We start from the raw sequence: 57,671 nt of genomic DNA, 5'->3' as shown, positions 1-57,671 counted from the left end.
CGGGCAACACCCGATTCGCTGTCTTCGTCGTAACCTTCGGGAGTCATTTTGTAAACAGCCGTACCGTTAGCTTCGGCATATACAGCGATGTAGGCTGCTTCGAGACCGTTACCGTCGGTTACTTTGGCGATACGAGGCAGGGCGGTACGAACGGCGTTCGAGTTGGCACCGATACCGTCGGCAGGAATCGTCCAGTAATAGGTTGCACCGGCAAACGTAGGACCTTCGCCCATTTCGATAATCTTCCAGGCTTGAGCCGGAGTTACTACGTTGTTCGAGATAACGTATGCACAGAAGGGTTTGTTGTTGAGAGTAAACTCGGCAACACCGTTGTTACCTACGTTTACGAGGGCACATTCCTCGGGAGCGTCATATACGCTTTCGATGAGCGAACCGCTCATGTCGTAGAGCGAAGCACCGCTGTTGAAACCGTCGAGGTAGAAGTAGTCGTTGTCAACGATAGCGATACGGGGACCTGTTCCGTTGTCGGCAGCCGATTCGGGAGCATATTTCTGGATTTCGATAACTTTGAAGGTGCAGCCGGCATAATCGCCCGTTTGCTCAATCAGTTGGCCGTCCTTGATGTCGCAACGGATAGCTACACTACCACTGCTGACGGGGAACATGACGATAGCGTCTTTCGTTACATCACCTTTTACAGCGAAGTAGTCAACGCGATAGCCATCGAGCAGACCTTGAGCGTTTTTGAGCTCCATTACCTTGGTGGGTTCGCCCGTTGCCATATCGATGGACCACAAGCCGATAGCCTCGCCACTCAGCGAAGTCGACATGTTGAACACGATTACGTGGCCGGCATCGTCAACCTGGATATCGTTGCACAGGAAGCCAGGCACTTTTTGCTCTTCCATGGGCGTCTTGTTGAACGTCGTGTCACCCGGAGCGTTGACAACCGTATCGACTTTGGTGTAAGCATAGCTTACTTTGAATTTTTCGGTATCGAACTTAACGTCTTTCTTGAAGTTACCCGTTTTCAGGTCATACACTTTGATGCCGGTGAAATCGCTTCTGTACGAATAGAGCACTTCGCCATTTCTTACCGTCATACCACGAGAGCGGTTACCACCTACCAATTCGTCCATGTTGTTGTTGGTAGCTACCGATTTCATCCACAGGTTCTCGATAGAATACCCATTCACCGGTTGATAAGTTGCAGGGTCTTGAGCAACCATCGGTGTTGCCATACATGCGGCAACGATCCCAAGTAATAATTTTTTCATGATAGATAAATTTAAATGAATAAATAATTTAAAAACTATATTGCATGAATCAATATATTTCAGTTGGTTATCGTATTAGTTTCAAAATCTCACGTTGCCCGTCGATGGTGACGATGAGGGCATATACCCCGCGGGGCAACAGGTCGAGTGCGATACGGTCGCCCTCGGCCACATTCTCCCGTTCGAATTGGGCGACAATCTGGCCCGACAGGTTGGCCACGTCGATAGCGATGCGTTGTGCCTGACGGCCCACAACGAGCGCCGCGCCGTTGCCCGAGATAACCTGGCATTTGCCTTCGCGCCGGGTGAGGTCAATGCCCGATGTGTTCTTATAGGTGAACGAGATGGTGTTGCAATATTCGGTTTCGCCGCCGGCATACTCCGAGCGAGCCCGCAGGTACCACACGCCGTCGGCCAGTCCTTCAAATTCGGTTTCGTAGACGAAGGCATCGACCGTCTGGCGCTTCACGTTGCGTACGGGCGAGAAGGTGTCGTCGGTATGCAGCTCGATGCGGAAGGTCTTGGCTGCCGGCTCTTCGGCCCAGCGCACTTGCAGGGTGGGCCCTTCGACCGTAGCTCCCTGGGTGGGGAAGAGGATGACGGGTACATCGGGTATTGCCTCTTCGGTAGTGAAGTAGGTCACGGGGCTGGTGTATTCGATGTCGCCGGCATAGGCCGTTACCCGGGCGTAGTATTTGGTGTTGCCTACCAATACTCCCTCGTTCAGCGTGGTGCTGTTGCTGCTGCTGCTGTACCGTTGGTCGAGCGTTACACCCATGGAGCGGAAGTCGTCGTAGGTGTTGATTTCGAGGCGGTATTCGGCAGCACCGGGATAGACGGTCCAGCTGATGGTGGGGGTTGTCGATACACTGGTGCTACCGCTCACGGGCGATTCGATTTCGAACGGTCCGCCGTTGAAGCTGTAGGTGGCCGACGTGGCGTCGGTGCAGTTGGCCTGACGGGTGCGAACTCGCCAGTAGTAGGTACCTTTCTCGAGGTCGGGGAGGTAGCTCGATGCAAACGAGTTGGTGGTTACCTCGCGCGAGAGGATAAGGTCGGCGAAGGCGTTGTCGCGGGCCACGTCGATGTAGTACGTGGCGTCGGCTACGCTGCTCCAGGTAAAGTCGAATGTGCCGATGGCCGACGCTCCGTCAGCCGGGCTGGTGAGCGATACGGCAGTGGCGTTGCCCACCGAGGCTCCCAGGAAGAGGGGGGCATATTCGTTGCCATAGCGGTCGACGATGGCCACGGCGTAGGTGTAGCCGGTGCGGCAGTCGGCAGGTATGGTGTAGCTGGTCTCGTAGGAGAGGCCCAGCAGGTAGCGGGCTTCGCGGCAGGCGGTAGCCTGGGAGGTACCTTCGGGCACGGCATAGATGGCGTAGCGCATGCCATTGACTCCGGTCCACGAGAGGGTGCCGTTGTTGTAGGCCATGTTGGAGACGAGACCGGGATTGGTCGTGGCCTTCCAACTGATGGCGGGCACGAGGGCGGGGTATTTGTAGACGTCGGAGCGCAAGAGCTCGAGCATGCCCGAGGTGTGGGTCACCTTGCGCATGTTGTAGAAGACGCTACCCGGGGCGCCGGTTTCGTCGAAGGTGCGGTTTACCTTGATTTGGTTCACCAGCTCCGAGCCTTTGAAAGCGGCGGTAGCCCCGTCGATGATATAGTTGTTCGCCCGGTTTTCTTGAGCGATAGTGCGTTCGATAGAGGAGAGCGATTGGGCAGGAACCCGTTCGCCGTTGAGCAGGAGTTGCCCGGCTTGAGCCGCGGTGCTGCGGTTGAGCGAAGGCATCTTGGCCGAGCTGAGGCTCGAGGCCGAATGGCTCGAATAGAAGTGGAGGCCGAACATGCGTACGATTTCGCTCCACCAGGCGGCAATCGTCGTGTAGTCGCTACTCGACCCGATGGTCCAGTAGATTTGCGGCGATATGTAGTCGATGGTACCTTCCTGAATCCAGGCCATGGGATCGCAGAAGATGTCGTTGTAGGCCCAGCCCGAACCGGCCGGGGTGGGGGTTACGCCGTATTTCTCGGCGATGGAGGCATCGGTGCACCACACGCCGGCGGGCGAGATGCCGAACCGCACGTAGGGTTTGGTCGATTGAATCATTTGGTATACCTGAGCAATGAGCTTGTTGACGTTTTGCCGACGCCAGTCGCCGCGCGAGAGGTTGTCGGGGTTCTGGGTCTGGTAGAGCTCGTTGTCCATGGCATCGGTCGTGCCCGACATGTAGAAGTAGTCGTCGAATACGACGCCGTCGATGTCGTAGTTTTCTACCACCTCCTCGATGATGGCGGTAATGTGGTCACGAACCTCTTGCATGGCGGGGTTGAGGATGGAGCCGCTACCCGAGTAGTCGAGCAGCCAGTCGGGGTGAGATTCGCGATAGTTGAGGGGAGTGCCGTCCCATTGGTTGAGCACGCTTTCGTAGCGGTAGGGGTTGAACCAGGCGTGAACCTCGATGCCGCGCTTGTGGCCTTCCTCGACGACAAACTCGAGAGGGTCGTATCCCGGGTCCATACCGCGGGTGGCCACCAGGTCGCTCGACCAGGGTTCGTAGGACGAACGATACATCGCGTCGCAACGGCCGCGCACCTGGAAGTAGACGGTGTTGCAGTTGGCCGCCTTCACCGAGTCGAGCAGCATGGTGAGCTCGTCTTTCTGCTTTTGTATCTGCTGGGTGTTACCGGTCTCGGTTATCAGGGTCGTTTGGGGCCAGGTGAGGCGCCATACGGTCGACAGCCAGAATGCACGCACCTCTTTCTTGGGCGCTTGTGCAAAAGTCGGGATAGCCATCCACAGGGCGAGGAGCACGATTGATATTTTGGCGATGTATTTCATTTAGCTATTGTTTTTTTATTGAATCCCGCCGGCCGGTGACGACCGGCGGGATGGGATTGTAGTCTATGTTTTCAGAACAGGTTCGACAGGTTGTCGTTCAGGGCAATGCCGTAGGGGCTTACACCCGATACGATGGTTTCGAGCTTTTTCGTGGCGGGGTTCCAGCGTTTGATACCCGAAGGCTCGGCGCTACCCTCGTCGGCACGCAGACCGAAGTAAACCGATCCGTCGCTGCTGTCGAGAACCATCTGGCATACGTCGACAAACTCGCCGGTGCTACCGTCGCTATCGGACTTGAAGCTGGCCACGAGGTATTTGTTGTCGGCTTTGGTGTTGGTCTTGGAGGCGTCGTTGGCGCTGATGTCGGCCATGGGCACGGCAAAGAGACCTTTGTCACGAATGATGGCGTAGAGTATCTGGTTGTTGGTGTCGATGACAAACGACTTCACGAACTCGTCGGGGAAGATGACGGCATAGGGAGGATTGCTGCCGCGGCTGATGTCGACGGTGCTGATGTCGCTGTCGGCAAAGCGGTAGATACCGCCACCGCCGTAGGTCTTGCCCCAGTACCAGAGGCCGTCGACCTTGGCGAAGCAGGCGTTCATGGCGCCATATTGCCAGGGGTTGCCGTAGTATTCGAGGCGGTTGTTCATCACGAAGTAATCGAACTTGGCGTCGCTGGTGTTGAGGGCGAGGTTGCGCTCGTTGACACCGATGCGGCGGATACCCGTGTTACGGTCGGCAAAGTAGAGCATCTCGCTGTCAATCCATCCGTAGAAGGGGTCGTTGAAAGCGGTGTTTCCTACGTTGGAGAGCACGGTTTCCATGCTGCTGCCATCCTTGGCTACGGCGGTGATTTTGCCGTCGCCGCGGTTATTCTCGGTATCGTTGATGTAGGTAAACTGAGTACCGCAGTCGAGTACGTAGAGAATGTCGTTGTGGAAGAGCAGGTTGAGGGGGTGAGCTCCCGATTTCACGCCCAGATCGAAAGGCGAGTTGCTGCTGCCCTCGGGCACGTTGTAGTCGAGCTTGTAGGCCATGATGTTACCGCTCTTGACGGCATAGTAGAGGGTCTTCGAAGCGTTGGGAGTACCCACCTGTACGTTGGCTTTCACGTCTTGCAGGGCGCGGCCGCCGAGCGTCGTCTTCAGGGTGATGGTTTGCGAACCGATGTTCTTGAAGGTGAGTCGGCCCGGATTTTCACCTACATACGTGTTGTCGGTGATTTCGGGGTGGTCGACCAGTGTAGTTCCTTCGGGCAGAATCCAGGTATATTCGGGTTGAGCCGAAGCAGCGGGGTTGCGCAGGGTTACCTCGAGGGTTACCTCTACATCGTTGATCACGCACACCGCGTCGTTCTCGGTCTTGGCGACGATGGTGGGTTTAATATCGTTGATGAGCAACGGGCGTGTGGTGAATTCTCCGCCCACGGTAAGTTTTACTTCATACTGTCCCGGCAGGTTGTAGGTGTGCGTGGGGTTGGGTTCGGTCGAGGTTTCGCCATCGCCGAACTCCCAAGTGCAGGCACCCGAGAGAGCCGAGGTATTGGTAAACTGTATCGTGGACCCTACCAGGTAGTCGAGTTCGTATCCTTCGTTGGTGACGCAGTAGGTAAAGGCTACATCGTCACTGGGATAAACATTGTAGGTGGGATCGTTTTCTACGCAGGCAGACAACGAGGCCAGCAAGACTACCGTCAAACCTATGTTTCTTAATGCTTTCATTGTTCTTTGCGTTTCTATTAGTTGACAGTAATGTTTTTAATATCGGTATTGCTCTTCACCCCTTTCGAGTCGGTCACTTGGAACCGGGCGGTGAGGGTGTAGGCACAGTTGTAGTTTACGCCATACTCCTTACCGTCGAAGAGCAGTTCGGGAGTGGTGAGACCGGCAACGATACCGTCGAGCGTAGCTTTGTTTTCGTCGGTGATGTTGTAGACGGTTTTACCTTCGGCATCGACCGATGTGGTGAAGAGAGCTTCATACTCCTCTTCGGTCATGCGCATGAACCCGTCGACCACAATCTTTTTCATGTTGCCATGATAGTCGGTGGCTATTTGCGTGGTGAGCGCGGCGCGGAAGTTGGTTTCGTACTCGCCGGGGAAGTAGGTCTGGAACAGGGTTTCGGTGAAATCGGTTCCGCCCACGTTGGCCCAGGTTACGCTGGCCCACGATGCCGATACGGGGAAGGTCGAGTCGAGTATGTAAGACGATTTGGCATCGTCCCACGATACGGTAGACGGGTCGAACTCCTTGACCAGGTGCGAGGCGACTACCTCGCTGCTCTCGGTCTCGGTGTAGGTGTAACTGATGTAGGGACAGGTAACGGCACGGGTGATGGTGCTGTTGACGCCATACCATACTTGGGCGCTCTCGACGGTGCTGCCGTCGGTGTAGTAATAGACTCTGAAGTCGAGTTCGCTACCGGCGTTGACGGCATCTTTCAGCTCCCAGTAGACATATGCGGTTTGTTGTCCCAGGTCTGCCCAATCGTTGATGGGGTCGTTGACTTCACACCCCGACAGTCCCACGATTGCCAGCAGCAGAGATGCTATTTTTACTTTATTTTTCATATCGAATGTCGTTATTTATGGAATACCTCAATTCTTTCTGTTTCTCTCTTGTTTATTGCCAAATCATGGGTTTGCGCAACCACTGGTAGTTCTTGTAGGCTCCCAGTCTTTCGAGTTCGGCCTTGTTGTATTTCTCCTCGGTCTCGGGGTCGTAGTTGATGCGGTTGATCCAGGCTTTGGGATCGTCGCCCCAGTGGGCCTCGTAGATGTTGTTGGGCCGTTTCAGTCCGGGATATACGTATACGTTGTCGTATTGGCGACCGTTCTCTTCGCAACTGTAGTTGTAGCGGCGCATGTCGGTCCACTGCTCGGGTTGCAGATAGAGGCATACGTACTTCTGGCGCATGATGTGGCCGATGTTGAACCCGTCGGCGGGGAAGTAGGTAGTGATGTATTTACCCGATCCGCTCTCGTTGCCCAGGTAGTTGTTGCGGTAGCGCGAGTAGCTGCTGCCATAAATCGACTCGAGGTTGAAGCGCTCGAAGTTGACCTCGGCGGCCTGCATGGTGAGGGTGCGGGCAGTGGGTTTGTCGCCGGCCCAGTAGGTAGCCTCGGCTTTGATGAGAAGCAACTCTTCTTCGAGGAAGAGGGGTACGTAGCCGGTGTTCTGGGTGTAGACCGAAACCTTCTTGCCATCGACTTCGGGGAAGAGATTGGGGTAGTTCTCTACCTTATACGAAACGTCCATACCGATGTTGGTGTCGAGGTAACGCATCTTGGTTCCTGTATCGGAGCTTTGAGCCGGGCCTTGGCGGGCGCTCATGAAGGCGAGGATACGGGGGTCTTCGGCCCAACCGTTCAGGTTGCTGTGCGAGTCGAATACACCCAGGATGTTCTCCATGAAGTAGGTGGTGGGGATAGCCGAGCCCAGCATGTTGCCACGGCCTTCCCAGCCGAGACCGCCTTGTTCGGCTTGGCTGAATGCCTCGCCCCAGGGGCTGTTCTGGGCACCGTTGCCACCGTCGAAGTGGTAGAGCACGTCTTCCCAGCCTTCGAGGGCCTTGTCTACGGTGGTGATAATCTCCTGGCAGGTAGCAGCGTTGTTGCTCCAGTTGGGCAGTTTGCGCAGCAGCAGGCGGGCCTTGAGGGCATATGCGTAGTGTTTCCACTTGTTCAGGTCACCGGCAAATACGCGGTCGATCGACGGGTCGATGGGGATGTTGGTGGCCGCTTCGGTATAAGCGGGGTTTTCGTACATGGCGATGAGATTGTCGATCTCCTGATACATCCAGTCGTAGATACTCTCTTGAGTATCGTATTTGGGGCTGTTCGACTCGTAGGCTTCGCTGCGGGGCATGTCGCCGAAGAGGTCGGTAGTCATCTGGGTAGACATGAGGCGCAGGGTGCGGGCCATCATTTCGAGGTTCCAGGCTTGCTCTGCGTGAGCACCGTCGATAATCTCTTTTGCATTGGCACCGATGTCGTAGAAGTGACGACGCCATTGCGGGTGGCGGTTCATGGTCAGGAAGTCGCCCCAGCCGGCTTTGTAGGCAAAGCTCGAGGTCTGGCTACGGCCGCCGGTCGTGAGGGTTTGTGAGAGGTAGGTGCCGTACTCGGCATGGTCGAATTGCAACTGAGCCGAGTAGAACAGGACGATGGGGAATACCTGTTCGGGCAACACTTCGTGAGCGGCGTCCTCGTTGATGTTTTCATACAGCCAGTCTTCGCAACTGGTTGTACCCATCAGGCCGATTAACAATGATAATATGATATATTTATATTTATTCATGGCTCCTTATGTGTTAGAATGTTGCGTTGATAGTGAAGTTGAAACTGCGCGTGGCCGGGATGGACATGTTGTCGATACCCATCGTACCGGTACCATAGGCTGCCGAAGTCGAGATTTGCGGATCGGAGCCCGAGTAGCGGGTCAACAGGAAGAGGTTGCGGCCGGTAATCGAGGCTCTGAGCCCCTTGATGTAGGGGTTGCCTTTCTTGAGGAACCGGGAGAAGTCGTATCCTACGGTTACGTAGCTCAGACGCAGGTAAGAACCATCTTCGATGAAGTTGGAGCTTACGCCGTAGAAGTAGGTGTTCAGGTTGGTCTGGTTCAGTACGATAGGCGTGGTGTTGGGTACGTAGGTGCCGTCGGGTTGAGCGACAACGCCTTTGACTACTACCTCGCGGTTACGATAGTTCTCGAGCGACTTGTGCATGCCGTTGGTGAAGAGCGAACGGGCCGTGCCGTTGTACACGTCGCCACCTACGCGGCCGTCGAGCAGGAACGATACGGTGAGGTCTTTCCAGCGGAAGGTACTGCTCAGACCGAGCAGGAAGTCGGGTTCACGGTTACCGATGTATACGCTCTTGGCCGGGTCGATGATGGGGTAGCCATCTTCGTCGACAAGCACCTGACCGTCGGGCGAACGCATGTAGTCCTTACCCGAAATACCGGTAGTAGAGCCGTGCAGGTAGGCGGTGGTGTATATATCGCTGAACTGGGTTCCTTGAATTTCGCTCACATCCTCGGGCAACGATTTTACGACACCGCGGTTCAAACCGAAGTTGAGGTTGGCGGTCCAGTCGAAGTCGCGGCTGCGCAAGATGTCCTGGCTCAACGTGGCTTCGATACCGTGGTTCTCGATACTACCTTCGTTGCGTACTTGCAGGATGGTACCCGATGCCGGCGACACGCGCACGGTAACAATCTGGTTGTCGACCATCGTCGAGTAGTAGGCTACGTCGAGTCGGGTGCGGCTGTCGAAGAATCGCAGGTCGGCACCGATTTCCCACGACTTGGTCATCTCGGGTTCGAGCGTGATGGCGTAGGACGAGGTGGGGTCGATACTGTAACCGCCGTCGGGGAAGGTAGAACCTTCGCGATAGGCTTTGGTAAACTTGTTGGGGGTAGCATCCTTACCTACTTGTGCCCAGTTACCGCGAATCTTACCGTAGCTGAACCAGTCGTTGCTCAGGTGGAAGAGTTCGCTGAAGATTAAACCGGCCGTAACCGAGGGGTAGAAGTAAGAGGATTTCTCGGCTTGCTTGAGGGTCGAGGATCCGTCGTAACGGGCTGTTCCGCTCAATTGGGCGATGCCTTTGTAGTCGAAGCGCAGTTCGCCGAAGTATCCGTATTTGTTTTTCTTCGAACGGAAGTAGTTGATGGGGTAGTCGCCCGTCTTCATCCAGTTCTCGGTGTTGGTGTTGTTGAAACTGTAATAGTCGCCTTCGAGTACAAACTCTTGACCCGAGAGGGTGGCTTCGTAGCTGTTGTTGACCATGATTTCGGCACCGGCCAGGATGCTCATGTTGAGGTCTTTGAAGAGGTCTACGTTGTAGGTAGCCAAACCTTGTACGGTGAGCAGTTCGCCACGGCTGGGCTCAAATCGGTAATAGCCGTATTTGTAGAGGTATTTCGAGATTACGTTCTCGTCGAGCTCGTCTTTGTCGAAACGGGGTTTTCCGTAGGAGTCGGAGGTGGTGTAGCCCTTGTCGTAGGCAATCTTACCGGTGAAGGTAAGGTCTTTGATGGGAGTCCATTCGATCGACCCGTTCAGAATCATACGCGACGATTGTGATTCGCCCCAGTCTTCGTAGCGGCCCCAGTAGGGACTCACGCCGGCGGTAATCTTGTCGGCATCGGTCAGGGCGTCCCAGTTGTCGTAGCGACCGCCGTCGGCCGTGCTGTAAATCGGTTTGCCCAGCGGGGTCTTGTAGTTGCGCATGTCGTTGTTGATAGGCCAGGTATATACGCTGCTCATGTTGTTACCAAAGGAGCGCGACTTGGTGTCGATGTAGTTCAACGAAGCGTTTATCTTGACCCACTTGGTGGGGGTGAAGGTGGCTTTGATCAAGGCACCCATGCGGTCGCGGTAGTCTTCGGGAGCCACACCGTCGGTCGAGGTGTAGTTGAACGAGGCGTAGGCCGTGAACTTGTCGGTACCGCCCGATGCGTTTACGTCGTATTTCTGGTAGAGGCCCGTGCCCAGGAAGTTGCCTACGTTGTCGTAGGTGCGTTCGCCGGGTTTCAGCATGGGACCCCAGCCACCGCTTACGCTGTTTTCCTTATAGAAACCGAGCGAGCCGGGTACATATTTCTGTTGGATTTTGGGTATCCGTACACTGTTGTCTATCTGTACGCTGGCGCTACCGTTTACGACAATTTGTCCGCTTTTACCGCTCTTGGTCGTAATCAGAATTACACCGTTGGCGGCCTCCGAACCGTAGAGGGCCGATGCGGCGGCACCCTTCAGCACGGTCATGTTTTCAATATCGTTGGGGTTGATGTCGCCGGCCGAGGTACCTCCACCACGCATGGGCATACCGTCGATGACGAACAGCGGCTCGTTGTTCTGCCCCGAGTTGATAGAGGAGATGGCACGAATGATAATCTGAGAGCTGGCGTTGGGCGAACCACCGCTGCCCGATACCGATACACCGGCAATCTTTCCTTGCAAGGAGTTGACGAAGTTGGCCGACTGTCCGGCGGTTACTTCATCGGCGTTCAGGCTTTGGACGGCGAAGTTCAACTTCTTTTTCTCTTCGCGGATACCCATGGCTGTTACCACTACCTCGTCCAGACGTTGGGAGGAGGAGCCTTGCAGCGTTACATTGATAACCGATTTTCCGTTGACTTGAACCGTTTGAGCCTGCATGCCCACATAGCTGACCGTGAGGCTTGCATTGTCGTTGACTTTAATAGAAAATTTCCCGTCTAAGTCGGTTGTCGTTCCTTGCGATGTGCCTTTGACATGGACCGATGCCCCGATGATGGGCAGCCCGTCTTCGGCCGACACAACGGTACCCGTTACGGTGCGTTGCTGAGCGAAACCTACCAGAGCAAATAGGGAAAATAACAGAAGTAGCACCTGTCTTCTCATAATACTGCTTGTTTGTTAATAATCAAGGTTAATAATACTCTCTTTATGTTGTAAAATTCATGGCCCGATCTTATATCCGCTTCGATTTAAATCAACATTTAAAACAATGGTAAAAGATTCGTTTCTTAAATTTTATTATTTTAAGGGTTTGTGTTTTATTTTTCGTGTTTTACTTGTACAAATATAGCGTTCTATTTTGAAATCGAAAACTAAAATTCTTACTTTTTTTCGGCTTCTGCGCATTTTTAAGTATTAGAGTCATATTTTCACAAATATAAACATTAGTGAAAATTTGGGCTCTTCTCTCAGGTATTTTTCTAAAAATATATTCTTAATATATAACGCATTGGGCTCCTGTTTAAGAGGTTGCTCGTGTCGATGGGCAATTTGACCCTCTTTACATGGGGTGTCGGGGGTGGGCGATAGTGAGGCTGGAAGAGGGGCGACTGCCGTACTTGGGGCACAAGAGGGGCAGGCAGAGTGGTATCGAATCGAAAGAGTGGTGTGAGCAGGGCGCCAGGCTCTTTTAAAATGTTCGTTTATAGCTTAATCCCTCTTTGGGTATTGTAGCGGACGAGCCTGTAAGGTGCCTGGAAATAGCAAGGGCTGCGCCGAAACGAAAGTTCCCGGACACAGCCCCTGACCTTGTGGTTATGGTTTTCTCGTGTTTTGCTTTAGAACTTGAGGGTGATGTCGACGCCGAAGGTGATGGGCCGTCCGCTCTGTACGAAGCTGTTGGGCGAAGCCAGGTTCTCGGCATTCATTGTTTCGAAATAGAAGGCCTGGTAGTGGCGGTTCAGCAGGTTGCGGCCCCAGAGTTTCAGGTCGGCATATTTACCCGAGAGTAGAATCGAGGCGTTTACCAGCCCGTAGAAGTTTTGGGCGGCATCGTTGGCCTCGGTCCAGTAGATTTTGCCCTGGCCCAGGTATTGCAGCTCGAAGGTGACGTCGGTCTCGCGGTCGATGGGCAGCGAGTAGGCTCCCGAGAGGGCGAGGGTATGGGCCGGAGCAAAGGGCACGAAGTTGCCCTTGTAGTCGTTCTCGCCGTCGTTGTAGTCGCGGAAGGTGGCGTGGGTATAGCCATAGCTGGCCGAGAGCAGCAGGTGATTGGTGGGGGTGGCGCGCAGGGCGGCCTCGAGTCCGTAGCTGGCGGTGCGGCCCGAGTTCTTGGTCACGCGGCCGTATCCGCTCACGGCGGCAATCTGCTGGTCGCGGCAGTCGATGTAGAAGAGCGAGAGGTCGGCAAAGAGGTAGTGGTCGATGAGTTGCGAGCGTCCGCCTATCTCGTAGTTCCAGCTATGCTCGGGCTTGTAGGCGATGGCACTGTTCACGTCGGTCGAGCTCTCGAGCGAGGGCATGCCTGCCGGGGCGCTGCGGCTCACGATGGGGCGCGAGCCGGTATTGCCGCCCCCCGTTCCGCCGCCGGGGTTGCCGCCGCCCATGCTCTTCATCAGCTCGCTCATCATGCGGGTGCGTATCTGCGACTGGATGAGGTTGGAGAACATCTGGAAATTGTAGCCTCCCGAGCGGTATCCCCGGGTGGCCGAGGCGTAGACGAAGCTCTTGTTGTCGATGTTGTATTTCAATTCGAATTTAGGCGAGAGTTCGAGGGTCTCCATCGACTCGCGTCCGTCGATGCCCAGCGGCAGAGAGAAGGGTTGGTTGATGACCATGGGCCGTCCGCCGGCATTGATCGAGACCTGTGCATTGCCCGAGAGGGGCGATGTGGCGTGGGTGTGGTGGTAGATGCGGGCCCGCTCGTAGTCGAGGCGCAACCCCACGGTGGCCGAGAGGCCGTCGACGAATATGCGGTTGAGCGTAGCCTGCCCGAATGCCGCCGCGCCGTAGGTGGGGGTCTTGTAGATACCGTCGATGTAGAGGTTGGGGTTGTCGATGGCTACGGTGATGTCGGGCATGCCGGCCAGGGCGGGTTTCTGCTTGAGGGCCGCCAGCTGGTTGTTGGTCTGTTGGGTGATGAGCAGGTCGATGCCGTCTTGCTTGAAGTCGACGGGTCCCTGCGTGTGGATGTCCTGATAGAAGCCGAATAGGCCGCCTACCCACTCCCACCGTTTACCCTGGTGCGACTTGATGGCAAACTCCTGCGAGACGGCGTGCATCTGCTGTTTCTGTTGCAGGGTGAAAATCGAGAGGGGGGTAAAGTCCTGGTCGAGGTGCATGTCGTCGTCGAGGTACTGGTAGCCGGTGGTCGAGGTGAAGATGAACCGGTCGTGGATGTATTGTGCCGATAACCCCGAGGTGAGGAGATCGCGGCGGTACGAGGCCTCGTCGTTGTAGGCGATGTCGCCGGTCTTGTGCTGAGCCTTGTCGTAGTAGGCGTAGGGGTATCCCTGCTGGTCGCTGCTCTCGTAGTCGCCGGTGAGGCTCAGTTTCCACCGTTGGCTGGCCCGCCAGTCGATCTGGATGCGGGCACCGCCTGACCGGGTGCTGCCGCTGTTGCGGTGGGTATACTGGTTTTTGAAGTAACCTTCGTCGCTGCGGTAACGGGCGTTGAGGGCCACGGCCAGATTGTCGGTAATCTTTTGGCTGGTCGAGGCGTTCACTCCCCACAAGTTGTAGTTGCCGAAGCTCAGCTTCACCTTGGAGTCCTGCTTCTCGAGGGGCGAGAGGGTTTTGATGGCGACGAGCCCCGCCATGGTATTGCGGCCGTAGAGGGTGCCTTGCGGCCCCTTCAGTACCTCGATGTGGGCGATGTCGGCAAAGTCGAAGTCGAAAGCGCTCTTGTCGAGGTAGGGTATGTTGTTGACGTAGAGCCCCACGGCCGGCGAGTTGATGCGCGAGCCGATGCCCCGGATGTAGGCCGACGAGATGAGTTTCGATCCGTAGTCGGGGATGAAGAGGTTGGGCACGAGGGTCGAGATGTCTTTGACCGAGTGGATGTTCATGCGGTCTATCTGCTCGGTATCGAGGTACGAGATGGAGCCGGGAAACTCAAACAGGTTCGATTCCCACTTGGGGTTACTGATGATGGTGACGGCATTCAGGTTGTAGAGGCGGTTCCCCAGCGAGTCGGTGGTGACGGGAGCGGGATCGGCCGTAGCCGCGAACGTGGAAAGGAGCCCTAAGGCCGGGAGCAAAAATCTTTTCATAAATCTTGTTTACCTTGCCGGGAGGCACAGCGGTGGAACCTCCCCGTGAATTAACGGTGGCAAAGTAACATCGGAAAAGTGGTTGTCGCAATCCTCACTAATAGTGATTTTTTGGGAGAGTCGACCCTACAAAAAGAGCAGCAGGCTGAAGGCCATGACCGCCATGCCGGTGATGACGCCGCCTATGCCGTAGTGGTGATGGCCGTATTTCTCGGCGCCGGGCAGCAATTCGTCGAACGAGATGAAGACCATGATACCCGAGACGAAGGCCAGCAGCAGGGCGTGGATGAGGGGGGTCCAGAAGGGGAGCAGGAAGAGGAAGCCGATGAGGGCCCCTACCGGCTCGGCCAGACCCGAGGAGAGCGAGTACCAGAAGGCTTTCTTGCGGCTGCCCGTGGCCTGGTAGATGGGTACCGACACGGCTATGCCTTCGGGTATGTTGTGTATGGCGATGGCCACGACTATGGGGATGGCGATGTCGAGGTTGCCCAGTGCCGAGGCGAAGGTAGCAAGCCCCTCGGGGAAGTTGTGGATACCGATGGCCAGCGCCATGAGCACTCCGGTGCGTTGCAACCGGCGGGTGTCGGAGAGCTCCTCGACACGGTGTATCTCGTGCGGGTTCTCGTCTTCGGGGATGAGGAAGTCGATGAGGGCGATAAACGAGGTGCCGGCAAAGAAGGCGGCCAGCATGCAGATGTGGGCCATGCGCGGGCTCATCTGCTGGCCCAGCATGCCCAGTGCCTCGGGCATCAGCTCCATGAACGAGATGTAGACCATGACTCCGGCCGAGAATCCGAGGGCGGCCGAGAGAAACTTGGTGTTGGTGCGCTTGGCAAAAAAGGCGATGAGGCTCCCCACGCCGGTCGATAGCCCGGCGATCATCGTCAGCACGAAGGCCAGGAGGATCGAACTTGTTTCCATAATCTTCAATATAAAAAGGTGTGGGGGGAGCGGTGCCGGCGCCGGGAGTCCGGGCAGGGGGCATCCCCTCGTGTCGAGGCGACAAATGTAATGTATTAAATGGCTTTACGGTCGAAATCGAATAATAAAAATAACAAAAAAGAGCAAGATATGTTAGGAACAAACCGCACGCTCTGTGTATCTTTATCGCCGCAAAGTAGAGATTATGCAAGAGTATAACGAAGATATTGTCATCGAGCAACTACAAAATCCGGCTACCGTGCGTCAGGCTTTTGCCCGGGTGGTAGAGCGGTACAGCCAGCCGCTCTACTGGCAGATACGGAAGATGGTGCTTTCGCACGACGACGCCAACGATTTGTTGCAGAATACCTTTTTGAAGGCTTGGGGCTGCATCGAATACTTCAGAGGCGACGCCAAGCTCTCGACCTGGCTCTACCGCATAGCCGTGAACGAGACCCTCACCTTTCTGGCCAAGGAGCGCGAGCTGCGCAACCTCAAGGCCGACGATGCCGACGACTTCCTGCTGCTCAATATCGAGAGCGACGAATACTTCGACGGCGACCGGGCCCAGCGGCTGTTGCAGGAGGCCATCGTGCGGCTGCCCGAGAAGCAGCGGCTGGTCTTCAACATGCGCTATTTCGACGAGATGAAATACGAGGAGATGTCCGAAATCATGGGCACCTCGGTGGGTGCGCTCAAGGCCTCGTATCACCATGCCGCCAAAAAAATAGAAGAATATCTGCATGAACATATTTAAACCTTTTCACTCATTTCCCGTCTAACAAACAAAAGGTGTAGCTATGGAAAAGAAGAGTCCCATATTAGATGAAATCGGCCGGAAACACGGTATGAAGGTTCCGGAAAACTATTTTGCCGATTTCACCGAGAAGATGGTCGAGAGTCTGCCCGAGCGGGAGTTCCCGATGCCCGAGCAACCTACGCTGTGGCTGCGGGTAAGGCCGTGGGTCTATATGGCCGCCATGTTTGCGGGCGTGTGGCTCATGCTCAAGATGTTTACCGGTATCTTCTCGGTAGAGAGAGGCGAGACCCCTCAGGTAGAGATGACCGCCTCGGCACCCGAAGAGGGTACCGTCGAGGAGGAGTGGTTTGCCCACTACGTCGACGATTACACGGCGTATGAGATGCTGTATACCGAGGGCGATTATTAACAAGAATGGAACGAACATTGGTTATGAAGAAAGTAGTTTTGATAATGTGGGTAATCCTCGCCTGCGGATTGCCCTTGTCGCTGGCGGCTCAGAACAAGGCCGGCAAATCGAATGAACAACGCAAGGCCCAGTATGAGCAGTTCTGCCAGTTCCGTCGCGATTACATGACGAAGCAAATCGGGCTCACCGAGCAGGAGGCCCAGCAGTTCTTTACCCTCTATGAAGAGCTGGAGTCGAAGAAGTGGAAAATCGACAAGGAGGCTCGCGACTTTGCCCGCAAGGTAGCTCATGCGAAGGGTACCGTATCGGATACCGAGTATGAAAAAGCCGCCCAGGCTCTGCTCGAGAAAGACGAGAAGATGGCGCAGCTCGACCGCGAGTATTACGACAAGTTCAAGAGCTTCCTCTCGAGCGAGCAGCTCTTCAAGTTCAAGAATGCCCAGATGAAGTTCCCGCGTGCCATGATGAAGTGGCATGGCGGAAAGAACGGCCAGCACAAGGGGCGGGGCAAATAACCCGCAGCATCCGGCCCGGGCGCGGGCGGGGCGCATGACAAGATAACGAAAGAGGGATTTCTACCGGTGTGGTGGAAATCCCTCTTTTGTTGTTTGCGGGTCAGAGGCTGCACGGTCAGCGCACGAGCACCTTCTCGCCGTGGCTGCCGATGCGTACGATATAGAGCCCGGCAGGAACGCCCGTCGCCTGCCACTCGATGCGAGAGCCCGGGGTGGCCTCGATGGTAGCGTCGTAGCGTACGATGCCGTCGGGGCTGGTCAGTACGATGCGGGTACGGCCGGCCTGTTCAGTAAAGAGAATGCCGTCGCGATAGAGACGGTAGGGTTTACCGGCAGAGGTCGGACGGTCTATGCCGCTGGGCGACAACACCTCGCCGATACCGGCCAGGGCGTCAATCTTGCCATAGCCGTAGACCGGGTTGGGGCAGGTGCCCGTGTAGCTGTCGGAGCGGGCGGTCTTTTTCAGAATCAGTTGAATATCCTCGGGCGATAGCTCGGGGTTGGCCTCGAGCCAGGTGGCTATGACTCCGGCCACGAAAGGCGAGGCCTGCGAGGTCCCTGTCATCTGCCCCCAGAAGTAGCTCTTCCCGTCGAGGGTAGCCGAGGCTACGGTGTTGGCGCTGCTCTCCTTGTAGTAGTCGGAGTAGGACGACACGGCACTGAATATCATGCCGCCCGGGGCCGTCACGTCGGGTTTTACCCGTCCGTCGGCGCTGGGGCCGCAGCTCGAGGTGTAGTTAATCTTGTTCAGCGGGTAGTCGATGAGCATCGATTGCTTGTTGCCCGAGTAGTTGGTCCAGACGTTGCGGGTGGTGTAGTTGCCCACCGAGATGGTGCGTCGGCCGGTACCACCCAGTTCGCCCAGCGTGTATTCGGTGTCGTAGCTCACGTGCGAACTCTTGCCGTTGTCGGTGAACTGTCCGCTGTTCTTGTCGGTCCACAGGTCGATGTGCTGGGGTTGGCCCTCGACGCTTACCTCGATATTATATCCTTTCAGGTTCAGGTTGTTGAGGGCAATCCGATACATGCGTCGCGAGCCGTTCCACAACTCGGTGTAGCAGGCAATCTCGCCCCCTTCGGAGTAGTTGTAGTCGTCGGGTACGGCAAAGCTCTGGTCGGCACCGTCGGCCGTACAGCTCCATACCGCGGCCCCTTGCGAGTCGGTGAGCGAGAGGGTCACGGCAAAGCCGTCGGTCTGCCCCCAGACCTCGAAGGTATTCGATTCGTAGCCCGTAGGTTTGAAGTAGGTACGCACCGGGGTAGAACCGTCGGTCAGCGTCATCGAAGCGTGAGCCTTGTTTTTGGCATCGTTGCCGATCGAGCCTACCAGAATGTGCCCCTTGTCCACCAGTGCGTCGATGGCCTGGTCGAAGAGCGAGGTTCCGTCGTGCGGCCCGTACGAGGTATTCAGGCTGATGTTGACTACCGCCGGGCAGCCGATGGAGTCGGCATAGCTGAAGATGTACTGGATGCCGTTGAGGATGTCGGTATCTTCGAGCGTCGAGCCCACCATCACCAGGCGGGCATCGTAGGCCACGCCGTAGTAGGGGTTGCGGTCGAGCGACGTGGTGGCCGAGGTCTGTACGGGGCCGAAGTATCCGCCGCCCGCGATACCGGCCACGTGGGTGCCGTGGGTCTGCTCGGTGTTGTCGGTACCCTCGGCGAGGATACTCTCGCGGGTGGTCAAGAGCCGGTCGTTCATCTGGTTCCAGAATCGCACGATACGCAAGGTATCGCCTTCGGCCGAGCGGAAGGCCGGGTGGGCCACATCGAAGCCCGAGTCGACGAATCCCAACACGACACCTCTCCCCGTGAAGGGCGAGACAAGTGATTCGCCGCTCTGTACTTGGTTGACGAAGGTCTCGCTACGGGCCTGGTCGAGCGACGGGGTGGCCTGGCGCGAGAGTTCGGCCCGCAGGACAAACGGCTGTTGCAGCAATCGGTCGAGCTGGGCGCGGTCGGTCTGCACGGTGTAGAAGCCATGGCCCAGCGATACGCACGAGCGGGCTCCGGCCGCAAGCAGGTCGGCCTCGGTAGCCGAGGCATCGCACTGGAGCAGGAGCCGCAAGGGAACCTCCCGGGTTGTCGATTTCAGACGGGTATCGGTGTGTCGGGTCTGGTCGAGCATTTGACGCGACGAGGCCGACAACTTGGAGTCGTCGGCCCGGCAAGCCAGGCCGTTGAGCAGGAGAGCTCCTGCCAGCAGCATGGCGCAGCAATGAATTTTGTTCATGGGTTAGGCTTTAGAGGGCGCACACCTTGCAGGTGTTGTTCCCTATTTTTACAAGATAGATTTGACCCGGAGCGAAGGGGAAGGCATACAGCCCGTTGTTGGTCTGTCCCAGGCTGACCAGTCGGCCGTCGGTGGTGTAGATGGCAACCGGCAGCGATTCGTTCTGGTTGACCGAGAAGCCTTCGCGGGTAACCGTCAGTTCGAATTGAGCCGACGTAGCCTCGTCGATGCCCGAACCGTATCCCACGGCCACATCGTCGATGTAGAGGTAGTTGCCCTCGGCTACTTCGAGCGGTTGGTCGGGTTGTTTGCTCAGGTAGTTCGAGGCGCAGAAGACGATGTTCATCTTCTCGGGCGTTTCGTCCGAGAGGTAGTCGATGGTTACCTCTTGCGTTTCGAAGGCGTCGATGTCGTTGTCGATGGTGAGCGAACCCGACCCGATGAGGGTGGCTCCGGCATTACCGGCCAGTACGGCGCTCATCTCGTCGGTGTGCGAGGCACCGCTGATGTCGGTCGACGAGGCGCTGCCTTTCCACAGATATACGGCGATGTGGGCGGCATCGTCGATGTCGCTGGTGGGGGCGTTGTAGTATTGGGCCTTGAAGGTAATCTTCTGGGGACGGGCCGTGAACTCCACGCCGCCGTCAACGCCCAGGTCGCCGGTAGCTGCCGTGCAGTAGGTGGTGTTTACATAGAGCCAGGGGGTGCCCAGCGACAGGATGCCGGGAATCACATAGCCGTACTTTGTGCCGAATACGATGGACCCGGCAAAGGTGTTTTCGATGATGGGGTAGGCATCGGTAGTGTCGCCACCCTTGGAGACTGTGCCGGCTTTCATGCTGATAAGGCCGCTTACGTTGGAGTAGAGTGAATGCCAGCCTGTGGGTTGTTCCTTTTGGCTGCCTCCGTCGCTCTCCCAGGTGCCGTTGAAGTTATCGCCCGAGAACTCTTGAGCTTGAACTGTGAATAAAGATGCAATGCAGCAACTTAAAATAAGATAAAAATTCTTCATAATCCTATCCTCCTAAATAAAATTGTAATAATAGTCCTATTTTTGCGCCGGCAAAGTAAAGAATAAAAGTTGTTATTTTGGAAAGAGGAAAAGGAAAATAGTAGTAATATTTAATAATTAAGGTTTATGAGAAAGAAATTTGCTTCGTATTTCTGCATATTTATGTCACTTTTTGTTTTTGCGGCATGCAGCGAAGATTCACAAAAAAGCGAAGAACCCACGGTAACCCCTCCGGGCGGTGACGATACGACCGTTTATTGGGAGACAACCTATGCCGACCTCTCGGCCCTGGTGAACCAAGGTATCGACCAGGTGTGGAGTGCGGCCGCCGGTGCTACGGTAGACCAGGAGAACCGCACCCTCTATGTGCAGGACCAGAAGGGCAACCGGTATAAAGCCACGGTTGCGGTCGACGGTACTACCGTGACCTCGATCGTGATGGAGCTTGCCGGACAGTCGGCCGGACAGGATGCTGCCGTTTGGGAGAGTCTGGTCACTTCGTTCCGCGACCTGAAACTGGGTACGTTCCTGGGAACGAAATTCAAGGATTACACGACCGGCGAAGGGGGTGTGAAGCAGACGACCGAGGAGACTCTGCCGCTGTTGACCTCCGAGGCCAATATGCTTATCTTCCCCATTTTCGGCATTCAAAAGACGGTTTACTGCTGCCCCGTGATGGACAAGGATAAATTCAGGATTGAGCTCTGCCGCAACTATCTGGCCCTCGATTTCAGTACGCTGGGCCGCTACGTGGGCGGTAACATCGACGAGGTGCTGCAAGAGTATTACGCCATCGGCAACAAGGTTCTCTTCGGTACCGCCATGTCGTATATCTATTTCGACAGCGCTATCGATGCCAAGGGCAACAGCTACACGGCCTACTTCGACTCGGACAAGACTCTGGAGACGATTCTCGAAATCTCGGTCTATGTACCCGAGAACGACCAGACCATCACCCGGTGGAAAGATATGCTCGAGAATTATGCCGACTACAATCTGGGTACCCTCACCTCGATTTATGTGACCGATGCCTTCGGCGACAAGGTGCAAGACCTGGCCGATGCTCAGGCTGCCTTTGACCTCTATGAGACCAACGGTCGTGCCAACGGTATCATTGCCACCTTCACGACGGCTTACGGCTCCAACTCGTTGATTCTGAATAAAGACTATTGCTACGTGATTTTGCGCAAGTAAAACGCTTGAAACATAGATTTTGTATGAAACGTCGCAACGCTCGGGGGTATCCCTCCGGGCGTTGTGTTTTTTTGCCGGCTGGGGCCGCCGAAAGAAAAACCGGCGCGATGACGAACAAAACGGGTAGAGGCTTGTTTTAGAGATACAGGCACCGCTCTTGTGTGCCGGTCGGGACACTGTGGTTTTCGCTCTCCCGTGAACCGTTCCGCACCGTGAGGTGTTTTCTATATATACTGTGTTATGTGTGTGACAGCGGAGGAACCGCAACTCTCGTGAGCTGCGATTCCCCCGCTCTGTGTAAATTGTTCCGATGTGAGTATTGGGCGAGCCGGGAACTTTTGTACCTTTGTGGTGAAACATAATTCGAATAACTTGTGTCGCTATTAGCACTTTTTGTTTTGGCGGTGGGGCTGTGTATGGACAGCTTTGCCGTATCGCTGACTTCGGGCGTGCTGCTGAAGCCCTTCAAATGGTCGCGGGTCTTGAAGATAGCCGCCTTTATGGCTCTGTTTCAGGGGGGCATGCCGCTCATCGGCTGGGCTCTGGGCATCGGTTTCAAAAGCTATATCGAGGCGTATGACCATTGGGTGGCCTTCGGGGTGTTGCTCTTCCTGGGAGCGAAGATGATTTGGGAGGGCTGGCCTCGCAAAAACGAGGAGGAGCCCTGCTGCATGGACCCTTCGGATACGCGTACGCTCGTGGGGCTTTCGCTGGCTACGAGCATCGATGCGCTGGCGGTGGGCATCTCGTTTGCCTTCCTCAACATGTCGATGCTGCTCCCTACGATTGTCATTGCCGGTGTCACCTTTGTATTCTCGATTGCCGGGCTGTGGGTGGGCCGCCAGTTTGGCCGCCACATACATAACTATGCCGAGGTGCTGGGTGGGGTGATTCTCATCGGCCTGGGGATAAAAATTCTGTTGGAACATATCTATTTTTAAGAGTCGGTTATGGATAGACGATATGCACGTTCGTGGGTAGCGGTGGTCCTGTTTCTGGTGGTCTTTCTGGTGGCCAGCACGATGCGCCGTTGCGAAAAGAATACCTACCAGTATGACGAGGGGCTCATCTTCGGTACCTTCTACCACATCACCTATCGGTCGGACGAGTCGTTGGCCGAGGCCATCAAGCAGGAGCTCCTGCGGTTCGACGGTTCGCTTTCGCCCTTCAACGACACGTCGCTCATCACGCGGGTCAACCAGGGTGTTCCGGTCGAGACCGATGCGTGGTTCGAGCATGTCTTTACCGCCTCGCAACAGGTCTATCGTCGCACGGGCGGAGCCTTCGACCCCACGGTATCGCCGCTGGTCAATGCCTGGGGATTCGGGTTCAAGAAGGGTATCTTCCCCGGCTCGACGCAGGTCGACAGTCTGCTGGCCCATGTGGGCATGAACAAGCTCTCGCTTGAGAACCATCGGGTGGTCAAGAGCGACTCGCTGGTGACCCTCAACTTCTCGGCCATTGCCAAGGGGTATGCCTGCGACGTGATAGGACAGTTGCTTACCGACCGCGGTATCGACGACTACATGGTCGAAATCGGTGGCGAGATGGTGGTGCGCGGCCGCAATCCCGAGGGGAAGCCCTGGCGGGTAGGGGTGAACCGCCCGACCATCGAGGATGGCGAGGCCGGTACCATCGAAGAGGTATTGCAGATGACCGGGGGCGGACTGGCTACCTCGGGCAACTACCGCAACTACCGCGTGGTCGACGGCAAACGCATTGCCCACACCATCGACCCGGTGACGGGCTATCCCGTGCAACACTCGCTGCTGAGTGCTACGGTGCTGGCCCCCGACTGCATGACGGCCGACGCCTACGCCACGGCTTTCATGGTGATGGGGCTCGAGCGCAGCCGGGCACTGGTCGATTCGCTGCCGGGCATCGAGGCGCTCTTCCTCTACCAGAATCCTACCGATACGGCTCGCATCGACTGCTGGGTGACTGCCGGCATGCAGAAACTGATCTTGAAAAAGTAAGATAACCCGGATAATAAGAAGATTGCCATGAAACGATTTTGGAGAGAAACACCGGCATGGTTTTTCCTGCTTGCCTCTTTTGTGGTAGGTGTGTGGATCCAGTTCGACAATCGGTCCGAAGTGCCCCTGCACTTTAATGCCCGGGGCGAAGTGGATAGCTGGGGCGATGCCTCAACGGCACTTCTGCTGCCCGCGATAGCTCTGGTGCTGTATGGACTGCTCACCTGGGTGCAGCATCACCCCCGGCATTGTAACTATCCGGTCGAGATAACCGACGAGAACCGGGAGCAGGCCTATCGCCAGATGTCGCGCATCGTCTACCGCATCAAGCTTCTGGTCATGGCTCTCTTCCTCTACCTCACGCTGGGGGTAGCCCTGGTGGTGGAGATTAGTTTCTTCCTGATTCTGGCTATTGCTCTGGCCGTTCCCTTTATCATCGTGACCGGCTGGTCGCAAGTGGGCAAAAACAAGTGAGGCCAAGCTGCTTTTGCGCTTCGCCTCACGGCTATCTCAATGAAATAAGATTGTCGGGTTTCAGTTGTGCAGCGTGAGGGTAATCTCGCCGCTGAGCGAACAGTTCATGTTCTCCTTGACCACCTTCGAGGGGTATTCGTGACCGAAGAGGAACATCAGCTTGGTGAGCACCGCCTCGGTGGTGCTGTCGTATCCGCTTACCACGCCGGCATTTTCGAGCTTGCTGCCCGTGCCGTAGCGGCTCATCTGCACGGTGCCGCCCATGCACTGGCTCACGTTGACGATAACGATACCCTTGTCTACCGCCTCCTTGAGCAGGTTGAGGAACCACTCCTTGACCGGTGCGTTGCCCGACCCGAAGGTTTCGAGCACGACCCCCTTCAGTCCCGGGATGTTCAGTATCGAGCGTACGGTCTGCTCCGAGATGCCGGGGAATAGTTTCAGCACCACGATGTTGGTGTTCATCAGGTAGTGGGGGCGCAGCGGTTTGTGGGTGACGCGGGCTATTTGGTTCTCGTCGTAGTGGATGTGCACGCCCACCTGGGCCAGCGGCGGGTAGTTGGTCGACACGAAGGCGTTGAAACTCTCGGCACTGATTTTGGTGGTGCGGTTGCCGCGCAACAGGTGGTTGCCGAAGAAGATGCACACCTCGGGTACCAGCGGTTCGCCGGCACTGTTTTTGGCGGCAGCTATTTCGATGGCGGTGATGAGGTTCTCCTTGCCGTCGGTGCGCAGCATGCCGATGGGCAGTTGCGAGCCGGTGAGGATGACGGGCTTGTTGAGGTTCTCGAGCATGAAGCTCAGGGCCGAAGCCGTGTAGGCCATTGTGTCGGTACCGTGCAGCACGACAAAGCCGTCGAACAGGTCGTAGTTGTCGGCGATGATGTGCACGAGTTTCACCCACGAGTCGGGTTCGATTTCCGACGAATCGATGGGGGGCTCGAATTGTACGGTCGAGATGGAGAATCCGAGTTGTCTCAACTCGGGGACCTTGTCGAGGAGATGGTGAAAGTTGAACGGTTCGAGACTTCCCGTCTGGCTGTTCTCTACCATTCCGATGGTACCACCGGTGTAAATGATAAGAACCGATGTTATATTTTCAGACATACACAATGGTTTTACAAAGTGAAACAAGCGTGTGCCGCCATGTTCCGGAGGCGATGCAACTTTGCACCCCAGCCTCCTGTTTGGCTCTACAAAAATAATCATTTGCGGGAGAAAATAACATTTTGTCGGGCGAAAACTTTGTGCCTCTTTGTCCGGGCGATTGTTTCGTGGCAAAAAGATAATTTCAAAATGCCGTTTAAAAACCCGTTGAAAATATAAAATTGTAAAACGAACAGGATTATTTTAAATCATTTTGTGATTGTTCGACTGGAAAATCAAAAAAAAGATTACTTTTGCAAAACAAGAGATGTTTTATATCAATCTGGCCGGCCACCCTGCCGTTTGTGAAACTCCGGGGTGTCGGTTCCGAAAAAGAGAACGCCATGATCGAACGGCTGTATACCTTATTTTGTAACTGCATGCACGCAACGGGTACCACCCCTTAGGGGGGAGGATGTTGTTTTTTGTGTCGATAGACCGTTGCGATATAGTTTTTCAACCAAATTTTTTTTGAACGGGTGTGGCTTGCTCTCTCTCCAAGGGGTGCGAAGCTGCGCCGATAGAATAGTGCAGATATGAAAGTATTGAAATTCGGAGGCACTTCGGTAGGTTCGGTCGAGAGCATGTCGAGTGTCAAACAGATAGTAGAGAGTTGTCACGAGCCGGTTATCGTCGTGGTGTCGGCTCTGGGTGGAATTACCGACCGCCTGATCGAGACTGCCCGGGTGGCCGTGGTGGGCGGTGATGGCTATGAGAGCCACTTCAGAGCCATTGTCGAGCGTCACAAGACGATGGTGCAGCAGGCCGTAGAGCCGGCGAAACAACTCGAGCTGCTGGCCCTTATCGACCCGCTGTTGGGCGAGCTGGGCAATATCTTCAGGGGGGTGTCGCTCATCAAGGACCTCTCGACCAAGACGCTCGACACGATTGTGAGTTACGGCGAGCGGCTCTCGTCGCTCATCGTGAGTCGGGTCATCGAGGGGGCGGTTCACTACGATGCCCGCTTTTTCATCAAGACCAGCCGCCAGTATGGCAAGCACATTGTCGACTTCGACGAGACCAACAAGCTGGTGAAACGCTACTTTGCCGAGTTGCCCCGGGTGGCCGTGGTGCCCGGCTTCATTGCGTCGGACCGCATCACGGGCGATGTGACCAACCTCGGCCGGGGTGGGTCGGACTACACGGCATCCATCCTGGCTACGGCGCTCGGTGCCTCGCAACTCGAAATCTGGACCGATGTCGACGGCTTTATGACGGCCGACCCGCGGGTTATCAACACCGCTTATGTCATCGAGCACCTCTCGTTTACCGAGGCGATGGAGCTCTGTAACTTCGGGGCGAAGGTCATCTACCCGCCCACCATCTATCCGGTATTTCACAAGAATATCCCTATCCTCATCAAGAATACGTTCAACCCGTCGGCCCCCGGTACCCTCATCTCGGCCGACCATTCGCACGTCGAGGGGAAGGCCATCAAAGGCATCTCGTCGATCAACGACACCTGCCTCATCACCCTCTCGGGCATGGGCATGGTGGGGGTAATCGGTATCAACTCGCGCATCTTCAACACCTTGGCCCGGTCGGGGGTCAGTGTGTTTCTGGTGTCGCAGGCTTCGTCGGAAAACAATACCACCTTTGCCGTGCGCAACGCCGACGCCGATGTGGCCGTGCGGGTGCTGCGCGAGGAGTTCAAGGGCGAGATGGCCGTGGGCGAAATCTCTTCGATCGAGGCCGAGAAGGAGCTGGCTACCGTGGCTATTGTGGGCGAGAACATGAAACACACGCCCGGCATTGCGGGCAAGCTGTTCAACGTGCTGGGTCGCAACGGTATCAATGTGATAGCCTGTGCACAGGGGGCGTCGGAGACCAACATCTCGTTTGTCATTGCCCGCGACAGTCTGCGCAAGGCTCTCAACGTCATACACGATTCGTTTTTCCTCTCCGAGTCGCAGGTGCTCAACCTCTTTGTGGCTGGGGTGGGGACCGTGGGGCGCGACCTGCTGAAACAGATTTGCAAACAGCAGCAGCGGCTGCTCGAGACCAAGGCCTTGCAGTTGCGGCTGGTGGGTATCGCCAACTCGCGCAAATGTCTCTTCGACCGCGAGGGTATCGACATCGAACATGGCATCGAGCTGCTCGACCGCGAGGGTACACCCTCTTCGCCTCAGCGGCTCAGAGACGAGATTATCGCCATGAACATCTTCAACTCGGTATTTGTCGACTGCACGGCCAGCCCCGACATTGCCGCGCTGTATCGCTCGCTGCTCGACCACAACGTGTCGGTGGTGGCCTCGAACAAGATTGCCGCTTCGGGCTCGTACGACCTGTACCGCGAGCTGAAGCAGACCGCCCGCAAGCGCGATGTGAAGTACCTCTTCGAGACCAACGTAGGGGCGGGGCTGCCTATCATCAATACCATCAACAACCTCATCAACAGCGGCGACAAGATACTCAAGATCGAGGCGGTTGTCTCGGGTACGCTCAACTACATATTCAATGTGGTGAGCGGGCAGGTGCCCCTGAGCCGTGCCGTGCGCATGGCGCAGGAGGCGGGGTACAGCGAGCCCGACCCCCGTATAGACCTGTGTGGTCAGGATGTCATCCGCAAACTGGTGATACTGGCCCGTGAGGCCGGCTACCGGGTGGAGCAGAGCGATGTAGAGAAGCATCTCTTCATTCCCGAATCGTACTTCACCGGGAGCCTCGACGACTTCTGGCGGGCGATTCCCGACTACGATGCCACCTTCGAGGCCTATCGCCGGCAGGTGGCCGAGCGGGGACGGGTGCTGCGCTTTGTGGCCACGCTCGACCACGGCAAGGTGGAGGTGGGGCTGCGCGAGGTCGATTCGGCCCATCCCTTCTACCACCTCGAGGGGAGCAACAACGTCATCTCCATTACCACCGAGCGGTACCGCGAGTATCCCATGGTTATCAAGGGCTACGGAGCCGGGGCCGAGGTGACGGCTGCCGGTGTCTTTGCCGATATAATAGGAATTGCCAACATTCGATAAAAAAGGAGTTTGTCATGAAACACATCATAGTATTGGGCGACGGCATGGCCGATGAGCCCATCGAGGAACTGGGCGGACGCACGCCCCTGCAGGCTGCCGATACGCCCGCCATGGACTGGCTGGCCGCTCACGGTCGTTGCGGAATGTTGAAAACCGTACCCGAAGGCTACCATCCCGGCAGCGAAATCGCCAATCTGGCGGTGCTGGGCTACGACCTCGACCGCGTATTTGAGGGGCGGGGCTCGCTGGAGGCGGCCAGTATGGGGGTCGACATCGAGCCGGGCGAGATGGCCATGCGCTGCAACCTCGTCTGTATCGAAAACGGCCTCATCAAGAACCACTCGGCCGGTCACATCACGACCGCCGAGGCCGGCGAACTCATCGACTTCCTGCAACGGGAGTTGGGAGGCGGCGATGCCAATTTCTACCGCGGGGTATCGTATCGCCATCTGCTCAAGCTCAAGGGGGGCGACAAGCGGGTCGACTGCACCCCGCCGCACGATGTGCCCGGTACCCCCTTCCGCGACGTGATGGTGCGCCCTCTGGTGCCCGAGGCCACGGCTACAGCCGACCGCCTGAACGAGCTGATTCTGCGCTCGCAGCAGATTTTGCCCTCGCACCCCGTGAACCTGCGGCGTGTGGCCGAGGGGAAAGACCCCGCCAACAGCATCTGGCCCTGGTCGCCGGGTTACAAGCCCAGCATGGAGACTTTGGCCCAACGCTACGGCATACGCAGCGGGGTGGTTATCTCGGCCGTCGACCTTATCCGGGGCATCGGCGTCTATGCCGGTCTGCAGCCTGTCGAGGTCGAGGGAGCCACGGGTCTCTACAATACCAACTACGAAGGAAAAGTTCAGGCTGCAATCGATGCGTTATATGCACATGATTTTGTATATTTGCATATCGAGGCCAGCGACGAGGCGGGCCACGAAGGTGATGTGGCGCTGAAGCTCCGCACGGTCGAGTATCTCGACCACCGCGTGCTGAAACCGCTCATCGAGGCTGTTGCCCGCATGGACGAGCCGGTAGCCATCGCCCTCTTGCCCGACCATCCCACGCCTTGCCGGGTGCGCACCCACACGGCGGCCCCCGTGCCGTTCGTCATTTATAAACCGGGTGAAACTCCCGATGCCGTGCAGATATATAACGAGGAGAGCGTGGTGGATGGCCGTTATGGCTCGTTGTCGGGCGATGCGTTTATCCGTGCTCTTTTTGCGGCGCCCGATTCGGGAGAGTAGTCCGTTGGGCTATCCCGACAAAACAAAATCAATCCTTGCCAACAGACAACTGCGCCGCGGGTTCTTTTGAAAAAAGCCGCGGCGCAGTTGTCTGTTGTCGATGTGAATATATCTCGGTTTTAGCCATTCGTAGGCAGATGGTCACCCTAAACCGGTTTTTCGATGACCAGCAGATCCTGAAAGTCGGGCGAAGTCTCTACGGTTCCCGACCAGCTGCCGTAGTAAATGCCGCTTAAGTTCAGATGGTTGTCTGTAATCATCTGTTTGAGATAAGTCTCGTCGAAGGCAATGTTGGCCTCTCGTACTTTCTCGTCGAGCAAAGCATATCCCTCATGCTGGTGGGAAAAATTGAAGTAGGATTTTCCGCTCTTCATCTGCTGCCCGATGGCATCGTTGATGAGGAAGAAGGTGGCCACGCACTTGCCTCCAGGGGTTAGCACTCTCTCAATCTGAGCAAGGTAATTGTTGACATCGGCGGGCAGCATGTGGGTAAATACCGAAGTGAGTACGACACAGTCGTAGGCATTGTCGGGATAGGGGAAGATAAACTGGCTGGCTTTCTGCTCGGTAGCCAGATTGTACAGGTCGTTTTTCAGGTCGACGTGCAGAAAGTGGAAGTTGGGACAGTTGGGGGCAATATGCTTGTTGCACCAGTCGATTCCTTTTTTCACAATGTCGAAACCGTCGTACCGGCCACTGCTGTCGAGAAAGCGGGTGAGTGGTACAGCCAGTCGTCCAATGCCGCAGCCCACATCGAGAATATGGCTTTGAGGAGTGACAGCTCCATACTGTCGCAAGATGCCGAGCAGTCGTTCGCCCTGTTCTCGGAAATCGCCCGAGCCGATGAATATCAGTCCTTTGGGCGGAGTGAGCCGGTCTCTTTTGCCAGTAATCCCATCGAAGCAGTCTATGGGGAAATAGTATATACGCCGGGCCAGGAAGCGCATTTGGGGGGAAAGGGCATAATAGATTTTTCGAAGTAGATTCATGACGGTTTTTGGAAATAAGTCAAATTTAGTATTATAGGTATAGGCAAAGATACGTATAGATTTTGGTAGTTAATAAATACGTAAATGCTTTTTGTATAAAGAAAGGAAACATTTGTTGGCGATTTTCAAGAATTAACGCCGCATGTCGGGTATAAAAAGAGAATCTTTTAAGACTCTGTTCTCAAAAAAAATTTTACCTTTGTATCGGAGGCAAGAGAATTTCAATCCTCTTTTCTCCTCGGATATGACACAGGAAAAGTAAGAGAAAGACACTATGCTATATTACAGTACCAACAAAAAAACTTCGCCGGTCTCTCTCCACGATGCCGTGGTCAGGGGACTGGCTGCCGATAAAGGGCTCTTCATGCCCGAGGTGATTCGCCGGTTTCCCCCGGCCTTTTACCAAAACATGAAGGAGATGACGCTTCGCGAAATCTCGTTTGTGGTGGCCGAAGCCTTCTTCGGCGAGGATGTCGAGGCCGACAAGCTGCAAGAGATCGTATTCGACGCCCTCAACTTCGATATTCCCCTGGTGCGGGTGGCCGACAACCGGTACAGTCTGGAGCTCTTCCACGGCCCCACGCTGGCCTTCAAGGATGTGGGGGCCCGCTTCATGGCACGTCTGCTCGGCTACTTCAACCGGCAGGAGAAACGGCAGGTCAATGTGCTGGTCGCCACCTCGGGCGATACGGGCAGTGCCGTGGCCAACGGTTTCCTCGACGTGCCCGGCGTGAAGGTCTTCGTGCTCTATCCGCAGGGCAAGGTGAGTGAGATACAGGAGAAACAGTTCACCACACTGGGCCACAACATCACCGCCCTGGAGGTGAGCGGCACCTTCGACGACTGTCAGGCGCTGGTGAAGAGTGCCTTCATGGACCCCGAGCTGAACGAGAAACTCTACCTCACCTCGGCCAACTCCATCAACGTGGCCCGCTTCCTGCCCCAGGCCTTCTACTACTTCTATGCCTATGCCCAGTTGTGCGGCATGGTCGAGCACCCCGAGCAGGTGGTGTTCAGCGTGCCCAGCGGCAACTTCGGCAACCTCACTGCCGGACTCATAGCCAAACGCATGGGGCTCCCCGTGAAGCGTTTCATCGCCGCCAACAACCGCAACGACGTATTCCTGCAATACTTGCGCACGGGCTCGTATGACCCGCGCCCCTCGATTGCCACCATCGCCAACGCCATGGATGTGGGCGACCCCAGCAACTTTGCCCGCATACTCGACCTTTACGGCCATTCGCACGAGGCCATCTGTGCCGACATCAGCGGCGTAAGCTATACCGACGACGAGATACGCCGCACTATGCGCGACACCTTCCGTCGCGAGCAATACCTGCTCGATCCCCACGGTGCCTGCGGTTACCAGGCCTTGGTCGATGGCTTGCAACCTGGCGAAATAGGCATCTGCCTCGAAACCGCTTCGCCCGCCAAGTTCCTCGATACCGTGAGCGACGCCGTAGGCGAGACGATTGCCATGCCCGAGAAGCTGCGCAAATTCATGCAGGGCGAGAAACAGAGCATCCTGATGCCTGTCGGCTTCAACGCCTTCAAGCACTTCCTGCTCAACCAGCAGTGACCGGGCTTGTCATACCGGGCCTGGCTGGGTATCCAGAAAAAATATTCGATTTTGAAAGTAAAAGGGTGTACCCAATGAGGGCACACCCTTATTTTGTGTGTAGTGCCGTTTGTGTTTATACCCGGTCGAGAGCCTGCGAGAGGTCGGCGATGAGGTCGTCGACATGCTCGGTGCCGATCGAGAGGCGTATGGTGCCGGGGTAGATGGCCTGTTCGGCCTTCTCCTGGTCGGTCAGTTGGGCGTGGGTGGTCGATGCCGGGTGGATGACCAGCGATTTCACGTCAGCCACGTTGGCCAGTAGCGAGAAGATTTCGAGGCTGTCGATGAATCGGTGTGCTTCGGCTTCGCCCCCCTTGATTTCGAAGGTGAATATCGAGCCTGCCCCGTGGGGGAAGTAGCGCTCGTAGAGGGCGTGGTCGGGGTGGTCGGGCAGAGCCGGGTGGTTGACCTTTTTTACCTTGGGGTGATGGGCCAGAAAATCGACTATGCGCAGGGCATTCTCGACGTGGCGTTCGACACGCAGCGAGAGGGTCTCGAGCCCTTGCAGCAGCAGGAAGGCGTTGAAGGGGCTGATGGCAGCGCCGGTGTCGCGCAGAATCACGGCCCGGATGCGGGTGACGTAGGCGGCGGCTCCGGCCACGTCGGTAAATCGGGAGCCGTGGTAGCTGGGGTCGGGTTCGCTCAGTTGGGGAAATTTGCCCGAGGCGGCCCAGTCGAAGCGGCCCGAGTCGACGATGATACCGCCCAGCGAGGTGCCGTGGCCGCCGATGAACTTGGTGGCCGAGTGTACCACGATGTCGGCCCCGTGTTCGATGGGGCGGATGAGGTAGGGGGTACCGAAGGTGTTGTCGATGACGAGCGGGATGCGGTGGCGGTGAGCTATCTCGGCCACGGCGTCGATGTCGATGATGCCCGAGTTGGGGTTGCCCAGCGTCTCGATGAAGACCGCCTTGGTGTTGGGTTGTATGGCCCGCTCGAAGTTCGAGAGGTCGGACGGGTCGACGAAGGTGGTGGTCACGCCGTAGGCGGGGAGTGTGTGGTCGAGCAGGTTGTAGGTGCCCCCGTAGATGGTGTTGGCGGCGACAATGTGGTCGCCGGCGACGGCCAGATTCTGAATGGCATAGGTGACGGCGGCAGCTCCCGAGGCGACGGCCAGGGCGGCGACACCCCCCTCGAGTGCGGCGATGCGTCGCTCGAGTACGTCTTGGGTAGGATTGCCCAGACGGCCGTAGATGTTGCCCGGCTCCTTCAGGTCGAAGCGTGCGGCGGCGTGGGCCGAGTCGGCAAATACATACGAGGTGGTCTGGTAGATGGGTACGGCCCGTGCGTCGGTGGCCGGGTCGGGTTGCTCTTGTCCCACGTGGAGTTGGAGCGTTTCGAAATGCAGTTTCTTCGGGTCCATATTCGGTTCTGTTTTTTATCGGTTGGTATAAATGTTTGTCCTATGCAAAGCTATGATTTCTGGAAATATCGAACAAGTAAATTCGGAAATATGGAAAATATATCTATATTTGTCCGCCGATTAAGAATAAACCTCATGTTCAACAGCCCGGGAGCAACGGCCCGGAGAATAGCATTCTATGGAGATACTGGATAAAACAGACTTGCAGATTTTGCGGGTCTTGCAAAGCAACTCGCGCCTTACCACCAAGGAGTTGGCGGCGCAGGTAAACCTGTCACCCACGCCGGTTTTCGAGCGGGTGAAGCGGCTCGAGGCCAACGGATACATCAAGAAGTATGTGGCGGTGCTCGATCCGGCGAAACTCAACCGGGGATTCGTGGTCTTCTGCAGCGTGAAGCTGCGTCGGCTCAACCGCGACATTGCCCTCGAGTTTACCCGCATCGTGCGCGAGATTCCCGAGGTGACCGAGTGCTACAACATCTCGGGCGACTACGACTATCTGCTCAAGATTCATGCCCCCGACATGAAATATTATCAGGAGTTCATCCTCAACGTGTTGGGCACCATCGACAGCATGGGGTCGCTCATGAGTACCTTTGTGATGGACGAGGTGAAACACGAGTACGGTATCCCCCTGTGACGGGGCGGTGCGGTTGTCCGGTTGGGGCAGGGGATGTGAAACGTCCCGGCGGCATCAGGCGATTTCGAGGTCGAAGGTGTCGTAGAAGTTTTTGATGTCGGGGTTCTTCTCGATCATCTTCATCAGTACGTCTTTGGGGCTGAAGATAATCTCTTTCTCACCGGGCTGGTTGACACGCAGTTGCATGGAAAACTGGTTGTTCTTCAGTGATTTCTGCAAAAAGGTCATCAGCTCGTAGAGGTGTTCGTTGATGACGTTGACCTGGATTTGCGAGTCGACCGACACGACAAACGTGCGGGGGTCGGTCAGCTTGGGCAGGCAACTCTTCATGGTGTTGACCAGCACCACCTCGGTAGGGATGGTTTGGGTATAGGCGAGCCAGGCCGCATTGAGCGCCTCTTCGGTAAAGGGGGTGTCGAGCACCTCCTGCTGTACCGTGGGAGCCTGTTGCTCCGGGGCCGCCTCGACCGGTTTCTGGTGAATGGAGATGCGTGCCGGGGCCGCCTTTTTCGTCGGGTTGGGTTGTGCCGGCGCCATTGGTTTGTGGGCCGGGGCTGTGGGGCGTATGGTCGAGGCCCGATAGGTGGCCTGCGGTTCCGACGTCTGTGCTGCCGGAGCTTGTGCCTGTGCCGGATTGGGCCGGGGTTGTTGCTGTTGCGGCTGTTGCGGCACGGCCTGTACCTGGGGGAGCGGCTGAGCCGGGGCTTGAGCCTGATGCGGTTGTGCGGCCGGTGCACTGCCCGGAGAGGCCGAGGTAATCTTTTGCAACGGCGGTTCCTGAGGTGGGACGCTGACCGGGTGAAGAATCTGGCAGATTTGTATCAGGGTCAGCTCCACCAGGAACTGCTTGTTGTTGCTTATGCGGTAGTCGAGGTCGCAGCGGTTGCTCAGCTCCATGGCCCGGTAGAGGAAGGCGAGCGGGCACTTCTGAGCCTGTTCGCCATAGCGTTGGGCCACCGAGGCACTCACCTCGAGCAGGGGTAGCGTGGTGGGCTCTTTGCATACCAGCAGGTCGCGCAGGTGGCGGCTGAGACCGCCGACGAAGAACTGCCCCTCGAAGCCGTGGTCGCGCACCTCCTTGAAAATCATGAGTGCTTGCGGCACGTTGCCCTGCAGGAAGGCATCGACCAACCGGAAGTAGTATTCGTAGTCGAGTATGTTGAGGTTGTCGATTACCGCCTTGTAGGTGATGTGCCCGCCCGAGAAGCTCACCACCTGGTCGAATACCGAGAGGGCGTCGCGCATACCGCCGTCGGCCTTTTGGGCGATGACGTTGAGCGCTTCGGGTTCGGCGGTGATGCCCTCTTGCGAAGCGACATATTGCAGGTGTTCGGCGATGTCGGCCGTGGTGATGCGCTGGAAGTCGTAGACCTGGCAGCGCGACAGGATGGTGGGGAGAATCTTGTGTTTCTCGGTCGTGGCCAGGATGAAGATGGCGTGGTGGGGCGGCTCCTCGAGGGTCTTCAGAAATGCGTTGAAGGCCGCCGTCGAGAGCATGTGCACCTCGTCGATGATGAAGACCTTGTATTGCCCGATTTGAGGCGGTATGCGCACCTGGTCGATGAGGACGCGGATGTCGTCGACCGAGTTGTTCGATGCGGCGTCGAGCTCGATGATGTTGTAGGAACGCTGTTCGTTGAAGGCGCGGCACGACTCACATTCGTTGCAGGCTTCGCCCGACTCGGTGGGGTGGAAGCAGTTGATTGTCTTGGCAAAGATGCGGGCACACGAGGTCTTGCCTACACCGCGGGGCCCGCAGAAGAGGTAGGCATGGGCCAGTTTTTTCGAGTCGATGGCGTTTTTGAGGGTCTGGGTAAGTGCTTTCTGACCTACCACCGACCGGAAGGTCGAGGGCCTGTATTTCCGTGCCGAAACAATATAGTCGTCCATATCGTGTTTTAAAGTTCTGTTCTATGTTTCTTTACCTTGTGCGGCCAACTGCCGGGCCTGTCGTGCACGGGCAGGAGGGGGCGCGCTGCCGAGCCGCCGCCTTTTTTTGAACCCTACAAATATACACTTTTTTGCGCGGTTTCTATTCGGGCAAGTCGCTTTTCCCGAAGCAGAGGGGGAGCAGGCTGCGAATGGACTCGACGATATAGACCTCGTCGGTGCCGTAGAGATAGATGCGTATGGGGTAGCGGTAGCGCTCTTCGGTCTCGAGTATCACCTGGCGGCAGGCCCCGCAGGGAGCCGTGGGGTGCTCGATGAACTTTCCGCCCGTCTGTGCGGCGATGGCCAGCGCCTCGACCGCGCGGTCGGGGTATTGCGAGTTGGCATAGAAGAGGGTGGTGCGTTCGGCGCAGGTCCCCGAGGGGTAGGCGGCATTCTCCTGATTGCTGCCCGATACCAGCACTCCACCGGCCAGACGCACGGCAGCCCCTACCTGGAAACGGGAGTAGGGCGCATAGGAGCGGTTGGAGGCCTCTTTGGCGGCGTCGATCAATTTTTTCTCAGCTTCGGTGAGCTCTTCATACGAGCAAACCATTATCTTTGTGGTGATATTCCTGTTTTCCATAACTCTCATTAAGCGGGTTTACGGGTGTCTACTTCTGCAAAAACAGCGGGAGGCGGGTACAGTGACCCAGGAAATCGGGTTTCTCGACTTGGGCTGTGCCGTACCGCATCCTCTCTTCGTGGAACAAAGATAAGGAAATTTTTGAGAACAGGAATTTTTATCGTCCATTTTTAGAATTTAGATTCATGATGAAATTCAGATACGTCGTTGTCGTTCTTCTCCTCGTTCTTACGTTGGAGCCGCTCTCGGCCCAGCGCAAAAACAAAGCCTATCTCGACTATATCGAGCAATACAAATCGATTGCCATCAAGCATCAGAAACTGTATGGCATACCGGCCAGCATCACGTTGGCCCAGGGGCTGCTCGAGTCGGGGGCCGGCCGCAGCGAACTGGCCCGCAAGTCGAACAACCACTTCGGCATCAAGTGCCACAGCGACTGGAAGGGGAAGCGGGTCTATCATGACGACGACCGCAAGGACGACTGTTTCCGCAAATACGACTCGCCCGAAGACTCCTATGAAGACCACGCCAAGTTTTTGAAGCGGGCCCGCTATGCCTCGCTCTTCGAGCTGAAGGTGACCGACTACCGAGGTTGGGCCAAGGGGCTGAAGGCGTGCGGCTATGCCACCGACCGGTCGTATGCCAACAAGCTGATACAGACCATCGAACTCTATGAACTCTACGAATATGACCGCCCGAAGTTCAAGCCGATACGGGCGCAAGACCTGCCGCCGGTCGTGGTGGAGAATCCGCATGCGGTCTATCGTTCGTGGGGGTTGCTCTATGTCGAGGCCCGCGACGGCGACACGCTCGAGTCGATAGCCCAGGAGTTCGGCTTCTCGGCCAAGAAGCTGGCCGGGTATAACGAGATACCCCGCGACTATCCGCTGGAAGCGGGCGACATCGTCTACCTCGAGAAGAAAAAGAAGAAGGCCGAGAAGGGGTACGACTACGCCGTGGTGCGTTCGGGCGACTCAATGCACTCGATTGCCCAGCGTTACGGCATCCGCCTGAAGAACCTCTACAAGATGAACAAGTTGCCCGACGATTATATTCCCTCGGTGGGCGATACCTTGAAGCTGCGGTAGGGGTGGCGCTTCGCCGTCGCTCCGCGCCCCGTGAGGGGCCGGTTGCAGGCTGAACGGCGGCAGGTGCACGCTCGGCGTCACCTGCCACTCCATATTCTTAATCCTTAGAATTTAGTTCCAGTGTGCGACCCGACTCGATGGCCGCATGGAGAGTTGCATGCACCCCTTCACCTCAAATGCCCTTTCGATGCAGAATCAATAGAGGTTCCAGGTAATCGAGAGCACCTGGAATTCGGTGCGCCGGTTTATCTGGTTGGCAATCTCCTGGTCTTCGGGCGAGAGCTTGGTGATGTACTCCTCGGTGAGCACGTCGCCCTCCTTGAATTGCGGGTATTGCGTGGCCAGCTTCTTGGTGATGACCTTGGGCTGGCTTTCGCCGTAGCCCTTGGGTTGCAGACGGCGGGGGTCGATACCCGCCTTGATGAGGTAGTCGACTACCGACTGGGCGCGCCGTTCCGAGAGGCGCAGGTTGTACTGGTCCTTACCCTTGTAGTCGGTGTGGGCTGCCAGCTCTATCGACACGTTGGGGTTGTCGTCGAGCATCTTCACCAGTTCGTTGAGCGAGGTCTCCGACTCGGGCCGCAGGGTGGCGCGGTCGAAATCGTAGAAGATGTTTTCGATGAGAATAGGCTTGCTGATGGAGGCGAGCACGAAGTTGACGCCATACTCGGCATCCTTCTCTTCGGCATCGGAGATAAACTCCTGCTTCGAGTTGAGGTATCCGCGACAGGAGGCCAGCATCACGTAGTGCACGCCGCGGTCGAGCTTGAAGCGGAAGCTGCCGTCCTTGCGGGCATACTCCTTTTGATTCGAGCCGTCGTTGCCCACGATGCGGATGATGGCGTCGGGCACCGGCTCGTCGTCCTTGTCGATGACCGTTCCGCTTATCCACACGCGTATCGAGGGGAGCTCGAAGCTGTAGATGTTGTCGTAGCCCCGGCCGTCGCCTCGGTTGGACGAGAAGAAGCCGGTCTCCTCCTCGCCGAAGGTGATGCCGAAGTCGTCGGCCGACGAGTTGATGGGGTATTTCATGTTTTCGATTTGCCACATGCCCGAAGCGTTCATGCGGGCGCGGAAGATGTCGAGGCCGCCCATGCCCGGGTGACCGTCGGAGGCAAAGTAGAGGTCGCCGTTGTCGCGGATGTAGGGGAACATCTCGTCGCCCGGGGTGTTGATTTGTACACCCAGATTCTCGAGCGACCCCTCCTTGTCGGTGAGCGAGATGCGCCACAGGTCTTTCCCCCCGTATCCGCCCGGCATGTCGGAGACGAAGTAGAGGTATTCGCCGTCGGGCGATACGGCCGGCTGGCCGAAGGCCGAGAGGGTGTCGGCGGTGATTTCGTATTTTTGCGGCGGGCTCCACTGAGCACCCGTACGGGTAGAGGTGTAGATCTCGACCGAGGTGTCGGCGTTGGGCTCGCGACGGGCTTTGCTCAGGTACATGGTGGTACCGTCGGGGCTGAAGCTGACGATGCCCTCGTCTTCGTCGGTATTGACGTCGCCCTCGATGGGTTCGGGTTTCTGCCAGGCCCCCTGCTCGTCTTTCTTTGAGAAGTAGATGTCGCAGTTCTTGGTACCGGTGATGCCGCTTTTGTTTTTGCCCAGAGCCTTTTCGGTCGACGAGGTGAAGTAGAGCTGGTCGTAGTCTTTCCCCAGATACATGGGGGCGAAGTCGCTGCGGCGCGAGTTGAGTATCGTCGCCTTCTTCACCACATAGCGGGTAGGCGTCTCTTTCCACTGGACGGCCAGGTTGCAGCCCCGTATGCCGTTTTTGGCCAGGGAGCTCTGCGGATTGGTCTCGAGATAGGCCTGGTAGTTCTTGATGGCATCCTTGTATTTCCCCTCGAACTGCTGGCTGCGGGCCAGGTAGAAGAGGGCCATGCTGTCGGGATAGTCGTATCGGATGGCGTTTTGGTAGGCGGCCGAGCTGCGGGCCGCCATGTTGATGCGGCGGTAGCACTCGCCCATCTTGAAGGCCACCTCGCCGCGCAGCTTGCGCTCCTTGCGGGGGTTGGTCTTGCTGTATACCTTGCGGTAGGTCTGGGCGGCATCGTAAAATTCGCCCCGGGCGTATTGCTCGTTGGCAACGCTTAGTTTTGCCCCCGAGCACGACGCCAACACGCCGGCCATAGCCAATCCCCAGAATACTGCCTTTATCTTCATCTTTTCTCCTTGCGGGCGACGACAAGGCCCGAGCGGACGACCGTGTCCCGCCCTGCCTTTCGTGTGTACCGATACTATTATAGTATACGTTTTTTTTGCCGTTTTATTGTGTGGCCGCCGGGGCGAATGTCAGGGGAGCAGCAGCGAGCTGTCGCCGTAGCTGAGGAACCGGAAACCGTGGGCCAGGGCGTAGTCGTAGATTTCGCGCCAACGTCCGTCGACAAAGGCCGAGACGAGCAGGAGCAGCGTGCTCTGCGGCTGGTGGAAGTTGGTGACCATGCCCTGCACGATGTGGTAGTGATAACCCGGGGCGATGATAATCTGGGTGGCGGTGACGAGGCGCGTCATGCCGTGGCGGTCGAGGTAGTCGACGATGTGGTGCAGGGCTTCGCGCGAGTCGATGTCGGGACTGCCGTCGTAGGGTTGCCACTGGCTCACGACGAGGTCGTGCGGCTCGGCATCGGGGTTGGCGGCCAGCATCTTGCCTATGTAGTAGAGGCTTTCGAGCGTACGCACCGAGGTGGTGCCCACGGCTACCACGCGGCGGTCGGTGCGGGCCAGGGTGTCGATGAGGTCGCGGCTTACCGAGATGTACTCGGTGTGCATCTCGTGCCCCTCGAGGGTCTCGCTCTTCACCGGCTTGAAGGTGCCGGCGCCTACGTGCAGGGTGAGTTCGAGCTCGGGTATCCCCTTGGCCCGGATGGCCTCCAGCACCTCGGGGGTGAAGTGCAGCCCGGCGGTGGGGGCGGCTACCGACCCTTCGATTTTGGAGTAGACGGTCTGGTAGGTGGTCTTGTCGCTCTCTTCGGTCTCGCGGTTGAGGTAGGGGGGGATAGGCAGTTCGCCGGCATGGTCGAGCAGGGCGGCGAAGGTGACCTCGGGGTTGTCCCACGAGAAGCGCACTTCGCAGGCATTGCCGTGAGGCAGGCCCCGCTCGGCGGTGAAGTGTACCCGCTTGCCGTCAATCTCGACCTCCTGCGTGAGGGGGCCGCTCTTCCACTTCTTGGCGTTGCCGATGAGGCAGAGCCACGAGCACGAGCGGGTCGACTGGAACGAGAGGGCGTACTCGTGCGGCTCGAGGGGTTCGAGACAGAAGACCTCGATGAGGGCGCCGGTCTCCTTGCGGAAGTGCAGGCGGGCCTGTATCACCCGGGTGTTGTTGAAGACCAGCAGGCTGTCGGGGGGCAGTACCCGGGGCAGGTCGTAGAAGTGGTGTTCCTCGATGGCTCCCTGGCGGTAGACCAGCAGTTTGGAGTGGTCGCGTTGCGGGAGGGGAAACTTGGCGATGCGTTCGTCGGGCAGCGGATAATTGAAATCCTCGATGCGAATATCTTGTGTTTTTTGCATAATCTGTTTTGAATATCGTGCAAAAATAAGCAACTTTGCCGAATATAGCACGGTTCGCCACGACGAAATCGCAAGTCGCCGGCGAATCGCGAGACTCTTTAAAATGATGATATTATGGTAAAAGTTGGCGACAGAGTACGCTACCTCAACGCCGTAGGAGGCGGGGTAGTGGTGAAAATAGTGAAAGATATAGCCTATGTCGATGAAGATGGTTTCGAAACCCCGGTACTGGCCCGGGAGTGTGTGGTGGTAGAACCGGCCGAACCGGCCCGCAAGAGTGCCCCGGTACCCGCCTCGAAGGTGGTGGAGTTGCCGCCGGTCGAGAAGGGGATGGCTTCTAAAGCTGCCGACAAGGAGGACGAGCTCGCTGTCGAGGAGCGCCCCGAAGGCGAGAAGCTGAATATCACTCTGGCCTATATCCCTGACGAGAGCAAGCACCTGAACACCACCCGTTTCTCGTGCTACCTGGTGAACGACAGCAACTACTATCTCTACTTTGCCTACCTGAGCCGCGACGACGAGGGATGGCGCACCCGCTATGCCGGGGTGGTAGAGCCCAACATACAGCTGCTGCTCGAGGAGTTCGGGCAGGAGGATGTCAATGCCCTCGAGCGCATCGGCTTCCAGTACATCGCCTTCAAGAAAGACAAGCACTTTGCCTTGAAGAGCCCGGTGGCCGTCGAGTACCGGCTCGACACTACCAAGTTCTACAAACTGCATACCTTCCGCGAGAGCCTCTATTTCGACGAGCCGTCGTGGTGCATCGACCTGGTGAAGAACGATGTGCCCATGCGACCCATGGTGCTCGACGCTACCGATCTGGAGCGGGCCATGAAGATGAAGAAACAGGTCGACACTCCGGTGCGCAAACCGGTGACCCGGCACGACGACAAGCCCGGCATCGTCGAGGTAGACTTGCACGCCTCGGCTCTGCTCGACACGACGGCCGGACTCTCCAATTCGGACATCCTCAACTATCAGCTCGACAAGGTGCGCGAGACGCTCGACCAGTATCGGTATGCCAAGGGACGCAAGATTGTCTTTATCCACGGCAAGGGCGAGGGTGTGCTGCGCAATGCGCTGCTCAAGGAGATACGCGACAAGTACAAGAACTGCACCTGCCAGGATGCCTCGTTCCGCGAATATGGTTTCGGGGCCACGATGGTGACCGTGCATTGAGAGGGGTTTGAATTGTAAATCGTTGATAATAACGGGATATGAAAAGAATACTCTTTTTGTCTGTCGCGCTTTGTTTCACAGCCTTGTGCAGCATGGCGCAGACCTGCCGCATTTACGCCGCATTCGTCTATTCGGAAGACAAGGTGAGAATCAATTATGGAACCGAGAAGAAATACGAGCCTTTGAAGGATGAAGCCGGGAGGGAACTGCGCTTTTTCTCTTTCCCGGGTGCGCTGAACTATCTGTCGAGACAAGGTTGGCGGCTGGAGGGGAATTTTACGGAAGTAAGCGGCTCTTCGGGTGGATTCAAGGGCAATAACTGGGGTAGAACCTCGAGCGAAACTACTTATATTATTAGTAAGGAGGTCTCGGAAGAGGAGGCTAAAGCGTTGTTTGAACAAGTAGTCAAAGAGGTGAAAGAATAGCGATAGAGGGTATGCCGATATGTATCTGATAGAAACAAAAAAGGAGAGGGCTTCGGCTCTCTCCTTTTTTTGTTATTGATTGGATTTTCAGTCTCATCAGAAGGGCCGGTGTCCACCGGGACCGCCCGGGGGAGGGCCGGGATGGCCGTAGCCGCGGGGGCCACCGGGGCCCATGTCGGGGCGTTTGTCGCCGAAGGTGTTGAAGCGGTAGGTGAAGGTCAACAGACCGTAGGTGTTGAGGGTGTTGTACTCCACATCCTGAATGTAGTTACCCGTGACGGTACGGCGTATGCTGTTGCGCTGTCCCAGGATGTCGTAGATCTTGAGGGCGATGGTGGCGTTTTTGCCTTTGAGGAACTGGTAGGAGGCTTGAGCGTTCCAGATCCAGCTCTCGGTGTTGTATCCGGCCGAGTATCCCGACATGCCGTTGTAGGTGAGGTCGGTACCCAGGGTGATGGACCAGGGCAGGTATCCGCTCAGGTTGAGGGTGCCGCCGTAGTTGTGGGTGCTCTGGTCTTTCTGGTTCTGCATGCTGTTGGTGGCGAGCGCATACCGATAGTTGCCGCGCAACTCGACATCGAAGTAGTCCGATCGGAAGGCGATGCCCAGATTTTCGGCGGCATTGAACGAACCGGCATCGTTGCGCATGCCGTTGTTGTAGCCCACGTTGTTGTTGTAGCTGAGGCGGCTGAAGCTGTTGAGCTGCCAGTGCTTGTTGCGGAAGGGGGTGTTGAACATCAACATACCCGAGGCGTTCCACACGCCGTTTACGTTGCGGTAGGTGGTGGTCTGTCCGCCGGTGGTGGCATCGTAGGTGGTTTCGGAGATGATGCTGTTGGTGGTGAATCCGCCGAAGAGCATGGCCATGATGGCCCGTTGGGTAGCCTGGTCGTAGTCGTTGAAGCGCACGCGCAGCGTGTTTTTGAACGAGGGTTTCAGGGTGGGGTTACCGATAACGACACGCAGCGGGTCGGAGACGTCGGCCACGGGTTGCAACTGCGCCATGGTCGGTTGCGACGATGAGCCCCGGTAGTCGATGCGCAGCGAGGTCTGTTTACCCATCTTGTAGCGGTAGCGCAGGTAGGGAGCTACGTTGAATACGGTGCGCTTGGGTATGTTTCGGTTGCTGTTGATGCGGTCGATCGATTGCGACGACGACGGCTCTACGGCCACACCCACGTCGTAGGTATAGGTGGGTTTCACCTGCTTGAATCCCACCTGGGCCCGGTGCATGTAGTAGTTGTTGCGGAAGCTGTTGCTCAGGTCGTCGTTGCGCAAGGTATCGAGCGGTAGGGCCGTGAGCGGGTCGGTAAATACGTCGTAGGTATATTTGTCGGCGTTGTTGAAGTTGGCCTGGAAGCGGTACGAGAAGGTGAGGAACCGTCCTTTCGATACGTCGCCCAGCGGTTCGGTCCAGGTGAGTCGGGCTCCGTAGCCGTTGCTCCAGGTGTGGTCGTCGTCTATCTGGTCGAGGGTGCTGTCGGTGGCCAGCTGGTAGTATTTGTAGAGGGCTTTGGTCCAGCCGTCCTCTTTCGTGTCGCTGAACTTGTATTCGGCCTGGATACTGAACGACCGGCCGGGACGCGAGAGGAACTTGTGGTTGTAGATGAGTTCGCCCGAGAGGTCGTAGCCGGTACCCTTGTTGAAGTTGTCGCTTTCGCTGAAGTTGACTTTGCTGCGGGCCAGGTCGCCGGCGGTGGTGAGGGCCGAGTCGTAGCTGTCGGAGCGGGAGAGGGCCACGGCAAACTTGGGTCGGAACTCGAGGGTGTTGAGCGAGTCGATTTCCCAGTGGATACGGAAGTTACCGCGGATGTTCTGTCCGTGGTCGTTCATCTTGTTGTGTCCGCTGTAATAGGATGTACTGTCGGCAAAGAGGTTTTGGCGCTCGGTGCGTTGCAGCACGTTGCGGTTGCTGTTGTTGTAGCTCACGTCGCCGCCCACGCGGAACTCCTCGCCCTTGCCCACGTTGAAGTTGACTCCCACGTTGTGGCTGGTGTTGATGCCGTTCATGCCGCCGAATCGGCGGAAGCGGCTGCCGCCCAGGTCGGTGAATCCCATGTTGTTGGTGTTGTTCGACCCGGCGAGGATAGTTATCTGGTTGTCGCCGAAGAAGCGGTTGATCATGGCTCCGGCTTCGTAGCGTCCGTCGAGGCCGTAACCGCCCGAGACGTTGCCGAACCAGCCGTGCTTCATCCCCTTCTTGATGGTGAGGTTGATGACGGTCTCCTCTTCGCCGTCGTCGACACCGGTCAGACGGGCGAGGTCGGACTTACGGTCGACCACCTGCAGCTTCTCGATGATGTCGACCGGCAGGTTTTTGGTGGCTATCTTGGGGTCGTCGGAGAAGAACTCCTTGCCATCGACCAGAATCTTGGTAATCTCTTTGCCGGCGTGGGTGATTTTGCCCTCGCTGTCGACCTCGACACCCGGCAGTTTCTTCAACAGGTCTTCCACGACCGAGTTGGGTTGGGTTTTATAGGAGTCGGCATTGAATTCGACGGTATCTTCTTTCACCACCACCTCGGGAGCTTTCCCCACGACAACGGCCTCTTGCAGCAGAATGTCGTTGCTCTCGAGCAGAACCGACCCCAGATTGCGGCGGGGCTGCCCGGCGGTGAGCCGCACCGGTTCGTAGGTGGTCTTGTAGCCCAGGAACGAGAAGGCGGCCAGGTAGTTGCCGGCCTTGTTGACCGTGAGGGTGAAGGTGCCGTTGTCTTTGCTCGACACGCTGGTGACAAAGGAGCTGTCGCGAGCCGCAAGCAGCCGGATGCTCACCTGCGGGAGCGGAGAATCGTCGGTCTTGTCTTTTACAGTGCCCGAAATGGTAAACTGACCCCAGGCACTCTGGGCTGTCAGCAAGCAAGAAATACAAGCAAACAGGATAAAAATACCTCTTTTATACATCTTAAAAAAATCCAATCTATTGATCACTTCGATTTCAATGCTTATAAGACCCCGACATCTTGTCAAGGTTTAAATGCTCCCACTGTCTTTTTGCATTTTTTTAGAGAGCGATTGTTTTTACCTGTCAATTTTCTCTAAAAACCGACCACCACGGACCGTGGGTTGTCCGTGGGGCGTTAGTCTCTTGTCTCTTGTCTCGAGGAGGAACATCCCTCCCCGCTATCTGGCACTTGGCTTATCTTATTTCAACGACAGGTATCGCTCGATGTATTCGGAGCCCGTCCGGGCGATTCGGGTGGTGGCTATGAAATACCAGCACATGGGTACGAAGCAGAAAAAGAATCGCTTGGACGAGTAGGCCAGCACGTTCTGTATCGAGTCCCACACGTAGTCGACGTGGTAGATGACCAGCCCGTAGAAGAGTAGACTCAGGAGAATCATGCCCAGCAGGGGCAGGTTGTCGCGGCTCTTGACCATGAACCAGAGGTTGGCGATGAAGAAGAGGGCAAATGCCGGGAAGGTCCAGCCGTAGTAGAGCGGTGCGGCGAAGAGGTCCCAGAAGCCCTTGACGATGAGGCCGGCCTTCTCGCCGTCCCAGAAGAGGCGGGTGATGGCCATCCCCTCGGTGTAGAGTCCGCCCACCTTCATGTAGACAAACCAGATGACGGCCGGGAGCAGGGCCAGGCCGGTGAAGTACCACCCCTTGCGATAGCTCTTGCGGCGGATGCAGTCGATGAGCAGCACGATGCAGGCGGCACCGATGAAGACGATGCCCTCGTTGCGGCACCACATGTTGGCCCCCAGGAGCAAGGCTCCGGCATAGAGTTCGTGGTCGTGGCGGCTGCGCAGCCAACTGGCGGTATAGGCGATGCCCAGCGAGGCGAATATGGCCTGCATGACGTTGGTGGCCGAGAGCGACGAGAAGGCGAGCATCTCGGGAGCCATCATCATGAAGAGGGTGGCCAGGGCGGCCAGGGTCTTGCCCGTGTTGCGCCGCAGGATGCCGTAGAAGGCAACGACGAAGAAGAGATACATGAGGGCCGGGATGGCCTTGGAGGTCTCGGCTCCCAGCAGGTAGACGTAGGCGTAGCTCAGTTGCACGAAGGGGGCATAGGCTATGCTGCCGCCCGCCCGGTGTATCGAGGGGTTGTAGTCGGCGTCGAAGAGGCTCATGCGCATGTAGGTGTGGTCGTGGGCGGCCACGAAGCCCAGAGTGTCGAAGGCGGCGAGGCTGTCGCGGTCGCTGGGCGGGAAGAAGATGCACTTCGAGAAATTCATATATTCGCAGTAGCCGATGAGGAGGAGCAGCAGCACCCACACCAGGTTGGCCTGTCGCCAGTCGTCGAGCATGGCCGGGGTGAGGCGCAGGCTGTCGATGCCGCGGTAACGCCACACGACAAACAGCAGCAGGGCGAAAAGGAGGAGTCCGCCCAGCAGCACCGAGGAGGCCGTGAGGGGGATGTGCAGCAAATCGAGCAGAGCCATGATGATGGTTTGCAGGGTCATTCCCAAGGGGAACGAAAGGCCGATGCGTTCGGTCCACGAAAACCGCGAGCCGACGAGCGCAGTCAGCAAAATGCCGTTGAGGCAGGTAAGTATGATTCCGAGTGTGAGCATGGCATTACGGTTTGGGGTGAACGGGAAGTACGATGTGAGGCACCTTCTTGGGTACCTCGTAGCCGAGATATTCGTAGCCTATGCCGTTGACGATGGCTACATGGGTAATCTTTTGGCTCCAGGGGGTTACACCCAGTTCCGAGGGGATGATGACCCGGCGAGGGTAGAGGAAACGGGTGGCCCACAGTTTGTTGTAGGGCTCGCCCGAGAAGATGCGTTCCTGCCCCTCGGGGTAGAAGGCCTCTTTGCCCGGCAGCAGGATGACGGCATCGGGCGGGGTGTTCTCCTTGAGGTAGCGCAGGTAGACGTGCGAGAGGCCCAACTTCATCTCGTACCGTTCGTCGGTAGTGGTTTGGGCATAGTGTTGAGCCACCTCGAGGTTGCCCTTGAGCATGTTGTAGGCCCAGTTGTATCCCGGCTGCAGGCCGAGTACGAGTTTGTTCAGCAAGAAGGCGACAACGACCACGGCCAGCAGATTCTTGACCACCCAGGCGGCGGTGATTCCCGTCTTGGCGGCGGTGTCGTTTTTGCGAACCGGTTGCTTTTTGGAGGATGCGGTCCTGTTTTTCATTGTACGTTTTTTTTCCAGAAACGGTATTTCAGCAAGGTGCCGATAGCCTTCAGTCCATCTCTCAGGCGCAGCTTCTTTCCCTCCTCGATCGAGCGGGGGTAGTAGCGGATAGGCACCTCTTTTATCTTGTAGCCCAGGCGCGAGACTTTGGCCGTCACCTCGGGGCAAAATTCAAAACCTTTGCAGTCGAGCGGAATCGACTTGAGCAGCCCGGCGTCGAACATCTTGTAGCAGGTGGGCTCGTCGGTAATGCGCTGGTCGTAGAGCAGGTTGGTCATCACCGACAGGAACTTGCCGCCCAGCTGGTAGCTGAAGTAGGTGTGCGAGTTCTCCTCGGCCAGGAAGCGCGAGCCGTATACCACCCGGTATTGGCCCGAGAGCAGGTGCGGCAGCATCCGGGCGAAGTCGTTGGGGTCGAGCTCGAGATCGGCATCCTGCATCACCACATAGTTGCCGGTAACCGCCTGTATGCCTGTGCGCACGGCCATGCCCTTGCCCTGGTTGCGGTCGTGCACGAGGTAGGTGATGGGGGCCTGGGGGTGAGCGGCGATGAAGGATTGTACGATGCGTCCGGTCGAGTCGGTCGAACAGTCGTTCACGACAATCAGTTCCCGGTCGATACCTTCGCCCAGGTCGGCGTCGAGTACGCGTTGCAACAGTTCAGCAATAGTCTTCTCTTCGTTATATGCCGGAATGATAATTGATAATGTGTGACACGTCTGATTCATAACTTGCTATCGGCTAAAAAGATAATGCCGCTTTTCCGCTTCGGGTGCAAAAGTAGAACAATAATTTTGGCTATGCAAGCATTTGCGGCGAAAGTATGGGGTTTGACGGGACCTCGAGAGGTGTGGCCGGAAGAGAAAACCGTTGTCGGAGAGGACGGGGCGGGCGGCCCGGTAAAACTTTTTCGGGCGCCGGCTTCGGTCGTGAATGTAATTATACTATCTTTGCAGCGATAAATCGCCCGGCCATTCTCCCGGGTTCTAACAAGCTATATATGAAAGATTTTTTTTCTATTCTTCGGCGGTTTGTACCACCCTATAAATATTACCTTGTTCTCAATATCTTTTTCAACATACTGGCGTCGATACTGACGCTCTTCTCCTTTGCGCTCATCATCCCTATTCTGGAGATTCTTTTCAAGCTCAAGCAGGCTACCTATACCTTCATGCCGTGGGGGTCGGCTTCGCTCAAGGATGTGGCGGTCAATAATTTCTATTATTACATTACGAACATAATCAATGAGCAGGGAGCCGGTTTTGCACTGCTCATCCTGGGGGTGTTCCTCATGGTGATGACCTTCTTCAAGACGACAGCCACCTATCTGAGTTCGCACTTCATGATTCCGTTGCGGTCGGGCATCGTGCGCGATATACGCAACTATGTGTACGAGAAAGTAGTGAGTCTGCCCATCGGCTTCTTTACCAGTGAGAAGAAGGGCGATGTGATGGCGCGCATGTCGGGCGATGTGGGCGAAATCGAAAACTCGATCATGGCCTCGCTCGACATGATGTTCAAAAACCCCATCATGATTCTCGTCTGCCTGGGCACGATGTTTGCCATCAGCTGGCAACTCACGGTCTTTGTGCTCATTCTGCTGCCCACGGCCGGTTACATCATGGGTCAGGTGGGCAAGAAGCTCAAACGCCGTTCGCTCGAGGGGCAGAACCAGTGGGGACAGCTGATGTCGATTATCGAAGAGACCCTGGGCGGCTTGCGCATCATCAAGGCCTTTAATGCCGAGGCCAAGATGATCAAGTGGTTCCACGCCGAGAACAACGTCTTCTACAAAATATCGAACCGCATCAACCGCCGGCAGGCGCTGGCTCACCCCATGAGCGAGTTCCTGGGTACCTGCACCATCTGCATCGTGCTGTGGTATGGCGGTTCGCTCATCCTCTCGGGCACGAGCAGCATCGACGCCGCTTCGTTCATCTATTATCTGGTTATCTTTTACAGCATCATCAACCCCGCCAAGGATCTGTCGAAGGCGGCCTACTCGATACAGAAGGGTTTGGCCTCGATGGTGCGGGTCGACCTGATTCTCTCGGCCGTGAACCCGATACAGGACCCCGAGAAGCCGGTCGAACTGACCGACATGAAAGAGGGCATCGAATATCGCGACGTGTCGTTCCGCTACAATACCGAGAATGTGGTGAAGCATGTCAACCTCACCATCAAGAAGGGGCAGACTGTGGCGCTGGTGGGGCAGTCGGGTTCGGGCAAGTCGACCATGGCCGACCTCTTGCCGCGCTTCTACGACGTGAACGAGGGGGGCATCTACATCGACGGTGTCAATATCAAGAACTTCAGGGTGCACGACCTGCGGGGGCTGATGGGTAACGTGAACCAGGAGGCCATCCTCTTCAACGACTCGTTCTACAACAACATTACATTCGGCGTCGAAGATGCCACCATGGAGCAGGTAATCGAGGCGGCCAAGATTGCCAATGCCCACGAATTTATCATGGCTACCGAGGATGGTTACAACACCTGCATCGGCGACCGGGGCAGCCGCTTGTCGGGCGGCCAGCGTCAGCGGGTGAGCATCGCCCGGGCCATCCTGAAGAACCCGCCCATCCTGATTCTCGACGAGGCTACGTCGGCCCTCGATACCGAGTCGGAACGGCTCGTGCAGGAGGCGCTCGAGAACCTCATGCGCAACCGTACCACGCTGGTGATTGCCCACCGCCTCTCGACCATCAAGGATGCCGACCTCATCTGCGTGATGCACGAGGGCGAAATCGTGGAGCGGGGCCGTCACGACGAACTGATAAAACTCGACCGCTACTACAAGCGGTTGGTCGACATGCAGAAGTTCTAAGGAGCATGTGATACAAGCATAAAAAAAGCACCGCGTTCCCGCGGTGCTTTTTTTATGTGTGGGCTTGGGAGCCGACGGTTCGAGGATTGAGAGGCGGCCGGGTCGTGTGGCCGGTTGCGGTCAATGAACTGCCCGGTTGTGGCGTTTGCGGTAAAGGCGCTTGATCCACAGGTAGTATCCCGTGAGGGGCAGCGTGGCCCCCAACAGAGCGGCCAGGAACCAGATGATGCGGGTGAGGTTTCCACCCCAGGCCCCTGTGTGTACCGAGTAGATCCAGCCCCGTATCTTGCCCGAGTTGCCGGTATCTTTGTAGAGCGATGCACCGGTGATCTGGCCCGATTGCGGGTCGAAGGTGTAGCGGTCGGTACCGCGTATGTTGCCGTAGCGGTTGTTCGACACGCTGGCCGTGCCGTCGGTGATTTCGATTTTCAGGCGGTCGGGATTCTCGGCAGCGACTTGGTCGTAGACCTGTTGCCAGCAGGCAAACGGTGTTACCGGGGCGGTGGCTTCGGTCGTTGTGCCCGGTTGAGGGCCTTGTGGGCTCTTCTCTTTAGGAGCAGGACCTTTGGCCGGTGCGGTGGTCTCTACGCCGAACAGGGTATAAAAGGCGTTTTTGTACCAGTCGAACGACCAGGTGAGCCCCGTGAGAGCCATGACCAGAACCAGCAACAGTACATAGATGCCGCCGGCCGCGTGCAGGTCGTGCCAGAAGCAGGTCTTCCCCTTTCGCAGGGCTATCTGTATGCCGTTTTTCAATCCCTTGCGGGAGCGGGGCCACCAGATGACAATACCGCTTAACAAGATGATGACGAAGAGTAGCGTGCTGATGCCGGTAATGCGTTTCCCCCAGAAGATGCCGCCGTCGGCCGGTTGGCTGTCGAGCAGCCAGCGGTGCAGCATAAAGACGGTGCGGAAAAAGGGGGTGCGCTGCGATTGCCCCAGCACCTCGCCGGTATAGGGGTCGATATAGACCGCTGCGCCCTTGGGAGCCGAGAGGTTCACCTGGTAGGAGCGGTCGGGTTGGGGATAGATGGTGACACCGGTTATGGTTGCCCCTTTAGTCAGTTGACTCTCGACCTTCTCGACCAACGTGCCTACGGGAAGGGGTTGTGAGCCGGGGCTCTCTACGTAATAGAGGTGGCGGTTGGTAAGTTGGGTGACTTGATCCTCGAAAACCAATAATGCGCCTGTAAAACAGATGATTGTGATAATGAGACCGAAGGGAACCGCCAACCAAAGGTGGATTTTTCGGAATGTTTTTTTCATGTGTAATTCTCTTTTAGCATGTAAAATTAAAAAGAACCTGCGAGAATAAGGTTCATCGGCAGGCTCTTTTTTTGCTTGTCGGCGGGGGTTATCGTGCTTGCAGTTGTCCTACGCCAGCCACGCTCGTGGCTACGATGGTGAGCCCTTTCGAGGCGGAGGCCGTGGCGGGGTCTATCTTATATACGGTGGGGTAGCCGCTGGTGGTGCTTACCACGACGAAGGCGTGCCCGTTCTCGTCGATGTAGGGGGTGTTGCTCAAGGCACTGATATCGGCGGGGAGGCCCGAGACCTCGCGCAGGGTACCGTCGCCCTGGGTGTCGAAGATGACCAGGCGGTTGGCTGTGCCCTTGAATCCCTGGGCATCGTAGGCCAGCAGCATGAAGTAGTTGCCCCCGATATACCAACTGCGCAGGAAGGCGGCTTCGGTACCATCGGCATTTTTCAAGGCTTTGTAATAGGTGGGGTCGAAATCAATCTCGTCCCACGCGGCGCGGGTGTCGATGCGCACTACGCCGGCCGGCAGGGTGGTTTGCTGGCGGGCATCGCTCATGGTCTTGGCATAGCTGGGCGAGAGCACGTAGAGGTAGCCGTCGTCGGCCTTCCACACCATCTGGTAGTATTGCGAGCGGTTGCGGCCGCAGGCGTAGCTGATCTTATCGCTCTTGATAACCTTGTGCTCGGTGAGCGATTCGTCTTTGAAGAGAGCCACCCAGCACTCGTCGGGGTATTGGGTCCACTGCAGTTCGTTGGCTTTGTAGGAGCCGCTGCCCGAGCCTCCCGACTCGGTCTTGACCAAGTCGTCGTACCCCTCGCGCACATAGCCGTGGGCCCGGCCGTCGACCGTCTGTATGTAGCCCCACTGGCTCAGCCCCATGGGGACGGCGGCCGAGTAGAGGTAGTTGTCCACCTGTTCCAGTCCGGCGAGGGTCACATACTCGCCGTTGCCGAGGAAGTTCTCGGAGCGCAGGCGGATGTCGCCGGCACCGCTCCCGTCGGTAGCCGTCTGGTTACGGGCATCGATGTAGGCGGGGAGGAAGTGTTTGGGGTAGTAGGTTTCGGTGAGGCTCTGGCCGCTCTTGTCGGTGTAGGTGTAGCTTTGGGCATCGATGGTGCCGTTGCCCGACGAGGTGGTCATGATGTAATCGTTGTAGAGGCCGTAGGTGGTGAACCGGCTCAGTCGGTAGGTGCGCGGGTCCTTGGTCATCTCGAAAGCCGTGTTGAGGCTGTACGAGGCGGTTTGCCCGGCCTCACCCTGGTTGTAGTTGAGGGCAAAGAGCGACTGCCCGCCGTAGAATACCCAGTAGGTGGCGCCGTCGTTCTGGGTGCCCTGTACGGTAGGGGTCACCTTGCAGTTGGGGTCGTCGAGGCGGTCGGCGGTGAGCAGCACGTGGGTCGCGTTGTTGCCGGTGCCTACCGTGGCGGCAATCACATAGTTGCCTTTGGCGACTTCGGTCAGGCCGGTGAGCCCGGAAGGGACGGCAGGGCCATCTTCCTGGCACGAGGCGAGCAGCAGGCCCGCGGTCAGAAGTATCGAACTGGTGGGGATGAAGGAGAACTTTTTCATGCGTGTATGATTTTAAGTGAATAATTTTTGTTGTCGGTCTGGGTTGTTCAGTCGCCGAAGTGGACTCGTATCTTGCCATAGAAGGCACGGCCCGCTTTCTGGAGGCTGAAGTTGTCGTAGAGTCGCTCGTCGGTGAAGTTGCGGCACTCCAGCGAGAGGTTGTATCGCCCGTTGTGCAGGCTGTAACTGATTGCAAGGTTGTGCGAGAACTGGTCGGGAATCATGTAGGCGCTGCTGTTGGTCCCTATCACCTCGGAGTTGTAGCAGAAGCTGTGCAGATACTGGTTGTCGTAGGTGAGGGTGAGCAGGTTGCCCTTCCGGCCCATATCGTGCCAATAGAGGTTGATGTCGCTGTCGGCAAACATGTAGGGCACGTTGGCCATGCGGGCCTTGTAGGTGAGGTTGGGGGTGGAGTTGCCGGTGCTGCCTATCTGATACTTCTCCATGTCGCGTATGTCCATGTGCGAGAAGTTGCCGCCGAGGCTCAGCCACCGGGCCAGGCTGTACCGGGCCGAGAGGGTGTAGCCTTTGGTCACCACCTTGCCGTAGTTGGTGTAGGTGGCATTCTCCTTGCCGCCGCTCAGGTCCTGGATGTTGCGCTGTATGTAGTCGCGGGTGTTGCGATAGAGCAGTCCCCCCTCGAGGTAGAACGAGTGGCGGCCCAGGGTGCGGGAGTAGCTGAGGTTGAGGTTGACGTTGTGGCTGTTTTCGGGGCGGAGGTTCACCTGTCCGCTCTCGAGGTCCTCGTCGCCGAACATCTCCTCGATGGTGGGCAGGCGGTAGGCCTTCTCGTAGGAGAGTTTGGCCTGAAGACCGGGCAGCACGAAGCAGGTACCGGCGGCTCCATAGCCGGCCTGTTGCACGGAGCGGTGGACCATGACATAGTCGGTACCCTTGTCGTCGGTCGCCATGGGACCCGATACCCGCTGGTCGTAGTATTTGCCGAAAATCGAGAGGTTCCACCGGTCGGAGGGCATGAGGCGGTAGGAGAGTCCGGCGATGTTTTTGCGGGTATCCTTGGCAAATTCGTTCTCGATTTCGGTGCCGGTGAGCAGCGAAGCATTGGTGCGGTGGAAGAGATTCCACACATTATTAAAAGTGAGGGTATTGGCCTTGTTGAGGCGGTAGTTGAGGGTGAGGGTGGCACTCCAGTTGTCGTTGTAGGCCCGGGCATACTGTTCGCTCTGCTCGCCCCGGCCGTTGGTTTTGCGAATGCGCTCGCCGAACCAGTTGTAGCGGTAGCTGGCGGTATCGATATTGGTGGTGAGGTTGCGGTTGTAGTTGGCCGTGAAGGTGAGGTCGAGCCCCCGGGTGAGGAGGTCGCGCTTGCTGTACTCGAGCGAGGGCATGAGCGAGTGGCCGCGGCGGTGCTTCTCGCCGAAGACGGTGTATTGCCGCACGCCGGTCTGCACCTCTTTGTACATGCGGGAGTAGGTGAAGCCGAGCATGAGGCGGTCGGCCCACGGTTTGCCGGTTACCCCTACCTTGGCCACGGCAGCCTCGTTGTGGTAGGTGTCGTTGAACCGTTTTACCCGAAACACTTCGTCGGTAATGATCGACGAGCCGTCGGCGTTCCACTGCTCCACGTGGTCGGCATCGACCAGGTAGTTGTTGTCGGAGTAGTTTTGGAAGAGGTTGATTTCGTAGGTGAGTCCGTTCTTGAAGCTCTGCCCGAAGTTGACGTGCGACTTGTGGGTATTGAACGAGCCGTAGGAGTAGGCGGCGTCGAGAAACCAGTTGCGCCGCTGCTTGTTGGTAACGATGTTGATAACCCCGCCGATGGCGTCGGTGCCGAAACCTACGGGTACTACCCCCTTGTAGATTTCGATGCGGTCGGCAAAGCTGATGGGGATGTTGTTCAGGCTGAAGGAGCTGCCCACCCCCTCTTGCGGCACCCCGTCGATAAAGACTTTGATGTGTTTGCCGCTGAAGCCGTCGAGCATGAGTTGCATGTCGGAGCCTACGCCACCCGATTCGCGCAGCTTCATGCCGGGGGCCTTGGCCAGGGCGTCGCTCAGGTTCTTGGTCGAGTTGCGCATCTCGCGGGTATCGACCGCCACGGTATTGTAGGCCGAGCGTTGTACCCGGCTCACCCCGGTAGAGACCACGGTTACCTCGGCAAGCTCCTGGTTCTTGGGGGTGAGGGTTACGTTTATTTCGAGGGGCTCGCCCCGTTTCAGCGAGATGCGTTGCTCGAACGGGTCGTACCCGATGGCCGAGACTGTCAGCGTGTAGTCGCCCGCAGGCGCTTTGAGCCGGTAGCGGCCCCGCTCGTTGGTGGTTCCCCCCGATGCACTCCCTTTGAGGTAGACGGTAGCGAAATCGACGGCTTGCTTCTGGCCCGATTCGGTTGTGCTGACTTGTCCCGAGACGATGGCTCCGGCCGGGTGCCCCTCCCGATGGTGGCGGTGCTGCGCCTGGGCCGTAGTCCCGAGGAGTGAAAGCGTGTATACAGAGAGCGCGAGGAGTGTGCTGATTATTGTTCTCATCGAAAAAAGTTTGCTTTAGTAATTCGCTGCAAAATTATATCGACCCCGAAACGTGTACAATCGCATTTTATAGGTATTGTGCGGGTAGCTGCTCCCTATTCTTGGTTGGCGACAGCGGATTTTGTGGCCGGGAGTAGTTGCTTGCAAGAAAGTGAAAATGAGCAAGATACAACGAAAAAGTGTAGAGAATGGGGTGCTAACTCCCGTTTTTTTGTGTATGTTTGCAGCATGAAAGGTTTTGTGAAACATCTGCTCATGGTCTCGCTTGCCCTGATACTGGGGTGGGCCTCGACGCTGTTTTATGTGTCGGAGGCAGAGACGGCATGGGTGCAGAGTAGCGAAACCGAGAGCCCCTATACGCTGACCGACAGTGACAGCCATTCGTACCCGGTGCCCAGTTTTGAGGCCATTGTGCCGGCCGAGCGGGTGGCGGGAATCCATACGGTACGGTTCCCCTCGTCGCCGGTAGCCGAACGGGTAGGGAGTCACACCGCATTCTCTTCGGCGCAGCAGTGCTGCTGCCAACTCATAACCCTTCGTGAAAAGTCAATCAGACACGATTACGAGGGGTATAAGGCCCAGTTGTGTTCACACGGGCATTATCTCTATTCGCTTTGTCAAATGCTTATTTAGCAGGGCGGGCAGGTGTTCCCTGTCCGGATTGCGGAAGCCGGTTGCCGCTTCCGGCTCTCTTGTCGTGCCTGCGTGTGCGGCAGGATGAGGTCGCCGTGCCGTGCCGCGGCGGGGCAGCGCATGACTTTATAAACCAATATTACCCTGACTATTAGCATTGAAACAAAAATGGAAAATAAAGAGAAAGAGACTCATGTGTCTAAATTTGCAGAAAACCCCTATGTAGAAATCAAAAAGAGAGTGTCGATGGCCGGTGTGTGGTCGGTTGTGGTTGCCGTGGTGGCCTTTGGTGCTTCGGCCGTGTTGTCCGACCCGCAGTCGTCGTTGAAACTGTTCCTCATTGTGGTGGGCGTTTGCTTCCTGATCTACGGTCTTATCAAATTGGCCGTGGGCAACAAGGTGGCTGTGTGCCGGGCCAACGGTAAGGTGTTGAAGAAACACGAACTCCTCTTCGAGAGCAGCGAGGTTTCGCGTTTGAAACAGATGGTCGAGAGCGGCAACTTCCAGTCGATAGGTTTGTTGCCTCGTGCCGTAGGTCATAAGGCCGGAGCCAAGCTGACCCTCTTTATCGACGACGACCAGAGCTTTGCTACGGCTCAGGTTTCGGAGTTTATCCCGTTTGATTACGAGCCGGTGATGTCGCCCATGAGCTACGACGGCGATCGGGTGAAAGAGATTGCCGCACTGACCAAAGCCGCATAACTGTTTTACGGCCACGCAAAGAGGGGATTTCGATTTAGTTGTTATGCCATAAAGGGATTGTATAGGAGATACGAAGGTTCTCGTATCGTTATGTGTTTGTTTAATGCCTTCTGTCGGGCTGTCAATAAGACTCCGGGCAGAAGGTATTTTTTTATTTGTTTGGGTTGCCTGCCTTTTGCTGCCTTTATAGTGGGTGATAAGTAGTGCAGGATGCGTCTCGGCCCAGTACAAATGAAAACTTCGTTTTTATTTGCCTCGGCGCTCGACTTTCACTACCTTTACAGAAGGCAGGATGCGTCTCGGCCCAGTACAAATGAAAACTTCGTTTTTATTTGCCTCGGC

41 protein-coding genes (1 of these 41 running past the window's edge) are annotated in these 57,671 nt (G+C 56.9%); 17 read left to right on the top strand and 24 right to left on the bottom strand.

Going from position 1 to position 57,671, the window contains the following annotated elements; genetic code table 11:
- The 8 genes from Q1K76_RS09065 to zupT form a co-directional block, all read right to left on the bottom strand.
- Positions 1–1,202, bottom strand: the 5' portion of a protein-coding gene (locus tag Q1K76_RS09065) for a hypothetical protein (protein ID WP_300132725.1). Its footprint begins 211 nt before the window's first position; 1,202 of the gene's 1,413 nt are visible here — the first part of the coding sequence; the start codon lies at positions 1,200–1,202; the stop codon falls past the left edge of the window.
- A gap of 103 nt (positions 1,203–1,305) precedes the next feature.
- On the bottom strand, positions 1,306–4,080 hold the full coding sequence (locus tag Q1K76_RS09060) for a family 10 glycosylhydrolase (RefSeq protein ID WP_300132723.1): 2,775 nt from the start codon (positions 4,078–4,080) through the stop codon (positions 1,306–1,308).
- 71 nt (positions 4,081–4,151) lie between these two features.
- Positions 4,152–5,804 carry a PKD domain-containing protein gene (locus Q1K76_RS09055; RefSeq protein ID WP_300132721.1) on the bottom strand — a complete coding sequence of 551 codons (1,653 nt, stop codon included), beginning with the start codon at positions 5,802–5,804 and terminating at the stop codon, positions 4,152–4,154.
- 17 nt (positions 5,805–5,821) lie between these two features.
- On the bottom strand, positions 5,822–6,652 hold the full coding sequence (locus Q1K76_RS09050) for a hypothetical protein (RefSeq protein ID WP_258327144.1): 831 nt from the start codon (positions 6,650–6,652) through the stop codon (positions 5,822–5,824).
- A gap of 52 nt (positions 6,653–6,704) precedes the next feature.
- Positions 6,705–8,381, bottom strand: a complete 1,677-nt coding sequence (locus Q1K76_RS09045; RefSeq protein WP_087408729.1) for a SusD/RagB family nutrient-binding outer membrane lipoprotein — start codon at positions 8,379–8,381, stop codon at positions 6,705–6,707.
- Positions 8,382–8,394: 13 nt separating this feature from the next.
- The gene (locus tag Q1K76_RS09040; protein WP_300132719.1) at positions 8,395–11,472 is read right to left on the bottom strand and encodes a SusC/RagA family TonB-linked outer membrane protein; all 3,078 of its coding nucleotides are present in this window, start codon (positions 11,470–11,472) and stop codon (positions 8,395–8,397) included.
- A gap of 674 nt (positions 11,473–12,146) precedes the next feature.
- Positions 12,147–14,579, bottom strand: coding sequence for a TonB-dependent receptor (locus Q1K76_RS09035; protein ID WP_300132717.1), 2,433 nt, complete (start codon positions 14,577–14,579; stop codon positions 12,147–12,149).
- A gap of 126 nt (positions 14,580–14,705) precedes the next feature.
- On the bottom strand, positions 14,706–15,500 hold the full coding sequence (zupT, locus tag Q1K76_RS09030) for a zinc transporter ZupT (RefSeq protein ID WP_087408726.1): 795 nt from the start codon (positions 15,498–15,500) through the stop codon (positions 14,706–14,708).
- Between the two features lie 205 nt (positions 15,501–15,705).
- Between zupT and Q1K76_RS09025 the strand changes: the two genes are divergently transcribed.
- The 3 genes from Q1K76_RS09025 to Q1K76_RS09015 are packed head-to-tail and all read left to right on the top strand — an operon-like array spanning position 15,706 to position 17,184.
- Positions 15,706–16,257 carry a sigma-70 family RNA polymerase sigma factor gene (locus Q1K76_RS09025; protein ID WP_300132714.1) on the top strand — a complete coding sequence of 184 codons (552 nt, stop codon included), beginning with the start codon at positions 15,706–15,708 and terminating at the stop codon, positions 16,255–16,257.
- 43 nt (positions 16,258–16,300) lie between these two features.
- Entirely contained in the window at positions 16,301–16,669 is a 369-nt protein-coding gene (locus Q1K76_RS09020; RefSeq protein ID WP_300132711.1) for a hypothetical protein, read from the top strand.
- Between the two features lie 23 nt (positions 16,670–16,692).
- Positions 16,693–17,184, top strand: coding sequence for a hypothetical protein (locus Q1K76_RS09015; protein ID WP_143240937.1), 492 nt, complete (start codon positions 16,693–16,695; stop codon positions 17,182–17,184).
- A 115-nt stretch (positions 17,185–17,299) separates the two neighbouring features.
- Here the strand turns inward: Q1K76_RS09015 and Q1K76_RS09010 are convergent, their stop codons facing one another.
- Together Q1K76_RS09010 and Q1K76_RS09005 are read right to left on the bottom strand one after the other, a co-directional pair.
- The gene (locus tag Q1K76_RS09010; RefSeq protein WP_300132710.1) at positions 17,300–19,417 is read right to left on the bottom strand and encodes a S8 family serine peptidase; all 2,118 of its coding nucleotides are present in this window, start codon (positions 19,415–19,417) and stop codon (positions 17,300–17,302) included.
- A 10-nt stretch (positions 19,418–19,427) separates the two neighbouring features.
- A complete protein-coding gene (locus Q1K76_RS09005) occupies positions 19,428–20,429 on the bottom strand; it encodes a hypothetical protein (protein ID WP_300132708.1) in 1,002 nt (333 codons plus the stop codon).
- Positions 20,430–20,555: 126 nt separating this feature from the next.
- On the opposite strand from Q1K76_RS09005, the gene Q1K76_RS09000 reads away from it, so the two are divergent.
- The 4 genes from Q1K76_RS09000 (at position 20,556) to Q1K76_RS08985 (ending at position 24,073) form a co-directional block, all read left to right on the top strand.
- Positions 20,556–21,623, top strand: coding sequence for a hypothetical protein (locus tag Q1K76_RS09000; protein ID WP_300132707.1), 1,068 nt, complete (start codon positions 20,556–20,558; stop codon positions 21,621–21,623).
- Positions 21,624–21,997: 374 nt separating this feature from the next.
- Entirely contained in the window at positions 21,998–22,564 is a 567-nt protein-coding gene (locus tag Q1K76_RS08995; RefSeq protein ID WP_087408720.1) for a manganese efflux pump MntP family protein, read from the top strand.
- Between the two features lie 9 nt (positions 22,565–22,573).
- On the top strand, positions 22,574–23,599 hold the full coding sequence (locus tag Q1K76_RS08990) for an FAD:protein FMN transferase (protein WP_300132705.1): 1,026 nt from the start codon (positions 22,574–22,576) through the stop codon (positions 23,597–23,599).
- A gap of 27 nt (positions 23,600–23,626) precedes the next feature.
- Positions 23,627–24,073 (top strand): DUF1648 domain-containing protein, encoded by a 447-nt coding sequence (locus tag Q1K76_RS08985; RefSeq protein WP_300132703.1) that lies wholly within the window; start codon positions 23,627–23,629, stop codon positions 24,071–24,073.
- Between the two features lie 60 nt (positions 24,074–24,133).
- On the opposite strand, the gene Q1K76_RS08980 is transcribed toward Q1K76_RS08985, so the two are convergent.
- Positions 24,134–25,180, bottom strand: a complete 1,047-nt coding sequence (locus Q1K76_RS08980; RefSeq protein ID WP_087408717.1) for an asparaginase — start codon at positions 25,178–25,180, stop codon at positions 24,134–24,136.
- A gap of 575 nt (positions 25,181–25,755) precedes the next feature.
- Between Q1K76_RS08980 and thrA the strand changes: the two genes are divergently transcribed.
- Complete coding sequence (gene thrA / locus Q1K76_RS08975; protein WP_300132700.1) at positions 25,756–28,191, top strand: bifunctional aspartate kinase/homoserine dehydrogenase I; 2,436 nt, start codon at positions 25,756–25,758, stop codon at positions 28,189–28,191.
- Positions 28,192–28,205: 14 nt separating this feature from the next.
- Complete coding sequence (locus Q1K76_RS08970) at positions 28,206–29,429, top strand: cofactor-independent phosphoglycerate mutase (protein ID WP_300132698.1); 1,224 nt, start codon at positions 28,206–28,208, stop codon at positions 29,427–29,429.
- Between the two features lie 146 nt (positions 29,430–29,575).
- Here Q1K76_RS08970 and Q1K76_RS08965 read toward each other — a convergent pair whose 3' ends face one another.
- The gene (locus tag Q1K76_RS08965; protein WP_300132695.1) at positions 29,576–30,418 is read right to left on the bottom strand and encodes a class I SAM-dependent methyltransferase; all 843 of its coding nucleotides are present in this window, start codon (positions 30,416–30,418) and stop codon (positions 29,576–29,578) included.
- Positions 30,419–30,692: 274 nt separating this feature from the next.
- Between Q1K76_RS08965 and thrC the strand changes: the two genes are divergently transcribed.
- On the top strand, positions 30,693–31,997 hold the full coding sequence (gene thrC, locus Q1K76_RS08960; protein ID WP_300132692.1) for a threonine synthase: 1,305 nt from the start codon (positions 30,693–30,695) through the stop codon (positions 31,995–31,997).
- A gap of 115 nt (positions 31,998–32,112) precedes the next feature.
- Here thrC and Q1K76_RS08955 read toward each other — a convergent pair whose 3' ends face one another.
- The gene (locus Q1K76_RS08955; RefSeq protein ID WP_258327132.1) at positions 32,113–33,399 is read right to left on the bottom strand and encodes an O-acetylhomoserine aminocarboxypropyltransferase/cysteine synthase family protein; all 1,287 of its coding nucleotides are present in this window, start codon (positions 33,397–33,399) and stop codon (positions 32,113–32,115) included.
- Between the two features lie 178 nt (positions 33,400–33,577).
- Between Q1K76_RS08955 and Q1K76_RS08950 the strand changes: the two genes are divergently transcribed.
- Positions 33,578–34,039, top strand: coding sequence for an Lrp/AsnC family transcriptional regulator (locus Q1K76_RS08950; protein ID WP_258327131.1), 462 nt, complete (start codon positions 33,578–33,580; stop codon positions 34,037–34,039).
- A 54-nt stretch (positions 34,040–34,093) separates the two neighbouring features.
- Here Q1K76_RS08950 and Q1K76_RS08945 read toward each other — a convergent pair whose 3' ends face one another.
- A complete protein-coding gene (locus Q1K76_RS08945) occupies positions 34,094–35,929 on the bottom strand; it encodes a DNA polymerase III subunit gamma/tau (RefSeq protein ID WP_300132691.1) in 1,836 nt (611 codons plus the stop codon).
- A 142-nt stretch (positions 35,930–36,071) separates the two neighbouring features.
- The gene (locus Q1K76_RS08940; protein ID WP_258327129.1) at positions 36,072–36,554 is read right to left on the bottom strand and encodes a cytidine deaminase; all 483 of its coding nucleotides are present in this window, start codon (positions 36,552–36,554) and stop codon (positions 36,072–36,074) included.
- Positions 36,555–36,742: 188 nt separating this feature from the next.
- On the opposite strand from Q1K76_RS08940, the gene Q1K76_RS08935 reads away from it, so the two are divergent.
- Positions 36,743–37,642: a glucosaminidase domain-containing protein gene (locus Q1K76_RS08935; RefSeq protein WP_087408823.1), complete on the top strand. Its 900-nt coding sequence runs from the start codon at positions 36,743–36,745 to the stop codon at positions 37,640–37,642.
- Positions 37,643–37,837: 195 nt separating this feature from the next.
- Here the strand turns inward: Q1K76_RS08935 and Q1K76_RS08930 are convergent, their stop codons facing one another.
- Both Q1K76_RS08930 and Q1K76_RS08925 read right to left on the bottom strand, forming a co-directional pair.
- A complete protein-coding gene (locus Q1K76_RS08930; RefSeq protein ID WP_258327127.1) occupies positions 37,838–39,805 on the bottom strand; it encodes an OmpA family protein in 1,968 nt (655 codons plus the stop codon).
- A gap of 129 nt (positions 39,806–39,934) precedes the next feature.
- Positions 39,935–41,155, bottom strand: a complete 1,221-nt coding sequence (locus tag Q1K76_RS08925) for an S-adenosylmethionine:tRNA ribosyltransferase-isomerase (RefSeq protein WP_300132771.1) — start codon at positions 41,153–41,155, stop codon at positions 39,935–39,937.
- Between the two features lie 111 nt (positions 41,156–41,266).
- Here Q1K76_RS08925 and Q1K76_RS08920 point away from each other — a divergent pair, with 111 nt between their 5' ends.
- Positions 41,267–42,331 (top strand): DUF2027 domain-containing protein, encoded by a 1,065-nt coding sequence (locus Q1K76_RS08920; protein WP_300132688.1) that lies wholly within the window; start codon positions 41,267–41,269, stop codon positions 42,329–42,331.
- A 38-nt stretch (positions 42,332–42,369) separates the two neighbouring features.
- A complete protein-coding gene (locus Q1K76_RS08915; protein WP_300132685.1) occupies positions 42,370–42,756 on the top strand; it encodes a hypothetical protein in 387 nt (128 codons plus the stop codon).
- A 96-nt stretch (positions 42,757–42,852) separates the two neighbouring features.
- Here Q1K76_RS08915 and Q1K76_RS08910 read toward each other — a convergent pair whose 3' ends face one another.
- The 4 genes from Q1K76_RS08910 to Q1K76_RS08895 form a co-directional block, all read right to left on the bottom strand.
- Positions 42,853–45,615 (bottom strand): TonB-dependent receptor, encoded by a 2,763-nt coding sequence (locus Q1K76_RS08910; protein ID WP_300132682.1) that lies wholly within the window; start codon positions 45,613–45,615, stop codon positions 42,853–42,855.
- 285 nt (positions 45,616–45,900) lie between these two features.
- Entirely contained in the window at positions 45,901–47,277 is a 1,377-nt protein-coding gene (locus tag Q1K76_RS08905) for a glycosyltransferase family 39 protein (protein WP_300132679.1), read from the bottom strand.
- A gap of 4 nt (positions 47,278–47,281) precedes the next feature.
- Positions 47,282–47,848 (bottom strand): hypothetical protein, encoded by a 567-nt coding sequence (locus Q1K76_RS08900; RefSeq protein ID WP_298663322.1) that lies wholly within the window; start codon positions 47,846–47,848, stop codon positions 47,282–47,284.
- Positions 47,845–48,576: a glycosyltransferase family 2 protein gene (locus Q1K76_RS08895; protein WP_300132677.1), complete on the bottom strand. Its 732-nt coding sequence runs from the start codon at positions 48,574–48,576 to the stop codon at positions 47,845–47,847. The genes Q1K76_RS08900 and Q1K76_RS08895 overlap by 4 nt, the downstream gene beginning before the upstream one ends.
- A 272-nt stretch (positions 48,577–48,848) precedes the next feature.
- Here Q1K76_RS08895 and Q1K76_RS08890 point away from each other — a divergent pair, with 272 nt between their 5' ends.
- Positions 48,849–50,675 carry an ABC transporter ATP-binding protein gene (locus Q1K76_RS08890; RefSeq protein WP_087408701.1) on the top strand — a complete coding sequence of 609 codons (1,827 nt, stop codon included), beginning with the start codon at positions 48,849–48,851 and terminating at the stop codon, positions 50,673–50,675.
- A 120-nt stretch (positions 50,676–50,795) separates the two neighbouring features.
- On the opposite strand, the gene Q1K76_RS08885 is transcribed toward Q1K76_RS08890, so the two are convergent.
- The 3 genes from Q1K76_RS08885 to Q1K76_RS08875 form a co-directional block, all read right to left on the bottom strand.
- Positions 50,796–51,941 (bottom strand): PepSY domain-containing protein, encoded by a 1,146-nt coding sequence (locus Q1K76_RS08885; RefSeq protein WP_300132675.1) that lies wholly within the window; start codon positions 51,939–51,941, stop codon positions 50,796–50,798.
- An 88-nt stretch (positions 51,942–52,029) separates the two neighbouring features.
- On the bottom strand, positions 52,030–53,505 hold the full coding sequence (locus Q1K76_RS08880; protein WP_300132673.1) for a DUF4374 domain-containing protein: 1,476 nt from the start codon (positions 53,503–53,505) through the stop codon (positions 52,030–52,032).
- Between the two features lie 47 nt (positions 53,506–53,552).
- Positions 53,553–55,880, bottom strand: coding sequence for a TonB-dependent receptor (locus tag Q1K76_RS08875; protein ID WP_300132769.1), 2,328 nt, complete (start codon positions 55,878–55,880; stop codon positions 53,553–53,555).
- A gap of 342 nt (positions 55,881–56,222) precedes the next feature.
- Here Q1K76_RS08875 and Q1K76_RS08870 point away from each other — a divergent pair, with 342 nt between their 5' ends.
- A complete protein-coding gene (locus tag Q1K76_RS08870; RefSeq protein ID WP_258328046.1) occupies positions 56,223–56,627 on the top strand; it encodes a hypothetical protein in 405 nt (134 codons plus the stop codon).
- 168 nt (positions 56,628–56,795) lie between these two features.
- Complete coding sequence (locus tag Q1K76_RS08865; RefSeq protein WP_300132671.1) at positions 56,796–57,329, top strand: hypothetical protein; 534 nt, start codon at positions 56,796–56,798, stop codon at positions 57,327–57,329.
- The last annotated feature ends 342 nt before the right edge of the window (positions 57,330–57,671 follow it).

Source organism: uncultured Barnesiella sp., assembly GCF_946496565.1.
GTDB classification, from domain to species: Bacteria; Bacteroidota; Bacteroidia; order Bacteroidales; family Barnesiellaceae; genus Barnesiella; species Barnesiella merdigallinarum.
This window is presented reverse-complemented; position numbering and strand designations above follow the sequence as displayed.

Bases quoted from the DNA above. Each gene is read 5' to 3' on its own strand.
- Q1K76_RS09060 (WP_300132723.1), bottom strand. From the start codon at position 4,080: ATGAAATACATCGCCAAAATATCAATCGTGCTCCTCGCCCTGTGGATG.
- Q1K76_RS09055 (WP_300132721.1), bottom strand. From the start codon at position 5,804: ATGAAAGCATTAAGAAACATAGGTTTGACGGTAGTCTTGCTGGCCTCG.
- Q1K76_RS09050 (WP_258327144.1), bottom strand. From the start codon at position 6,652: ATGAAAAATAAAGTAAAAATAGCATCTCTGCTGCTGGCAATCGTGGGA.
- Q1K76_RS09045 (WP_087408729.1), bottom strand. From the start codon at position 8,381: ATGAATAAATATAAATATATCATATTATCATTGTTAATCGGCCTGATG.
- Q1K76_RS09040 (WP_300132719.1), bottom strand. From the start codon at position 11,472: ATGAGAAGACAGGTGCTACTTCTGTTATTTTCCCTATTTGCTCTGGTA.
- Q1K76_RS09035 (WP_300132717.1), bottom strand. From the start codon at position 14,579: ATGAAAAGATTTTTGCTCCCGGCCTTAGGGCTCCTTTCCACGTTCGCG.
- zupT (WP_087408726.1), bottom strand. From the start codon at position 15,500: ATGGAAACAAGTTCGATCCTCCTGGCCTTCGTGCTGACGATGATCGCC.
- Q1K76_RS09025 (WP_300132714.1), top strand. From the start codon at position 15,706: ATGCAAGAGTATAACGAAGATATTGTCATCGAGCAACTACAAAATCCG.
- Q1K76_RS09020 (WP_300132711.1), top strand. From the start codon at position 16,301: ATGGAAAAGAAGAGTCCCATATTAGATGAAATCGGCCGGAAACACGGT.
- Q1K76_RS09015 (WP_143240937.1), top strand. From the start codon at position 16,693: ATGAAGAAAGTAGTTTTGATAATGTGGGTAATCCTCGCCTGCGGATTG.
- Q1K76_RS09010 (WP_300132710.1), bottom strand. From the start codon at position 19,417: ATGAACAAAATTCATTGCTGCGCCATGCTGCTGGCAGGAGCTCTCCTG.
- Q1K76_RS09005 (WP_300132708.1), bottom strand. From the start codon at position 20,429: ATGAAGAATTTTTATCTTATTTTAAGTTGCTGCATTGCATCTTTATTC.
- Q1K76_RS09000 (WP_300132707.1), top strand. From the start codon at position 20,556: ATGAGAAAGAAATTTGCTTCGTATTTCTGCATATTTATGTCACTTTTT.
- Q1K76_RS08990 (WP_300132705.1), top strand. From the start codon at position 22,574: ATGGATAGACGATATGCACGTTCGTGGGTAGCGGTGGTCCTGTTTCTG.
- Q1K76_RS08985 (WP_300132703.1), top strand. From the start codon at position 23,627: ATGAAACGATTTTGGAGAGAAACACCGGCATGGTTTTTCCTGCTTGCC.
- Q1K76_RS08980 (WP_087408717.1), bottom strand. From the start codon at position 25,180: ATGTCTGAAAATATAACATCGGTTCTTATCATTTACACCGGTGGTACC.
- thrA (WP_300132700.1), top strand. From the start codon at position 25,756: ATGAAAGTATTGAAATTCGGAGGCACTTCGGTAGGTTCGGTCGAGAGC.
- Q1K76_RS08970 (WP_300132698.1), top strand. From the start codon at position 28,206: ATGAAACACATCATAGTATTGGGCGACGGCATGGCCGATGAGCCCATC.
- Q1K76_RS08965 (WP_300132695.1), bottom strand. From the start codon at position 30,418: ATGAATCTACTTCGAAAAATCTATTATGCCCTTTCCCCCCAAATGCGC.
- thrC (WP_300132692.1), top strand. From the start codon at position 30,693: ATGCTATATTACAGTACCAACAAAAAAACTTCGCCGGTCTCTCTCCAC.
- Q1K76_RS08955 (WP_258327132.1), bottom strand. From the start codon at position 33,399: ATGGACCCGAAGAAACTGCATTTCGAAACGCTCCAACTCCACGTGGGA.
- Q1K76_RS08950 (WP_258327131.1), top strand. From the start codon at position 33,578: ATGGAGATACTGGATAAAACAGACTTGCAGATTTTGCGGGTCTTGCAA.
- Q1K76_RS08945 (WP_300132691.1), bottom strand. From the start codon at position 35,929: ATGGACGACTATATTGTTTCGGCACGGAAATACAGGCCCTCGACCTTC.
- Q1K76_RS08940 (WP_258327129.1), bottom strand. From the start codon at position 36,554: ATGGAAAACAGGAATATCACCACAAAGATAATGGTTTGCTCGTATGAA.
- Q1K76_RS08935 (WP_087408823.1), top strand. From the start codon at position 36,743: ATGAAATTCAGATACGTCGTTGTCGTTCTTCTCCTCGTTCTTACGTTG.
- Q1K76_RS08930 (WP_258327127.1), bottom strand. From the start codon at position 39,805: ATGAAGATAAAGGCAGTATTCTGGGGATTGGCTATGGCCGGCGTGTTG.
- Q1K76_RS08920 (WP_300132688.1), top strand. From the start codon at position 41,267: ATGGTAAAAGTTGGCGACAGAGTACGCTACCTCAACGCCGTAGGAGGC.
- Q1K76_RS08915 (WP_300132685.1), top strand. From the start codon at position 42,370: ATGAAAAGAATACTCTTTTTGTCTGTCGCGCTTTGTTTCACAGCCTTG.
- Q1K76_RS08905 (WP_300132679.1), bottom strand. From the start codon at position 47,277: ATGCTCACACTCGGAATCATACTTACCTGCCTCAACGGCATTTTGCTG.
- Q1K76_RS08900 (WP_298663322.1), bottom strand. From the start codon at position 47,848: ATGAAAAACAGGACCGCATCCTCCAAAAAGCAACCGGTTCGCAAAAAC.
- Q1K76_RS08895 (WP_300132677.1), bottom strand. From the start codon at position 48,576: ATGAATCAGACGTGTCACACATTATCAATTATCATTCCGGCATATAAC.
- Q1K76_RS08890 (WP_087408701.1), top strand. From the start codon at position 48,849: ATGAAAGATTTTTTTTCTATTCTTCGGCGGTTTGTACCACCCTATAAA.
- Q1K76_RS08885 (WP_300132675.1), bottom strand. From the start codon at position 51,941: ATGAAAAAAACATTCCGAAAAATCCACCTTTGGTTGGCGGTTCCCTTC.
- Q1K76_RS08880 (WP_300132673.1), bottom strand. From the start codon at position 53,505: ATGAAAAAGTTCTCCTTCATCCCCACCAGTTCGATACTTCTGACCGCG.
- Q1K76_RS08870 (WP_258328046.1), top strand. From the start codon at position 56,223: ATGAAAGGTTTTGTGAAACATCTGCTCATGGTCTCGCTTGCCCTGATA.
- Q1K76_RS08865 (WP_300132671.1), top strand. From the start codon at position 56,796: ATGGAAAATAAAGAGAAAGAGACTCATGTGTCTAAATTTGCAGAAAAC.